This is a genomic window from Candidatus Parakkermansia intestinigallinarum, from assembly GCF_944389695.1.
Lineage (GTDB): Bacteria > Verrucomicrobiota > Verrucomicrobiia > Verrucomicrobiales > Akkermansiaceae > Akkermansia > Akkermansia intestinigallinarum.
Map to the genome: position 1 here is coordinate 1 of NZ_CALXNG010000005.1, position 57,671 is coordinate 57,671.

Annotated in this window: 39 protein-coding genes and 1 pseudogene (1 of these 40 running past the window's edge); 7 read left to right on the forward strand and 33 right to left on the reverse strand. The window is 62.0% G+C overall.

Going from position 1 to position 57,671, the window contains the following annotated elements:
- From AC6UAL_RS02215 to AC6UAL_RS02255, 9 genes and pseudogenes are all read right to left on the reverse strand, one after another.
- A pseudogene (locus AC6UAL_RS02215) lies at positions 1 to 1,089 on the reverse strand (hypothetical protein); the annotation flags it as partial.
- 320 nt (positions 1,090 to 1,409) lie between these two features.
- Entirely contained in the window at positions 1,410 to 1,895 is a 486-nt protein-coding gene (locus AC6UAL_RS02220) for a hypothetical protein (protein ID WP_500681724.1), read from the reverse strand.
- Between the two features lie 19 nt (positions 1,896 to 1,914).
- Positions 1,915 to 3,135 (reverse strand): RHS repeat-associated core domain-containing protein, encoded by a 1,221-nt coding sequence (locus tag AC6UAL_RS02225; RefSeq protein ID WP_500681725.1) that lies wholly within the window; start codon positions 3,133 to 3,135, stop codon positions 1,915 to 1,917.
- Between the two features lie 217 nt (positions 3,136 to 3,352).
- On the reverse strand, positions 3,353 to 3,880 hold the full coding sequence (locus AC6UAL_RS02230; RefSeq protein ID WP_500681726.1) for a hypothetical protein: 528 nt from the start codon (positions 3,878 to 3,880) through the stop codon (positions 3,353 to 3,355).
- Entirely contained in the window at positions 3,877 to 5,646 is a 1,770-nt protein-coding gene (locus AC6UAL_RS02235; protein ID WP_500681727.1) for an RHS repeat-associated core domain-containing protein, read from the reverse strand. The genes AC6UAL_RS02230 and AC6UAL_RS02235 overlap by 4 nt, the downstream gene beginning before the upstream one ends.
- 282 nt (positions 5,647 to 5,928) lie before the next feature.
- On the reverse strand, positions 5,929 to 6,396 hold the full coding sequence (locus tag AC6UAL_RS02240; RefSeq protein WP_500681728.1) for a hypothetical protein: 468 nt from the start codon (positions 6,394 to 6,396) through the stop codon (positions 5,929 to 5,931).
- A gap of 527 nt (positions 6,397 to 6,923) precedes the next feature.
- Complete coding sequence (locus AC6UAL_RS02245; protein WP_500681729.1) at positions 6,924 to 7,058, reverse strand: hypothetical protein; 135 nt, start codon at positions 7,056 to 7,058, stop codon at positions 6,924 to 6,926.
- Between the two features lie 71 nt (positions 7,059 to 7,129).
- Complete coding sequence (locus tag AC6UAL_RS02250; RefSeq protein WP_500681730.1) at positions 7,130 to 9,079, reverse strand: hypothetical protein; 1,950 nt, start codon at positions 9,077 to 9,079, stop codon at positions 7,130 to 7,132.
- Positions 9,080 to 9,209: 130 nt separating this feature from the next.
- Positions 9,210 to 11,057, reverse strand: a complete 1,848-nt coding sequence (locus AC6UAL_RS02255; RefSeq protein WP_500681731.1) for a hypothetical protein — start codon at positions 11,055 to 11,057, stop codon at positions 9,210 to 9,212.
- 133 nt (positions 11,058 to 11,190) lie between these two features.
- Here AC6UAL_RS02255 and AC6UAL_RS02260 point away from each other — a divergent pair, with 133 nt between their 5' ends.
- On the forward strand, positions 11,191 to 12,252 hold the full coding sequence (locus tag AC6UAL_RS02260) for a tetratricopeptide repeat protein (protein ID WP_500681732.1): 1,062 nt from the start codon (positions 11,191 to 11,193) through the stop codon (positions 12,250 to 12,252).
- Positions 12,253 to 12,446: 194 nt separating this feature from the next.
- Here AC6UAL_RS02260 and AC6UAL_RS02265 read toward each other — a convergent pair whose 3' ends face one another.
- A complete protein-coding gene (locus tag AC6UAL_RS02265) occupies positions 12,447 to 15,719 on the reverse strand; it encodes an ankyrin repeat domain-containing protein (RefSeq protein WP_500681733.1) in 3,273 nt (1,090 codons plus the stop codon).
- A gap of 161 nt (positions 15,720 to 15,880) precedes the next feature.
- On the opposite strand from AC6UAL_RS02265, the gene AC6UAL_RS02270 reads away from it, so the two are divergent.
- Positions 15,881 to 17,518: a P-loop NTPase family protein gene (locus AC6UAL_RS02270; protein WP_500681734.1), complete on the forward strand. Its 1,638-nt coding sequence runs from the start codon at positions 15,881 to 15,883 to the stop codon at positions 17,516 to 17,518.
- A 17-nt stretch (positions 17,519 to 17,535) separates the two neighbouring features.
- The gene (locus AC6UAL_RS02275; protein ID WP_500681808.1) at positions 17,536 to 18,987 is read left to right on the forward strand and encodes a replication-associated recombination protein A; all 1,452 of its coding nucleotides are present in this window, start codon (positions 17,536 to 17,538) and stop codon (positions 18,985 to 18,987) included.
- Between the two features lie 201 nt (positions 18,988 to 19,188).
- Here the strand turns inward: AC6UAL_RS02275 and AC6UAL_RS02280 are convergent, their stop codons facing one another.
- The 7 genes from AC6UAL_RS02280 to AC6UAL_RS02310 form a co-directional block, all read right to left on the reverse strand.
- A complete protein-coding gene (locus AC6UAL_RS02280) occupies positions 19,189 to 19,887 on the reverse strand; it encodes an anaerobic ribonucleoside-triphosphate reductase activating protein (protein ID WP_500681735.1) in 699 nt (232 codons plus the stop codon).
- A complete protein-coding gene (gene nrdD / locus AC6UAL_RS02285; protein ID WP_500681736.1) occupies positions 19,888 to 20,097 on the reverse strand; it encodes an anaerobic ribonucleoside-triphosphate reductase in 210 nt (69 codons plus the stop codon).
- A gap of 85 nt (positions 20,098 to 20,182) precedes the next feature.
- Positions 20,183 to 22,306: a ribonucleoside triphosphate reductase gene (locus AC6UAL_RS02290; protein ID WP_500681737.1), complete on the reverse strand. Its 2,124-nt coding sequence runs from the start codon at positions 22,304 to 22,306 to the stop codon at positions 20,183 to 20,185.
- A gap of 413 nt (positions 22,307 to 22,719) precedes the next feature.
- Positions 22,720 to 23,601, reverse strand: a complete 882-nt coding sequence (locus AC6UAL_RS02295; RefSeq protein WP_500681738.1) for a class I SAM-dependent rRNA methyltransferase — start codon at positions 23,599 to 23,601, stop codon at positions 22,720 to 22,722.
- Between the two features lie 56 nt (positions 23,602 to 23,657).
- Entirely contained in the window at positions 23,658 to 24,080 is a 423-nt protein-coding gene (locus tag AC6UAL_RS02300) for a SufE family protein (protein WP_500681739.1), read from the reverse strand.
- Positions 24,081 to 24,121: 41 nt separating this feature from the next.
- Positions 24,122 to 25,036, reverse strand: a complete 915-nt coding sequence (argF, locus tag AC6UAL_RS02305) for an ornithine carbamoyltransferase (protein WP_500681740.1) — start codon at positions 25,034 to 25,036, stop codon at positions 24,122 to 24,124.
- A 372-nt stretch (positions 25,037 to 25,408) separates the two neighbouring features.
- Entirely contained in the window at positions 25,409 to 27,244 is a 1,836-nt protein-coding gene (locus tag AC6UAL_RS02310; RefSeq protein WP_500681741.1) for an ankyrin repeat domain-containing protein, read from the reverse strand.
- A 379-nt stretch (positions 27,245 to 27,623) separates the two neighbouring features.
- Between AC6UAL_RS02310 and AC6UAL_RS02315 the strand changes: the two genes are divergently transcribed.
- Genes AC6UAL_RS02315 through AC6UAL_RS02330 form a run of 4 tightly spaced genes read left to right on the forward strand, consistent with a single transcriptional unit; the run spans position 27,624 to position 31,027 of the window.
- Positions 27,624 to 28,370 carry a hypothetical protein gene (locus AC6UAL_RS02315; protein ID WP_500681742.1) on the forward strand — a complete coding sequence of 249 codons (747 nt, stop codon included), beginning with the start codon at positions 27,624 to 27,626 and terminating at the stop codon, positions 28,368 to 28,370.
- Entirely contained in the window at positions 28,370 to 29,308 is a 939-nt protein-coding gene (gene metF, locus AC6UAL_RS02320) for a methylenetetrahydrofolate reductase [NAD(P)H] (protein ID WP_500681743.1), read from the forward strand. The genes AC6UAL_RS02315 and metF overlap by 1 nt, the downstream gene beginning before the upstream one ends.
- Before the next feature lie 3 nt (positions 29,309 to 29,311).
- On the forward strand, positions 29,312 to 30,205 hold the full coding sequence (locus AC6UAL_RS02325; RefSeq protein WP_500681744.1) for a tetratricopeptide repeat protein: 894 nt from the start codon (positions 29,312 to 29,314) through the stop codon (positions 30,203 to 30,205).
- Positions 30,206 to 30,214: 9 nt separating this feature from the next.
- Positions 30,215 to 31,027 carry a hypothetical protein gene (locus tag AC6UAL_RS02330; protein ID WP_500681745.1) on the forward strand — a complete coding sequence of 271 codons (813 nt, stop codon included), beginning with the start codon at positions 30,215 to 30,217 and terminating at the stop codon, positions 31,025 to 31,027.
- 338 nt (positions 31,028 to 31,365) lie between these two features.
- Here the strand turns inward: AC6UAL_RS02330 and tssA are convergent, their stop codons facing one another.
- From tssA to tssE, 16 genes are all read right to left on the reverse strand, one after another.
- Positions 31,366 to 32,610: a type VI secretion system protein TssA gene (tssA, locus tag AC6UAL_RS02335; protein ID WP_500681746.1), complete on the reverse strand. Its 1,245-nt coding sequence runs from the start codon at positions 32,608 to 32,610 to the stop codon at positions 31,366 to 31,368.
- Positions 32,611 to 32,617: 7 nt separating this feature from the next.
- Positions 32,618 to 37,660: a type VI secretion protein IcmF/TssM N-terminal domain-containing protein gene (locus AC6UAL_RS02340; protein WP_500681747.1), complete on the reverse strand. Its 5,043-nt coding sequence runs from the start codon at positions 37,658 to 37,660 to the stop codon at positions 32,618 to 32,620.
- A 97-nt stretch (positions 37,661 to 37,757) separates the two neighbouring features.
- Complete coding sequence (locus tag AC6UAL_RS02345; RefSeq protein ID WP_500681748.1) at positions 37,758 to 38,732, reverse strand: DotU family type IV/VI secretion system protein; 975 nt, start codon at positions 38,730 to 38,732, stop codon at positions 37,758 to 37,760.
- Positions 38,729 to 40,114, reverse strand: a complete 1,386-nt coding sequence (gene tssK, locus AC6UAL_RS02350; RefSeq protein ID WP_500681749.1) for a type VI secretion system baseplate subunit TssK — start codon at positions 40,112 to 40,114, stop codon at positions 38,729 to 38,731. The genes AC6UAL_RS02345 and tssK overlap by 4 nt, the downstream gene beginning before the upstream one ends.
- A 35-nt stretch (positions 40,115 to 40,149) precedes the next feature.
- The gene (locus tag AC6UAL_RS02355) at positions 40,150 to 40,656 is read right to left on the reverse strand and encodes a hypothetical protein (RefSeq protein WP_500681750.1); all 507 of its coding nucleotides are present in this window, start codon (positions 40,654 to 40,656) and stop codon (positions 40,150 to 40,152) included.
- Positions 40,657 to 40,708: 52 nt separating this feature from the next.
- Positions 40,709 to 40,996 (reverse strand): hypothetical protein, encoded by a 288-nt coding sequence (locus AC6UAL_RS02360; protein WP_500681751.1) that lies wholly within the window; start codon positions 40,994 to 40,996, stop codon positions 40,709 to 40,711.
- 104 nt (positions 40,997 to 41,100) lie between these two features.
- Complete coding sequence (locus tag AC6UAL_RS02365; RefSeq protein WP_500681752.1) at positions 41,101 to 41,643, reverse strand: hypothetical protein; 543 nt, start codon at positions 41,641 to 41,643, stop codon at positions 41,101 to 41,103.
- An 18-nt stretch (positions 41,644 to 41,661) separates the two neighbouring features.
- Positions 41,662 to 42,861, reverse strand: coding sequence for a DUF6931 family protein (locus AC6UAL_RS02370; protein ID WP_500681753.1), 1,200 nt, complete (start codon positions 42,859 to 42,861; stop codon positions 41,662 to 41,664).
- A 9-nt stretch (positions 42,862 to 42,870) separates the two neighbouring features.
- Positions 42,871 to 46,344, reverse strand: a complete 3,474-nt coding sequence (locus AC6UAL_RS02375) for a contractile injection system protein, VgrG/Pvc8 family (protein ID WP_500681754.1) — start codon at positions 46,342 to 46,344, stop codon at positions 42,871 to 42,873.
- Positions 46,345 to 46,365: 21 nt separating this feature from the next.
- A complete protein-coding gene (locus AC6UAL_RS02380) occupies positions 46,366 to 47,580 on the reverse strand; it encodes a DUF6931 family protein (protein WP_500681755.1) in 1,215 nt (404 codons plus the stop codon).
- A gap of 26 nt (positions 47,581 to 47,606) precedes the next feature.
- A complete protein-coding gene (locus AC6UAL_RS02385; protein ID WP_500681756.1) occupies positions 47,607 to 51,131 on the reverse strand; it encodes a phage late control D family protein in 3,525 nt (1,174 codons plus the stop codon).
- 60 nt (positions 51,132 to 51,191) lie between these two features.
- Positions 51,192 to 51,905 carry a hypothetical protein gene (locus AC6UAL_RS02390; RefSeq protein WP_500681757.1) on the reverse strand — a complete coding sequence of 238 codons (714 nt, stop codon included), beginning with the start codon at positions 51,903 to 51,905 and terminating at the stop codon, positions 51,192 to 51,194.
- Positions 51,906 to 51,913: 8 nt separating this feature from the next.
- Positions 51,914 to 54,571, reverse strand: a complete 2,658-nt coding sequence (tssH, locus tag AC6UAL_RS02395) for a type VI secretion system ATPase TssH (protein ID WP_500681758.1) — start codon at positions 54,569 to 54,571, stop codon at positions 51,914 to 51,916.
- 5 nt (positions 54,572 to 54,576) lie between these two features.
- Complete coding sequence (gene tssG, locus AC6UAL_RS02400; protein ID WP_500681759.1) at positions 54,577 to 55,581, reverse strand: type VI secretion system baseplate subunit TssG; 1,005 nt, start codon at positions 55,579 to 55,581, stop codon at positions 54,577 to 54,579.
- Entirely contained in the window at positions 55,554 to 57,314 is a 1,761-nt protein-coding gene (tssF, locus tag AC6UAL_RS02405) for a type VI secretion system baseplate subunit TssF (RefSeq protein ID WP_500681760.1), read from the reverse strand. Before tssF ends, tssG begins: the two co-directional genes overlap by 28 nt.
- 5 nt (positions 57,315 to 57,319) lie before the next feature.
- A protein-coding gene (gene tssE / locus AC6UAL_RS02410; protein ID WP_500681761.1) for a type VI secretion system baseplate subunit TssE crosses the window boundary here: on the reverse strand, positions 57,320 to 57,671 show its 3' portion. 149 nt of this gene lie beyond the right edge of the window; only the last 352 of its 501 coding nucleotides appear in the window; its start codon lies beyond the right edge, outside the window; the stop codon is at positions 57,320 to 57,322.

Below are 57,671 nucleotides of genomic sequence, written 5' to 3' on the forward strand. Positions count from 1 at the left end.
GTAGCCCCGGTAGATGTAGCGCAGGTAGTTCGTGACGCTGCCGTTGACCGTGATCTTGCGCGTGTGGCGGCGGCCCAGGTTGACTCGGAGCCGCCCCACGGCTCCTCGCCCTTCGGGCAAACGCTGCGCGTTTGTCCAATCCCCCTTACGGCCGTCGGGGGCTTTGTCATAGGTGCATTCCACGACGGTTGCGCCGTCTTCGCTCGTGAAGGTCACGGGGCGGTTCTCTGCGTTGTAGACGACGTTCCAGATGCCGGTGCTTGTCTTGACCTTGGTCTGATTGCCGTCGGCATCGAAGGTCGGCACGAAGGCTTCTGCCGTACCTTCCTGAATCGAGATGTACTGGTTCAGGTTGTTGGCGTCGTAGGTCTTGACGACCTGAGAGTTATCCGCGTAGGTCTTGCTGAGTTCGACACCGGCGGCGGGGTGGTAGGCCCAGGTCGTGGTGTCGCCGTCCGTGCGCTCGCTCGGGTCGGTGGTGATGTCGCCGCTGTCGGCTCGGAAGGTGGTGAGCGCGGTCAGGTTGTCGGCGTCGTCGTAGCCGAAGAGAGCAGGTTGACTCGGAGCCGCCCCACGGCTCCTCGCCCTTCGGGCAAATGCTGCGCGTTTGTCCAAGCTCTCTCCGAGCCCTCGGTCGCTTTGACTCGGGCGTACCCCATTGCGCCCTCGCCCCTTCGGGGCAAATGCTGCGCATTTGTCCAATCCCCCTACAAGCCTTCGGGGGCTTTGGATCGCGGTGCCCCATTCGGCTACTTTGCGGCCTCGCAGGTCGTACTTGTAGCAGGCGGTTTTGCCCTGGGCGTTGGTGATGACGGAGGGCGCATCGAAGGCCGCATCATAGACCGTGGCGGTGGTGTTACCGGCGGCGTCGGTGCGGCTGATGCTGCGCCCGGCGAGGTCGGTGTGCGTGGTCGCGGTGTTGCCGCGGCCGTCCGTGGCAGTCAGCGTGACACCTGTAACGGTGTAAGCTCGGGTGAAGGAACTGGTGATGCCCTGATGGTCGGTCTGCGTAGTGACGAAGCCATCCACGACCCGGGCGGTGGCCGCTAGGGTGGAGGTGGGGATGGTTTCGGTGTGCAGGCGCGCCATGCTGTTATCGCTAGTATAGGCGATGCTTTGCGTGCTTGTCAAGCAGCAGGCGTTGGCTTTCGTGGAATCGGGAGGGAGCCCGCCGTGCTCCCCTCCTCTGCTCGAGCACCCGAAGACGCTCCGACGGAAGGCAAATGCCCACCGCCGAAAGCTCGGCGGTGGGCATGGATGGGTCGGTTGGTGCAGGATTCAAGCCTCCCGGCGAGAGGCCCCGCAGGGCGCTGCCTCTCTTACTCTCCAGCTCCGGCATGTCTCTGTAGTTGCTTATCAGCCGCTGTATCGGAACGTTTCGATAAGGCTTAGAATCAGTATCCTCAATTTTAGATCTTGAAGTTCATAAGAATAATTTGTTTCTCTTCTTCCGTGAAGTACTCATCCAAATGGTGAACCCGAAGATCGGGTTCTCCGAACCACCGACTTTCTATTTCACCGATGGAGAAGACGTTGTCATTCAGCAAAGAGAATGATTTGATGCACTTCCCGTCACCATCAACGACCTCGATGTCCAAGTGTGAATACATAGAAGGATGAGGATTATAACAAAACCCCGTTGAAGATATGTACGCAGATTGTCGGCAGGCGATTGCCAATAATTTTTTCTGAAGATCGTCGCTCGTCTCTCCATCCTTCATCTCAAAGAGAACTTTTCGGGATGAATAGTCCGGGCTTGTCTTGACCACCTGCACATGTTTCGCCTTCGGCAAAACCGATGCGTAGCAGATTTGCTGGCTGACTTGCTGGCATTGAGTGAGGGTATAACACGATAAGATTAACGCAAGGCGGATGATTCTATTTGTATTAAACATAGGATATATCTGAAAAATTTCACTTCGTGCATTGCTCATACATAGGCTCTATCATATCAGCTATTTCGTCTTTATCCTTAAACCAACAGGCTCCATCCGCAGACGCAGGAACCCGTCTTTTAAGACATTCTATCAAGTGTTGTCCCTGAAGCCCTTTGCAACCGCCCACTGAATACGCTCGAATTTCCGTACAAATAATCGACTCGCAACGAAATCCTATCTTGCCAAAGCAATGATCTTTTGCATGCACAAGTTCATGACCAAAAGTATCTTCAGGTGAATTCAGGGATTGCTCCGCTCCTGTCTTACAATCAATTGTTATCTTAATACTAATCTCAGAAAACGGATTTAATCTCGCATCTGTCCTACGGGTTCCTCCTTGAAAAGAAAGATTCTTACATGCGAATGTAAGGGAACACCCATGATCTTCTATTTCCTTTATTTCGGATGCGTATATATCTATTTTTTCTTTCATTTTTTCGCGACACTTTGAGCAACAGGAATCCTGTTGCTGTCCAAACCAAAGACCTAGATGGTCACTGTTCGTAACACCGTTATTTGCCGCGTAGCTATATAGATTTAGTCCCTCTTGTTCTGTGATTAAGTCCCTCCCCAGCCATGCGCCATTGTTTGGATTATAATGACGGTAGTTGTAGTAGACAAGGCCGAGCTCGCTGTCGTTGTATTCACTGCTCCACCGGATGGGGTGACTCGGGCGCACCCCATTGCGCCCTCGCCCCTGCGGGCAAACGCTGCGCGTTTGTCCAATCGCCCTTACCGCCTGCTGACGCAGGCGCCCCAAGCGGGACCGTCGGGCGATTTGACTCGCTGCCGCCCCATCGGCGGCTCGCCCCTTCGGGGCAAATGCTGCGCATTTGTCCAATCCCCCTACAAGCCTTCGGGGGCTTTGACTCGGAGGCGCGTGGCGGCGCAGGGCGGCGACGGCACTCCCCATCCGCGCGGGATGCGGCGGATGAGTCAAGGGCAGGGGGGCTGTGTGCAGTCGGCTCACGGGGCTGCCGGTATCATACGCGCCGGCGGGGCTGCTTGTCAAGCGGCATTCGTTAGCGTTTACAGGATCCGGAGGAACTCCGCCGGGACGCGCATGTCCACCGCCGAGAGTTTTTTCTCTCTTCAGCGGTGGACAGGGGATGGACCGGTTGGCGCAGGATTTCAAGCCGCCCGGCGAGATGCCCCGCAGGACGATGCCGCTCCTGGTCTTACTCTCCGGCGCCGGCATGGGGCCGCTTGTTGCTTTCTTCGCGTGTCGCGGTATGAATCTGTAGGCGCGCAGCTTGGGCCGCGTGTCAAAATGCGGCGCTCAGGGGCTTCGGAGGAAGTCGCCGCACGCGTGTTTGCTCGATCGCACCAAAAAGCGGCTGACCCGAGACGGATCAGCCGCTGTATCGGAACGTTCCGATAAGGTGTAGACGCTGCTTTGAACGGTTAGGGCTTACTCAGTATTCGGCAACGATGACTTTGGGAGCTTCCTTACCGCACGGCAAATCCTTGATGGTGAAGAAGTCAGAGAAAGTCCTTTCTTCACCGTTTATGGTTTCTTTTGCTGTAATAAAAACCTCCAACTCCTTCGGGAAATAGGTTGGATACGAGATGTGCACCACCCCATCTTCACGCACCGTCACAAACTTAGGATCCGAATCTTTATCATACTTGATACACCCATCCTCACTGTCTAAGTAATAACCATACGTGCCTGTAAGTTCTACCTCCATGCGCTTAAATTCAGAGAAGTAGGGAGTCGAGATGATCCCCTTTCCATGATTGGGAAAGATCCGCAGACGGAAATTCTTAGGAAGTTTACCGCTCGAATCGAGTAGCTTAATCTCCCTCGTTAGTAGTGTAGGTTGGCAACCCTCGGCTCCAAACCAACTACGGAACGGATGAGAGTTATTCTGAAGGCACCCTGTCCCCAGCAAGCAATAGGTCACACCTAATGAGATCATCAGAGCTGCATTTTTATTCATCGCTTCGTTTTTTCTTGTTGTTCTAAATATGTTTGAAGTTTAGCTTGAACGATTTCATTTCCTGAACCCGCTTTGGTAAATAAACTCAGAGCATCCCCGTGTCCGATATTCCCGTAGTAACTAAACGCGATATTCACATTTGCTCCGGATTCATGGCCCCACTTGCCGCCGAGAGAGGCAACGGTGTTGTCCAATCCGCCAAATGTGATGAAAGTAATTACGCCTGCAACGAACGACCCGGCCGCCGGAATGACGGCTAGCGTATCTTGAGGACCTTTTGCTACATAGGCATTGATCCAATACTCAACTGTGTCAGGCGGACTTACTTTGTAATTGCATAAGTCATAGTTACTTACAGGATTCAGCGTCACCAAGACCACCTTAGAGCCCCTAGGAAGCCTTTCAGCAACATCCATGGCCGTATCTCCTCCATAGCTATGACCAATGAGGATGATTGTGCTCGCGGGACATACGGCTTTGTAATTCTTGATTGCGTCTAATACATCAGAGCACGAAGTCCAATAATAGTATGAACACGCGACTGTCGGTTTTAGTATCTCGTCATATAGCTGAAACATCCTCTCGCTTTTGGAGTCCTTGGCACCCCCGATCAGAATATACACGTGCTTCCGGCACTTCGTACACCTGTGAGGAATGTCCAGAGGAATCTCGGGTGCCAATCCCAAAATATCCATTTTACGCCAAGGTGAGTTGGAAACAAATGTATACAAGTTTTTCCCTCGTCTTTCCGGCAGAAGATCCCGCCCCGTCCACCTCCCATCCGCCGGGTTGTAGTGGCGGTAGTTGTAGTAGACAAGGCCGAGCTCGCTGTCGTTGTATTCACTGCTCCACTGGATGGGCTGCGTGACGTTGCCGTTGGCTGTCACGGAGCCGTAGGGCGTGTAGGTGTAGGCCGTCTTGATATAACCGTCCGAGCCGAAGACCTCGCAGATGTTGACTCGGAGCCGCCTCACGGCTCCTCGCCCTTCGGGCAAATGCTGCGCATTTGTCCAATCCCCCTTACGGCCGTCGGGGGCTTTATCTTCGCTGTAGCTGTAGGCGTCCGTGCCAAGGGTGGCCGCGGTGAGTTGACTCGGAGCCGTGAGGCGGCGCCGAATCAAGCCGTCGTAGGTCTTGACGACCTGCGTGTTATCCGCATAGGTCTTGCTGAGTTCGACACCGGCGGCGGGGTGGTAGGCCCAGGTCGTTGTGTCGCCGTCCGTGCGCCCGGTCGGGTCGGTGGTGATGTCGCCGCTGTCGGCCCGGAAGGTGGTGAGCGCGGTCAGGTTGTCGGCATCGTCGTAGCCGAAGAGAGCAGGTTGACTCGGAGCCGCCCCACGGCTCCTCGCCCTTCGGGCAAATGCTGCGCGTTTGTCTAATCCCCCTACAAGCCTTCGGGGGCTTTGAATCGCGGTGCCCCATTCGGCGACTTTGCGGCCTCGGATGTCATACTTGTAGCAGGAGGTTTTGCCCTGGGCGTTGGTGACGACGGAGGGCTGGTCGAAGTCCTCGTCATAGACCGTGGCCGTGGTGTTGCCGGCGGCGTCGGTGCTGCTGATGCTGCGCCCGGCGAGGTCGGTGTGCGTGGTCGTGGTGTTGCCGCGGCCGTCCGTGGCGGTCCGGGTGATGCCCGTGGCGGTGTAGGCTCGGGTGAAGGTGCCGGTGATGCCCTGATGGTCGGTCTGCGTGGTGACGAAGCCATCCACGCCCCGGGCGGTTGCCGCGAGGGTGGAGGTGGGGATGTTTTCGCTGTGCAGTCGGGCCATGCTGTTATCGTTAGTATAGGCGACGTCCTGCGTGCTTGTCAAGCCGCCGTCTTTGGTTTTCGCGACATCGGGAGGAAGCCGGACTCGGTTCTCTTCCTCCGGCTCGTGCCTCCGAAGGCGCTCCGCCGGAAGGCAAAGGCCCACCGCCGAGCTTTCGGCGGTGGGCAGGGATGGGGCCGCTTTCTTCGCGTGTCGCGGTAGGAATCTATAGTCGCGCAGCTTGGGCCGCGTGTCAACATGCTACACGCTGATTTCTGTAGAGTACGTCCATTGCCAGCTTATCTACTCACCACAGGGTTGGAAAGGGGCTGAAAAATCTATCGCCTGTTTTGTATAATATGAAGTTTTGCCTCCATCCGAGTATCGGGGGTCATTCAGCCGCCACAATCCAATCACTTTACTGCCGCTCACTTGGATGCTGCACACGCATTGTCCCTGGGCTGTTTGCAAATATCCGTCTCTCATGATGAGATGATCCATCCTGACCGCGCTCGCACCAGTATATTGGAAACCGTAGGGTGTGAGTATGCCATCGTAATCGCCGTCCTCCCCTTTGTCCCAAATATGCAGAAAAGAGAATTCTCCTTTGTTTTTGCAGGGCAAAATGACAATCACATCTTTGGGATAATGAGGCGTTCTGAGACCAATCTCTATGGTATCATCATCTGCCGTGTCATAACAGTACACACCAGAAGCATCCCAAGGAGCAAGCGAAGCTCGAACCTCTGAACCGGGAACAATCTGCTTCATGTAACATATCTCCTTCGCCTGAGCAACGAATTTCTCCGGAACCAGAACACATTTATGATATTGCACTGATGTGGGCTGTCTCATAAAGCACTGTCCGTTATGAATGTCTTGCATTCCGGCCTCACCACGTTGGTTATCAGACAGCAAGAGACGATACCGCAGTGTGCCGTTTCGGTCCCTCAGACCAGCCTCATCCATACATAGTCCGTTCTCTTCCGTATGATTCCATCGATCATCTGTCGCGGAATAATGAATGCGGTACACCGTATAGGATACAACACGTACCTTCTTGGAACAAGTCTCAACAATCGGCATGACGACCAAGAGAGAGCTTTTATCAGATGCTTGATAAACACCGCGTAAGCTGCACACCTTAGTATGCAATTCTTCCCACCAATGGCCCGTATTTTCATCGTGGGTCGAATGAGCATCTAAACGACTGTTCTTTGCAGGAGATTCGCACGCGCAGAGTGCCCCCACCGTTATTACCAAAAAACAAATTAACCCTAAGCTACATGGTCTTAGCATCATCCTTGTTTGCTGATGTCTCGAATGTTCTCAGGCAAAGCATCTGCGTATTCATTTATCTTGTCCTTGTTGCTTTCCTGAACTCCGTATTCATTCAATGCATTTCGAACCCAAGGCGTTTGAGATAAATCCATATTGCGTAATACATTGAGCAAATCATGCGGCGAAACTGGAACAGGTGAATTATCGGGTCTGTTTCAGATCCTCAGGGTGCCGGCTTCACAATCAGGTGGAGCCTGAAGTAGCCCTCGGAGATATCGAGAGCTCCCGAGATGCTCTCCGTGTCGCATGGCTGCGGTTCCGGAAGCGCTGCGCTTGCGTCGGCCTCCGTCTGCAACAGCGGCGCGTCCGCCTCCGCGGCGTTTGCGTTTTCGTCGATGAGCTCATCACTGCGTCCGTCTACGGTCTCGATGGCGTAGAAGGCCGGCTCGCAGGCATTGAGCGAATCGGTGATTCGACCGATGATGCGGCCGATGGCCGCCGGGCGGAAGCAGAAGACCGCTCCGGCGAAGTCGACGGCGGGGGCATCGGCCTGCGCTGCGCCTTGCGGTGTCTCTCGGTGGCTGCGGAAGGCCAGAAGCTTGTCGCTCACGCTGAGGGTGGGTACGAAGCCGCCCGGCAGGGGGGACTCCAGGCTCCGTTCTCCCGGCTCGAGCAGGCGAGCGAGAGAGCAAGCGACGGAATCCGCGCCGAGGGCTGCCCCTGTGCGCTTGGCCGCGTCATCGAAAAGCCGGGCGCCGGCCGTCAGCGCGTCGTGACGGCTCAGGTCGGCGCAGATGTTGAGCGCGAACGGGCTTTCCGGGTGCTCGGCCAGCAACAGAGCGGCGCTGCCGCTGAAGCCCGAGCGCATCGTCGCCAGCGCCTGAAGCATGTCCGTCAGGGCGGGGCGCAGCTTGTCGAAGCGGCTCGAATCACGCGCTTGTTCCGCCTCGTCCTGCGCGCCCTGTGCTGCGAGGAAGAGGTCGATAAGCTCTTCTCCCGTGGCCGTCAACTCGGCAGCGGAGGGCAGAAAGGGCAGCGTCAGCGGAGCGGATTCGACGTAGAGGACGGTCTCGGGCCGCCCTGCGGCCGAAGTCAAGCGCAGGGGGGCGGGCGCAAAGCTGCTTCCGCAGGCATCCGAGCGCAGGTCGACATGCCAATCGCCGCTTTGCTCCTGCTGACTGCCGTCTCTCCAGACGGCGACGGTGAGAGGCTTCTCGGCATGGGTCATGGGGTATGCGACGCGCATCAACTGCGCCGACAGTTTGTCGGCGCACTGTTTGAAACGCTTGGCGGCTTCGCTGTCACCGCGCCACGAGGAATGCACGATGGCGTCGATCAGAGCGTCGAAGTTCCTGCGCTGCGCGTCGCCGAGCAGGCCTCCGTAGTTGCGGAGAAAGGCGGGGGAGACGGCGGCGATGTACTGCGGGTTCCCCCGGCGGGCACGATCCGCAAGGTCGGCGGCCGAGTCTGCCAGCACGGATTCCTCGGGCGTTTCGGCGAGGCGGATTTCCCCGGGATCGGAGCAGAGTATGATGATGCTGCTGTTGCCTTGTCTTCGGAGGAGGAGATAGGCCACGTCACTCGCCTCTCCGGAGTCTCGGTCGCCGCGGGCGTAGGCGGCGGGGCTGTTGGGTTTGCACAATTTGGCGAGATTGAGGCGCAGGCCTGACATGTCGGCCACGTGAACGGGGCTGCAGATTTCCGGGAGCAGCAGGCTGCCGTGCTCCAGCAGCCGGCGCAGGTCGTTTTCATACTTCCCGGCTTCTTCGTCGGGAAGGGTAACGACGATATAACATGGTTTGATATACAGCTTGGTCGAGTCTCCCGCCGGCCAAAGATCGCCCGCCTCCGCCCTGACGGCGGCGATCACGCGGGCGAGCGTTTCGAGGTTTTCGTGCGGGATGCTCAGCGCGATGCTGCCTTCGGTCGAGCCGAGGACATACCGAGGCAGGGCTCCGGTGGCCGAGGCCAGAAGCAGACCGTCCTGCGGCGGAATGAAAGCTGCTGCCGGAAAGGTCTCGGCTCTTTGAGCCGGCGTCATCGCCCGGGGCTGTGGCGCCTGCAGGGCGGCGACGGCGGAGGCGATTGGCGCTTCCTTGCCTCCGTCGGCCATGAGGGGCCCGGCAAGGGCCGTGAGGAGGGCGAGGGGCAGCAGAGTATGGCGAAGTTTCATATCCCCCTTATTGTAGCTGTTTTTCCCTTGCTGTAAAGCATCGAACGCCGCCGCGGCGTCCGCATGACGCGCAGCTCCGCATTCCCGAGTCGGTGCGGAGCTGCGCGCGGAAGGTGAACGGTGCAGAGGCTCAGCGTTTTATGCATGCGTCGAGGCGCAGCTTGATGGAGCCGTCCTTGATGCGCAGTGCTGCCGTGACATCGCCCAAGACGCGACATACCCGGCGCCAGTCGGAGACGGCGCGCGGATCACAGGCTCCGGATTGTATCATCGCGTCCAGGAGCGCCTCGGGGTTGAAGCGGAAAAGCGCTCCCGAGAACGAGACGGGGGAGGTCGGATTGGGGGCCATCCGCGCGTTGAGTTCGCGGTTGCTGCCGATCACAAGCTGAGCATCGCCGACGAGAACTTGGGGCGAAAGCCCTTCCGGCATGGCCATTGGCAGTTGCAGCGTGTATGCGGTTGTCCCTGCGGCTCCCGAGCCGGAGGTGAAGGGCAAGACCTTTAGGATGTCGGGGTTGATGTCGGTTGTGACGCTCAGCCCCTTGCCGACGGCATGCAGCATCTGCTGCCATCCTTCCGTCAGGGCTTTTTTGTCGGCAACCCCGAGGCGGAGAGCCCCGGCGGCGCCGAGCTTCGGCTCCGTCGTTACGACGATCGCGCCGTTGCCGCGAAGTCCGTCCCCCAGCTTGCCGAGCGCGCGAATCCCCTCGCTGATGCAGGGACGCAGCGCGAGGTACTCTTCAAGCTCGCTCCCTCGGGTATGCGCCAGCAGGAGGGCGTCGGCGATCTCTGCGGCTTCCGCAAGGCTCGGCAGGCTCTGAAGCTTCATGCCGGTCGTTTCGGCGTAGACGATTGTCCGGGGCTCCACGCTGCTCGACAAACTCATCAGGGGCCTTTCGGCGGCCGACAGGCCGCCTGCGTCGCCCTGCATCTGCACGTGCAGGTTGCCGTCGAACCAGCATGCGGCCGTGAAGGCTTTGTCACTTGCAACAGCCGGGGCAAGGAGATTCAGGCCGATTTCGACGAGTCGTTCGTAGGGGGCTTGAACCGAGGGCTTGGCCAGCTCCCGAAGTTGCGATTGGCCGTGGCGCAGAACGGCGGTGAGGGAAGCGGCCGTTTCGCGCAGGACTTCGGGGGACATGTACAGGAAGGTGCCGAACTCGGCACCGAGACTCTCGGCGGAAAGCGCCACTTTGTCCGTGCCGAGCAGCGAATCTTCCGCTCGCGTCGACACCTCGACGTCTGCCGGATCATTGGCCAAGGCGATGAGGAGCTTGCCGTCGACGATGCTGCGGATCAGGTAGAGGGAGTCTTTGTAGCCGACGGCTCGCATGAAGTCCGCCGCGGAGACCTTGTCGGCGGGCGGAAGCTTGGTGAGATCGAGGCGAATCACGCTGATATCGCTGTTGCCTTCTCGGGTGATGAGATCCGGGGAGAATTCGCGGCGGGCGTCGTTGATCATGCGTTCGACCTGTGCATCGAAGAGTCGGGCGAGTTTTTCGAGATCCGCCGGGTTGCCTGCAAAGACGATGTAGACGGGCTGCAACTTCTGCGGGGCGATTTCCCTCAGCCGACTGAGAACTCCGGCGGCTCGCGCTTGCCCTCGGGGAAGGCGATCCATCTCGGCGATGGCCGCGGCTTGTAGTGCGGTGGTGAGCACTTTGGCATTGGAGCCGCGGGTGCCGATGGCCAGGCTGAGGGGCTGCCCGGAGAAGCCGCTGTCAATCAGCTTCTGATCCGCATGCGCCAGCTTCGCAAGGGCAAACAAATCATTCACGGCCAAGAAGCAATCGGTTTCCGGAACCAGCAGAGACAAGGCCGGGCAGTTGCGCTCCGACTCTGCCGCTGCAAGGGGCGGGCAGGGGACTTCAACGGCGGCGATGGTGCCGGCGAACTGAAGCCGGCTCGGTGCGTTGGGCTGAGCCATGAGCGGCGTCGCCAGTGCAGCCAAGGAAAACAAGAGGGAGGATGTCTTCATAACAGTATCATTTTAGCCGATTTGCCGTTGCCGTCAAGAGAGATGTTTATTCTTCTGAACCGTTGCCCACGCAAGCCTATCGCCGCGCATTTTCGCGACTTGACATTCGCCGACGGGGCGGGTAGCCTAGGGCATGGTGACGACGGTTGATTTGCCCGAAGATGATGCAACGGAGCCTCTGTCCGGCGACGCAGAAGCCCGGCTGGCGGCTGCTTGCGAGGATGCCGAGCGAGCTGCTCGCCTGCTGGCCGCGGCGCGCGCCGGAGAGCTCGAGGCTCAGGCGGAATGGGGCGCCTGTCTTGTCTCGGCTCAGGCCGGGGCATCCTCTCCCCGCAGGGGCGCGGCTTGGCTGCGGAGAGCTGCCGGGCGCGGGCATGCGCGGGCTCAGTACAATTTAGCTGTCTGTTATGATGAGGGGCGCGGCGTTCCGCGCCATGCGGCGAAGGCTCATCACTGGTATCGTGCGGCCGCGATGCAGGGGGTGCCCGAGGCTCAGTATTGCCTCGGCTACGCTCTGCTCGACGGGAGGGGGTGCGGGCGCGATGTCCTTGAGGCGCTGCGTTGGCTGCTCAAGGCCGCAAAACAGGGGGTGCATGAGGCGCAGTACCTGTTGGCTGATGCACTTTTGCACGGTTTGGGAACCGGCGATGCCGAGGCGGATGCGTCGGAGGGGATGCGCTGGCTGCGCGAATCGGCCAAGGGCGGCTACGCGCCCGCCCAACTTGAACTGGGACTTTGCTACAGCAAGGGCAACGGCGTGGAGAAGGATGCCGCCGAGGCTGCGGCGCTCTTTCGCCGCGCGGCAGAGCAGGGGCTTGCTCAGGCTCAGTACAACCTCGGCGTCTGCTTCGACCGGGGCGAGGGTGTTCCCGTCGATCCGGATGAGGCGGCGCATTGGTACCGCCGGGCTGCCGACGCCGGGCTGGCTCAGGCCGCCTACAATCTGGCGCTCAGCTACGATGCCGGAGAAGCCTGCGCCTACACGCCCTACGACGCGCTTCTGTATCTCAGGCAGGCCGCGGATGCGGCGCACCCGGCGGCAGCGTTCCAACTGGCTTGCCTCTACCTGACCGGGCAGCCGCACCTGCCTGCCGACCTAGCTAAGGCCTTGCACTATCTCGATGTGGCCGCAAGGGGCGGACATGCCGACGCTGCCGCTCTTCTCGCGAAGCTCACCAAGGCCCCCGAGCTTTGAGCCCGACGACGCGATGCCGGCGCTGTCGGGCTCTTGCGAAACTCCGTCGGCACCGTCGGCCGAAGATCCGCCCGCAGGCTTTGTTCGCGGGCTCGGTCGGCCAACTCAGTCGGCCTGCGTCGACGCCATAAAGCAGGCGGCCCGCCGGACCGCCTGCTTTGTGATGAAGATGAGCCGAGGCGGAGTTGCCGCCGTCAGCGGAAATTCCAAGGCCGCGGCTTGGCGCCGTTTTTCTCGAGAATCTGGCGGATTTCTGCCTTGCGCGTCTGCTCGTTCGGCCCGTGGTAGCGCTCGCAGGCTATCGTCCATGCGGAAGCGCCGTTGAGGGCTCTTGCGTGCGGGTTGGCTCCGGCCTTCAGAAAGTTATTCAACAGGAATATGTTGCCCGTCATCGCCGCGTACATCAGCGGCGTATAGCCGTTGCGATCGCGCCTGTTGATGGGGGCTCCGGCGTCTACGAGCTGCGCCGCAATGTCGCTGCGCCCCTGAAAAGCCGCGTGGTGCAGCGGCGTGAAGCCCGTCTTGTCGACGGCGCTGACCTTGGCTCCGGCCGACAGCAGCAGGCGGACGGCGCCCGGTTTCGAGGAGAGCGTGGCGTACATCAGGGGCGTGCGACCATTCACATCGCCCAGATTCGGATCAGCCCCGCCGTTCAGAAGAGCCCGAACCGCCTCTTCACTCTTGCCCGTGCAGGCGAGAATGAGCGACGTTTGCCCCGAACCGGCGCAGAGCTCCGTCCGTGCGCCGCATCGGAGGAGTTCGCGAATGACGTCCGCATACCCCTTAAAGGAAGCCTGCATCAGAGCCGTCATCCCCTCGCCGTCGCGGGCGTTCACCTCGGCCCCGGCCGCAAGCAGCGCCTTGACGGAGTCGATGTTGCCCCCGGCTGCCGCCGTCATCAGGGCGCTGTGTCCCTGATAATCCGTCTCATTGGCATTGGCGCCCTTCGTCAGCAGCTGTCGCACCATATCGCCCGAGGTCGCCACCGCAGCGTAGAGCAGGGGAGTCATGCCGTCGTGGTCGCGTTGCGTCAGGCTGCACCCTTCGGCCACGAGCAGCGCGGCGCCTTCGGTGTTCCCCTCGGCAAGAGCCTTCATCAGCGCCGTCGTCCCTCGGCTGTCGCCGCTGTCGAGCGAGATGGGGGAACTCGCGTTGTTCGTCTCGCGCCGGAAGCGCAGCATTTCGCGCAGCTCGCTGACGCACTTCGGGTTGGAGGCCGCAGCCATCAGAGGCGTGTTGCCCTGATTATCGGGCTGGGAAATCGTCTCTGCCGTACCGGCCGCTTCCAGAAGCAGGCGAGCGCTGGCCGAGGCATCGTGCGCCGTATACGGCCGCATGCGGTCGGGGCCGAAGCCGAACTCCCACTCCTCCGTCGAGACTTGGCAGAGCAGGTTGGGCATATCGGGGAACACCGGCTTGGTGCAGAGGCGGTGCAGCGCCGTGCGGCCGAGGTAGTCGTGGTCGTGGACATCGGCGCCGTGCTTCAGCAGCATCTCGATCAACTCCGGCGAATGTGCCTGAGCCGCGAGCATCAGCGGCGTGGCGCCCGACATATCGCGGAGCTTCAAGTCGGCCCCGCTCTCCAGCAGCACGGCGGCGGCATCGCGGTGTCCGGCGCGCAGAGCCAGCATGAGCGGCGTCTGGCGAATCGTCGTCATCACGTCGATGTTATCCTGACCCATTGATTTGAGAATGAGCCTGATGCACTCCGGGTCGCCGCCCATCGCCGCAAAGTGCAGAGCCGTGCGACCCGAGCCGTCGGGAACGCCCACTTTGGCGCCGGCCTCCTGCAGCAGGCGCACACACTCCGCGTTGCCGCAGGCCGCAGCCATCATCAGCGCCGAGCAGCAGTCCGTCTTGACGGTGTTGGGGTCGGCGCCCGCGTCGAGAAGGCGCTTCACCAGGCCGGGATTGCCGTGCCCGGCCGCGAGCATCAGCGCGTCCATCCCGTCGATGTCCTTGACCTTGACATCCGCCCCTCGCTCCAGCAGCAGCTCGGCACTGCGGCGTATGTCCGTCGCTCGCAGCTCGCTGACATCGTCCAAGGAGACGGCGCCCTGATTGAACACCTCCGGCGTTTCCAGAGCCGTGCTGTAGAACATGGAGAGGAACTGCGAGGAGAGCATGACCATCAGCGGCGTGCGCCCGCGGGCGTCGCGCGCATTGATGTCTGCCCCGCGGTCGAGCAACTTCGCGATGAGATCTTCGTTGGCCACCAGCGCCGCATTGTGCAGGGCGGTCTGCCCGTTGAGCGAACAGGCGTCTATTTTGGCTCCGGCCTTGAGAAGGAAGTCGATGGTCTCAGGCGAGTTGCAGCCTGCGGCGTAGACGAGAGCCGTCGCTCCGTCGTTGGCCTCGGCATTGGGATCCGCCCCGGCTGAGAGAAGCTCGGCGATAACGCCGACGTAGCCGCTGCGGGCAGCGTCCATGAGCGGCGTGACGCCCAGAGAGCTGCGCACATTGATGTCCGCCCCCGCTCCGATGAGCAACTCAACGACCTCGGCCAAGGCCGGGCCTGCGGAGGCGGAATCGTTTTCGCCGCCCGATACGGCATGTTGCAGAGCCGTGCGCCCCGCTGCATTCACGGCATGCACATCAGCACCCTCGGCCAGCAGATAGGCCACCATTTCGCGCTGCCCGCCCTGAGAGGCCAACATCAATAAATTGCTGCCGGCATGGTCGACCTCATCGGCTTTGGCACCGTGGGCGCGCAGCAATTTGAGGGCTTCGATATCACCGTAGGTGGCGGCCAGAAGCTGGGCCGTCGCGCCGCTGAGGTATTCGCGCGGGGCGACGGAGGCTCCGGCGTCGAGCAGCATGGCGACAATCTCGGGATAGCCGCTCTCCACGGCGCACATCAGCGCGGTGATGCCGTTTTCGTCCTGCTCGTCGAGACGGGCTCCGGCGTCGATCAACGCCCGCGTCAGGCGCAGGTCGCCCGCTACGGCCGCTTCCATCAGCGGCGTATTGCCCGTGTGATCCGCCAGACTCGGGTCGGCGCCCGCGTCGAGCAGAGCGAGAGCCATTTCCCGATAGCCCTCATGAGCCGTTATCAGCAGTGCCGTCGCTCCCGAGTAATCGCGCGCGTTGAGCTCAGCCTTCGCCTCAAGGAGCAGGGGAAGAGAGAGCTCCGCCTGCTCGGAGGCGGCGCGCAACAGAGCCGTGTAGCCCTCCGGATCCCTTGCCTCAAGGGGAATCCCGCCCTTGATCAGCGCGGCCACGCGCCCGGTATCGTCATCGGTGAGAGCATCGACCAGCGCGGCGATCGTGATTTCTTCCGGTGATAGAACCTCAGGCGTCGCTTCGGCCGCGGGAGCCTGCGGAGCGGGTATCGCCTCGGCGGCGGGGGGCTGCTGGGCGTAGGCCGCTCCCGTCAGCGCGATGGCGATGAGGAGGCTGCGCATAGAGAAGGTCGAGGGGCGGCGCGTGCGGTCCGCAGGTCGGTTCGGCGAGAGGGGGGAAGGCATGTTCAAGTCGTGTTTTGTGATGAATTTACCTTATCTTTTTTTCATGTCAACCCGATTGCACGGCATGAACAACCGAAGGGGTGGCGTTTGTGTGCATGCTGCCGCAGAAACGAAAAAATACGGTGGACTTTTCCGATCTTCACTTTATAATAAAGCCGAGCATGATTAAACGCGGATACACAGCCGGGCAGGGATTGGTGAGGTACTGGGCTCACCACGTGCTCGACTTCTGGCAGAGTGTGGAGGCGGCTCGTTTCACGGATCAGGCTCGCGAGCTCGTGCGGGCGTTGGAGGCTCTGCAACCGGAGCGGCGCGTGATGGTGATCGGTGCGCCGAGAAGCGGCAAATCGAGCGTGGCGGCAGGGCTGCTCGGATCGGAGCTCCCTCTGCGCGCTCCCGTGACGGGCGCATGCGTTCGCTGGCGCTTCCGATGCTCCGATGGTGATTTGTCGGATTCCCGCTTCCTGCCGAAGGATGAGCTGGAAGGGCTCGAGGTTGTCGATACGGCGGATTGTGCAGATGCCGTTTGCGCCGAGCGCATCGAAAGCCTCTTCCCGCGTACGGACGTGCTCATCGCGACGCTTGATTGCCGCACGATGGAGAGCTCTCCGTGCTGGGAGATGCTGCAGAAGGCCGAGGGCAAGGTCGGAGCCGTGATTTTGGCCATCACCTTTACCGACTTGGCCGAGAAGGAGGAGCTGCTGCGGATCAAGGGCAGCATTCGCTTGCTCTGCCGTGATCGCCTCAAGATGCGTCCCGTCGCGCTGCTCGTTTCTCCCAACGAGGCGGAGTCTCGGGAGGCCTTTGCCGAGAGTGTTCAAGAGGCTCTCGACGGTCCCGATGGCGTCCGCAAGGTGATTCGGGCGGCCGGGCAGGCGGCAGCGACCCTCAACAAAAGCATCTGCGACGTGCTGGACAACCGCGCGCGCGTCATGTCGTCGAACGTCGACTTCCTCAACGGCATCGAGACGGAGATTTCAAACTTCCGCTCGCATCAGATGGCGGCACTCAAGACTTGGGTGGAGAACTTCGTGAGCACGTTTGAGAGCGGGCGCCCGCGCTTGCTGCGCCGGCTTCGTTTCTCGTTCGGCTTCTTTTACTCTCCGGTGACGCTTCTGCGGCTGGACTGTTTTGCGCGCGCGACGGAGCTCGCCGCCTACCGATCTCTGGTTTCCGAGCTCTGGCAGAACCTTGAAGAGGCGGATGCGCGCTTTGTGGCGTCGTGCGAGGCGCATTGGCGCAGCGTGCGTCCGCGCATGCTGGCCGGCATTGATTACGAGTTGGGCGACTTCCCGGAGAAAGATCTTTCAACGGAGTTGTTGCGGGTGCGCAGCAATCTGGTCAGGAGTCTTTACCGACCCTTCAGCGACTATCGCCTGCAACAGAAGCTGCGCGTGCATTTCAAGAGCTGTGCCGCATGGATGATGAATGCGTTGCGCCTGATATGTCTGGCGGTGCTGGTGGCCGGCCTCTTCGGTTATTTCGGGCAGACGGCCGTGGCGACGGCTTGTCTCTGTTTCGCGGCGCTGGTCTGGGGAGCGGCAACGCTGGGTCATTGGCTGGCGCTGCGCCGCATCTGCCGCGACGCCACGAAAGATCTGGAGGCCTTTTCCCCGGTGTTTGCATCGGCGATTACGGGGGCGATTGAGGAGTTTCTGCTTTCTCGCGTGGCGGCGTATCGCCAGCTCTACAACAGCCCGAGGATGCGCATTGCCCACTATGAGAAGACGCTCGCTCCGCTGCGTGCTCGCTATCCGTTCCTGCGCGACCAGCTCAGCGCCGCTTTTCATCGCCTCTGATCGTCGCCATGGAGCAGATGAATTTATTTGCGCTGCACGATGACGCCGAAGGCGGCGAGCCCCGGCGCCCCGAGCAGGATACATCGGGTCTGTCGTCTCTGCCGGCCATGCCGCTGGCGGCGCGCATGCGCCCCGAGACGCTCGATGAGGTGGCCGGGCAACAGCACTTGCTCGCACCCGGCAAGTTGCTGCGCCGCGCGATTGAGACGGATCGCTTTTCCTCGCTCATTTTTTACGGGCCGCCCGGCGTGGGGAAGACGACGCTGGCCTTCGTGATTGCGCGCCGCACCAGTGCGGTCTTTGTGACGCTCAACGGCGTGGAGAGCAACGTGAGCGAGATACGCGAGAAGATCGCCGAGGCCCGCTCGCGCATGGCTCTGCGCGGGCAGCGCACGATTCTCTTTGTCGATGAGCTGCACCGCTTCAACAAGGCGCAGCAGGATGTGCTGCTGCCTCATTTGGAGAAGGGCACGGTGCGCTTCATCGGCGCGACGACGGAAAATCCCTACTTCGCCATCAATTCGGCCATGCTGTCGCGCTCGCAGATTTTCCCGCTCGAGCCGGTGTCGGACGCCGAGATTGTCGCCCTGCTGCGCCGCGCCGTCAGCGACGAGAAGCGCGGGCTGGGGATGCTGAAGCTGCGCGTCGACGACGAAGCGCTCGACCATCTGGCTCTCAAGGCGGACGGGGATGTTCGCAAGGCGCTCACGGCGCTGGAGGTGGCCGCTCTCTCGACGTCGGCCGATGCCGACGGGCTGATTCACGTCACCTTGGCCGTGGCGGAGGAGAGTATTCAGAAAAAGGCCATTCGCTATGACCGCGCCGGCGACGGGCACTATGACACCATTTCCGCCTTTATTAAGTCGATGCGCGGCAGCGATCCCGATGCGGCTCTTTACTGGTTGGCTTTCATGCTCAATGCGGGAGAGGATATTCGCTTCATCGCGAGGCGCATCGTGATCTGCGCGAGTGAGGACGTCGGCCTCGCTGACTCGAATGCGCTGCGCGTGGCGATGGACGCCGCCCGCGCCGCCGAGATGGTCGGCATGCCCGAGGCGCGGATTCCGCTGGCTCATGCGACGGTCTACGTGGCAACGGCCCCGAAGAGCAATGCGGCTTATCTGGGCATTGACGAGGCGCTGCGCGACGTGCGCGAGGGCAAGACGCTGGCCGTTCCCGACCACTTGGCGACGCCGACGCTCAAGAAGCTGGCGAAGCTGCGCGGCGTTTCCGAAGAAGCGACGCAGTATAAATACGCGCACGACTTCGGGGAGGATCATTTCGTGCCCCAGGCCTACCTGCCCGAGGGGCGCGTCTATTACCGCCCGACGTCCAACGGCTTGGAGCTCCGCATCCGCGAGCGCATGGAATACCTGCGGCGCCTGCGGGAGCAGCAGGAGGCTGCGCCCGTGCCCCGCCGACCCGACGGCGAAAAGCCGACCGGCGACGGCGAGCGTGAGCCGCGCTGAGCCCCCACTCGGCGCAAGATTAAGCCGGGCTCGCCTTGGTCACGTCCCGGTCACCTGCGGACGACCGTCGGTGACGAAGCCGAGCCTCAGCCGAGCTCTCGAAACGGGCTTCGGCATGCGGGAGCGCAGTTGAGCTCGGTCGCGCCGAAGCTTTGCCGAGCCCCGCGTTCATGCGGCTCCGAGGCTCCGCGCCCGCGCCGCTTACTTGTAGCGCTCCTCGGGGAAGTTGCGGTAGCCGATGGTCAGGGGGCTGCGCTCGTCGAGCAGCCCGCGATCGTAGCGCCGCGAGGGAGGGCGAAGTTTGCCCAGCGTGTTGCCGGTGTCAAAGAAAAATTGCAAATAATAGGTGCCGTTGTAGCCGAGGTGGTGCGCCTCGCGTATCATTTGCAGAATATCCGCCTCGTCGAGAAGGTCGGGATGCACCGTTGTACGCAGCTCAAACTCCAGCTGCGAATCGAGCAGCAGGGCGAGGCTTGTGCGAAAGCGATCAAAGAGCCGCTCGCCGCCGGGAAGCTTCCAGCTGCGTGCCGAGGGCATCTTGTTGTCCATCGCCACATAGTCCAGCAGCTTGGCCTCAAGCAGCTCGCGGAGCACGGCGGGGTTGCTCCCGTTTGTGTCAACTTTAATCAGATATCCGAGAGCTTTGATCTGCTCGCAAAGCTCCCGGATATCCGGATTGAGAGTCGATTCACCGCCGGAGAGCACCACGGCATCGAGAAAGTCGCGGCGCTCGTGCAGAAAGGCCATCACATCCTTGCTGTCGCTGTTGCGCGCCGTGGCCAGATCCGGATTGTAGCAGTAGGGGCAGCGCAGATTGCAGCCGCTGTACCACAGGATGCAGGCCGCCTTCCTCGGATAGTCGAGGTAGGTCAGCGGTGTGATGTCGGCGGGTTGTCTCATTTACTTGAGGATGGAGTCGCAGGCGCAGCAGTGGCCGGGCTCCTCGAAGTGCGCACGCTCTTCGAACTCGCCCTGCTTGCCGGCGTTGAAGGTCTCCACCGGGCGATGGTAGCCCATCACGCGGGTGTAGACGGTGCAGCGGGTGCGCTCTTCAGCGTGTTCCTTGAGGATTTCCTCATCCGATTTGATGACCGGTTTGATGTCTTTCATGGTGTTTCGGGTTGTGTTGCGTTTGGTGTTCAGTGAATGATTCGGGGGATAGAATAAGATCTCAGGCGCAAGCGCCCTGCGGGGCTCAACCGAAGAGCGGCAGCTCGGGCTGCTCCTCGGAGCGCACGCGGGCAATGAGCTCTTCGTCGCAGAGCGGGCAGTAGTCGTGGCGGCCCTTCAGGTAGCCGTGCTTCTCGCAGACCGAGAAGAGCGGGGTGACGGTGATGTAGGGCATCTTGAAGTTCGTCAGCACCTTGCGAACAATGTCGCGGCAGGCCTCGGGCGAAGAGATGGCCTCGTTCATGTACATGTGGAAGACCGTGCCGCCCGTGTAGCAGCACTGCAGCTTGTCCTGCATCTTGAGCGCCTTGAAGAGGTCGTGCGTGTAGTTGACGGGCAGCTGCGAGCTGTTCGTGTAGTAGCGGTGGCCGGGAGAGCCCGCCTGAATGATGTCCGGGAAGCGCTTGAGGTCTTCGCGGGCGAAGCGGTGGGTCGTGCCTTCGGCCGGAGTGGCCTCGAGGTTGTAGAGGTTGCCCGTCTGCTCCTGGTAGCCGCGGATGCGCTCGCGCATGAAGTGCAGCACCTCTTCGGCAAAGGCAATGCCCTCGGGCGTGGCCGTGTTCATCGTGTCGTTGGAGAAGTTGCGCAACATCTCGTTGACGCCGTTGAGGCCGATGGTCGAGAAGTGGTTGCGAAGATGCGGCAGGTAGCGCTTCGTGTAGGGGAAGAGCCCGCGCTCGTAGAGCTCGGTGATGAAGACGCGCTTCTTCTCCAGCGTGCTCTTGGCGAGATCCATGAGCTCGCCGAGCTTGGCGTAGAGGAGGTTCTTGTTGCCCTTGTACAGGTAGCCGAGGCGCGCCATATTGATGGTGACCACGCCGATGGAACCCGTCATCTCCGCCGAGCCGAAGAGACCGCCGCCGCGCTTGAGCAGCTCGCGCAGGTCGAGCTGGAGGCGGCAGCACATCGAGCGCACGGCATCGGGCTTGTAGGCCTCTTCGTCAATGACCTTGTTGCCGTTCTCATCGTACTTGTACTGCGAGCCGATGAAGTTCTGGAAGTAGGACGAGCCGATCTTGGCCGCATTCTCGAAGAGCAGCGGCACGTTCTCACCCTCCCAGTCGAAGTCTTCCGTGATGTTGACGGTCGGAATCGGGAAGGTGAAGGGCTGCCCCGTGCTGTCGCCCTCGGTGAGCACCTCGTAGAAAGCCTTCTGAATGACGTTCATCTCGGGCTGGAAGTGCTTGTAGGTCATCGCCGTGAGCTTCGCGCAGCCGCGTTCGCGGGCGAGCGCCTCGAGCGTCTCGTCGTGCAGCTTTTCAAAGATGTGAGCGCCGCCGGAGAAGGGCGGCTGCTCGCGCAGGTCGCGCGGCACCGTCCAGTCGATGGTGACGTTGGTGAAGGGGGACTGACCCCAGCGCGACGGCACGTTGAGATTGTAAACGAAGCTGCGCAGAGCCTTCTTCACCTCGACGTAGGGAAGCTGATCCTTGAAGAGGTAGGGAGAGAGGTAGGTATCAAACGAACTGAAGGCCTGCGCCCCGGCCCACTCGCTCTGCAGAATGCCCAAGAAGTTCGCCATCTGCCCCAGAGCCTCGCGGAAGTGCTTGGGCGGGCGGCTGTTGACGCGGCTGCGAACACCGTTGAACCCTTCGTTGAGCAGGTTGCGCAGGCTCCAACCGGCGCAGTAACCCGTCAGGCAGTCCAGATCGTGAATGTGGTAGTCACCGTTGCGGTGGGCGGCACCCTCCTCCGGGGTGTAAACCTGATCGAGCCAGTAGTTGGCGATCACCTTGCCGGCGGTGTTGTTCACGAGACCGGCGTTGGAGTAAGTGGTATTCGAGTTGGCCTTGATACGCCAGTCCGTGTTGCCGATGTACTCTTCAATCGTCTGCTTGCAGTCCACCCACGTGTTGCCCTCGTACACGCCGGCGATCTGCTCGCGCTGCAGTTTGTGCAGGAAGCGATACTTGATGAAGTTGCGAGCCGTTTCGTACGACCCCGCCTTCATGAGCTCGCGCTCAATCGTGTCTTGCACCTTCTCGACGGGAAGATACTCCTCATTCTTCAGCGCATCAAGCACGTTGGCATAGACGAGGGGGTTGTACTCTTCCTGAGAGGCGTGGTACGCCTTCTCGATGGCTTGCTGAACCTTATAGGGTTCGAAGCGTTCGCGCTTGCCGTTGCGCTTGATGATTTTGGAGGACATAGTAAGAGAGGTTTCGTGTTATATGTTCATGGTGCTCACGACAGCGATTGAAGAACCGGACGGACTGCATGCTTCGGGGCGCTGAAAAGCCGTGGCGCGGCGGTTAGCTCAGCCTCCGGAGACACAGTCACCGACCCGCCTCGCAAGGGGCGTGTGCGTGTAAGAAATGTAGCATGCGCCCTTGTCGTTGGCAAGCCCTTTTTTGCTCAAAGAGCAGAAAACTTATTCCGCCCATCATGCTAGATATAGTGGAGTAAAATGTTATATACCACCATATCTTGTATGATGGACTTATTTACAAAATTAGAATCCATCTAAGCGCATGGGCTGCGCGAGAGGCGGGAAATGCGGAGAAATGGCGGGCTTCGCCTGCCGAGCGAAGTTGCTAAATGAGCATGTTATTCACAGCGGGCTCAACGGTCCACCCACAAAATCTTGAGGTAGTCCTCACCGTCGAAATCGAAGGGCATGACGCCCTCTGTCAGGCGGCATCCGCGAGCGGCCTCGGCGACCTGAGCATAAAATGCCCGGTGGCTGAGTTTGCGACAATTCGTGGTGCAGAGGAGCCAGCCGCCGGGGTTGAGGCACTTGAGCGCGGATTCGACGAGGCGTCCGTAGTCCTTTTCCACGCGCCAGACGTGTCCTTTCTCATCGCGGGAGAAGGTGGGCGGGTCGAGCACGATGGCGTCAAAGCAGCGCCCCTGGCGGGCGAAGCGATCGAGCCAGTGCATGGTATCGCCCTTGCAGAAGTAATGCTCATCGGGATCGAGCTCATTGAGCACCATGTTCTCCTTGCACCAGTTGAGGCAGGGCTGGGCGAGATCGAGAGTCGTGGTCTGAGCGCCTGCCAGCGCGGCGCAGACGGAAAAGGCGCCCGTATAGGCAAAGGTATTGAGCAGCGTCATGCCCTCGCGGCAGCGCCGTCGCACCTCCGCGCGGTTGTCGCGCTGGTCCAGAAAGATGCCCTGCGAATAGCCGGCCTCCATGTCGATGAGGTAGCGCACCCCATTCTCTTCAATGATAAAGCGCGGCTTGACGAGGGGGCCGCTGAGGCGCTGCGGCGGCAGCTTCACATCGCGTTCAAGCCTCTTGACGTAGACGGGACGCCGCAGCTCGGCAAGCTGGTTGCGCAGCTCGCGCGGCACCTCCGTATCGCGGACCGACACCAGAAGGCGATCAGCCATGGCGTCAATCGTGATGCCCGGCCAAGTGAGCCCGTCGCTGATGCGGTAGGCATTGGTTCTCTCCGGCAGCCGAGTCCTGCGGTCCTCAATCATCTGTTCAATGAGATTCATAGAGCGGTGGGAGTTTGGGTAGGGGTAACGGATGAGTGACGGCTGCCGGCGGCGCTTCATCCGGCCTGAAGCGCCGCGGCGGCTTTGCGGATGGTATCACCCATCGTGGTGAGGGCATTGGCTCGGGTGGAGGCGAGATGCTCCTTGAGCCCGCAGGAATTGAGCCTCTGCAGGTCGGCCTCCGTCACCTCTTGCGGCGTCAGCCCCGAGAGCAGGCGGATGAAGAGAGCAATGAGTCCCTTGGTGATGAGCGAATCGCTGTCGGCATGCACCACCAGCTTGCCGTCCACCAGCTCCGTGCCCACCCAGACGCGGCTCTGACAGCCCTTAATCAGGTTCGCATTCTTGCGGAACTTCTCGGGCATGGGCGGCAGCTTGCGCCCCAAATCAATGATGTACTCGTACTTCTCCGTCCAGTCCTCGAAGACGGACATATCATCAAGCAGCTCCTCGATGCGATCCTCGTAGCTCATGGGCATGCGGTAAAAAAAGGGGAGATAAGGGCACGAGAGGCCACGCCTCAGCAGTTCTCGGAAGCCAGCGTGTAGAGCACCGCCTTCTGCGCGTGCAGGCGGTTCTCCGCCTCGGTGAAGATGACAGGCGCGTGCGCCTCAATCACCTCATCGGTGATCTCATAGCCGCGGTACGCCGGCAGGCAGTGGAAAACACTGTGGCCGGGAGCGGCGAGCTTCAACAGCTCGGCATTGACTTGGTAGGGGAAAAAAGCCTTCTCCTTCGTTCCCTTCTCCGCCTCCTGACCCATCGAAATCCACGTGTCCGTGTTGATGACGGTGCAATCGCGCACGGCCTCCGCGACGTCGGTGGTGCAAATGACGTTCGGGCAATCGAGAGCGGCGAGCGTTTCCGCCTTCGGCAGAGCCTGCTCGGGCCCGGCCAGAGCGAGCGTAAAGCCGAGGCGTTTGGCCGCCCACATCCACGAGCGCCCCATGTTGTTGTCCACATCGCCGATGAAGCTGATCTTCATATCCTTCCAAGACCCGACGCCGTACTTCTCCTCAAGCGTCATCAAATCGGCGAGAATCTGGCAGGGGTGCTCCTGATCCGTCAGCGCGTTGATGGTCGGGATGTCGGAATACTTGGCAAACTCCACCACCTCATCCTGCCCGTAGGTGCGGATGATGGCGCCGTGAATCATGCGGCCGAGCACGCGGGCCGTATCCTTGATCGGCTCACCGCGTCCCAGCTGAATGTCGCGGGTCGAGAGAAACATCGGGCGGCCGCCCAACTCACTCACACCCACCTCGAACGACACGCGGGTGCGCGTCGACGACTTCGAGAAAATCAGCGCCCACGTCTGACCGGCAAGCGGCTGCTCCTCATGGTGGCCGCGCTCCGCCTTGAGGCGGTGGCCGAGGGCAAGCAGCATACGAATCTCATCACCTGTCAGTTCTTCAATGGAAAGCAAATTCTTCATGATTTCGGGAACACAATTCTCTTGCGGAAGACCAAAGGGTAGCACAATCATCACGACATGTAAAGCTTCGAATGCGTCATTCCGCATCGCTCGCGCCGCGCCAATGCGTGACCACGCGGCGCCAACGCGCGACCACGCCGCACCAACGGGCGACCACGCCGCACCAACGGGCGACCACGCCGCGCCAACGGGCGACCATGCGGCACCAACGCGTGACTATGCGACGCCCACGCGTGACCACGCGGTGCCTACGCCGCGCCCGGCACAACCTGAAAGGCGAGTCGGCCGCCGGGGCGAGGTCTTCCGTGCGCCTCGCGGCGGGGGCGAGCCTCTTGCGCCGAAGCGTTCCGCGCGTCCTTGTCGCGGTGACAATCAGCCGTTGGCTTCGCCGTCCGTCCCGCCCTCCTCGATATCGGCATCATCGTCGATATCGGCATCCGTCTCGTCCGCATCTTCCTCAGCGTCCTCAGCGTCCTCATCGTTCAGGAAATTCAGCGGCTCGGCCCCGGCCTCAAGCAGCACCCGGCGCAGCCTGTCGCCACTCTTCAGTTGAAGCGGCCGGATTCCGTCCCTGTCCCGCGCGTTGGGATCGGCTCCGGCCTTCAGCAGCAGGCGGCAGACCTCCGGATCGTACGCTTCGTGCAGCGGCGTGCGCCCCTCATTGTCGCGGGCGTTCGGATCGGCGCCGGCCTCCAGCAACACGCGGCAGCTCTCGGCAGAGCTGACGCTGTGCAGAGGGGTGGCCCCCATGTCATTGACGGCGTTGGGATCAAGCCCGACCTCGTGAATCAGAAAGGACATCACCTCGGCATCGGTCACAGCATGCAGCAGGCTGTTGCCGTCGTGATCGCAAAGCTTCGGATTCACTCCTGCTTTGATGAGCAGGCGACAGACCTCGACGTCGTTAATGCGGTACAGCGTGCTGCGGCCGAAGGAATCGCGCACCCTCGGATCGGCTCCGGCTTCCAGCAGCAGGCGGCAGGCCTCGGCGCCGGCAACGAAGTGCAGCGGTGTGCCGCCGTTCTCGTTTGCTGCTTTCGGGTTGGCTCCGGCCTCCAGCAGCAGGCGGTAGGACTCGGCGTCGTCAACGAAGTGCAGCGGTGTGTTGCCGCCTTTGTTTGCGGCGTTCGGGTTAGCACCGGCCTCCAGCAGCAGGCGGCAGACCTCGGCATCGGCAATGCCGTGCAGCGGCGTGTTTCCCTCATTGTCGCGGGCGTTCGGAGCGGCTCCGGCCTCCAGCAGCAGGCGGCAGACCTCGGCATTGACAACGTGGTGGAGAGGCGTGCTGCCGTCGTTGTTGCGGGTCATGGGATCGAGCCCCGCTTCGAGCAGCAGGCGGGCGGTCTCGGCATCTTCGGCGCCGTGCAGCAAGGTGTTGCCTTCGTCATCCCGAACCTTGGGATTAGCTCCTGCTCCGATCAAGAGCCGCAGCGTCTCGGGCGACATGGACGGCGAGAGCTCGAAGTTCGGGCTGAGGCCGGGCTTCGCGCCGGCCTCCAGCAGCAACTCGACGGCATCGGCCTTGTCGAAATACGCCGCTATCCGAAGAGGTGACATCTCGCCGGTTGGGGGATTGGGATCGGCGCCGGCTTCCAGCAACAGGCGCGCGAGCTTGGTGTCCTCGCCTGATATCAAGGCCAGAGCAAGAGGCGTCAAACCTTGTTTCTGCGGCGCGTTAACGTCGACCCCCGGGGTGCGGATGAGGGCTTCGGTGAGCCGTAACAGGCCATTTGACGCGGCCATATGCAGGGCCGTATCGAGGTTTTCGTTGACGAGATTCGGATCCGCCCCGAGTTCAAGCAGCAGCAAGGCTGCGTCTTCGTGCGGCACCGAGGCCGCTACGAGCAGCGGCGTCAGTTTGCCGGTAGGCAGCGTGCCTCTGATCGAACCGGTCTGAGCGTTGATGTCGGCGCCTTCGGCCACGAGTCGTCGGATCGCCTCCGTATCATTGTGCAGAGCGGCATGGTGCAGGGGAGAGGCGCCGAGCGAGTAGAGAAGCGAGCCGAGCATTTCTTCGACCTTTTGCCGTATCTCGGCTCGGTACTGCGCTTGCGCTTCCTCGTCCGAGAGGTCTGATTCGTCGTCCGCGGAGAATGCACACGGCTCTTCGCTTGTCGGCGCCGGAGTCGGTACGTCCGTCGCCGCGCCGACGTTCGGCGACCAGCATGATAAGGAGAGGGCAAGGGCGAGTAGATGGTGGCTTTTCATGGGACTGCGTGTTTGAAGATCAATACCGTGAGCTGCGTTTCCAGACTAAGCTTTCGCGGGCAAGCTGTCAAGAGTAAAGCCGGCGCACGATAACCCGCAGTGTGCGCACGATAACCCGCAGCGCGAAGGCGGTCGGCCCCGAGTTCTCAGCCTCATCATGGCCGCCTCGACATCGCCGCCTCAACTTCGCTTCCCGCGCAGCGGCAGCGCTATCACTCCTAAGGTAGAGCGTGCCGGCCGCCCTTGCCGCGCACCCCGGCGGAGACCGTGAGGCGCCGGGCTTGTCGGCGCACCCCCCTTGCTCCGCATGACAGAACTGATGCCCGCAAAGCCGAAATCGGGGCTTGAAACAGAGGGATTTTTTGCTACAATAGCGCCCATGAACGCCTTTCGTGTCACCATTCTCATCTTGCTCGTCGCCATCGTGGGGCTGATGTTCTACGTGCTGACCGTGTACATCCCCGAACAGCGGAAGGAGTACAGCGTCTACGAGGCCATGCGCAGCCAGAGCGAGAGTGATGCGCGCGCCGCAGCCGATCGACGCAACCTCGCCAACAACTCGCCCGTGAGCGAGAGCCCCGAGGAGGAGTCCGCCCGGCGCGAAGTCGAGCAGAGCGCCGCCGCTCTCGAACGCCAGCGCCTTGAGGCGGATGAGCGCAGCGCTCTGGAGGCCGGCCGTCGCAAGGAGGAAGCCGCCCGCAAGAGAGCCGAAGCCGCCGAGACGGCCCAATCGAAGCTGATCGGCGCCGTCGCCTCCTTCGATGAGGAGTGGAACTTCCTGCGCATCCAAGTCAATGGCGATCAGCTGCCTGACAAAGACGCCAAGGTGCTGATTGTGCGCGACGGAAGACCCGTGTGCGAGGCCGTCATCACCGGCGCTGACGAGACGCCGGGCTTTGTGATTGCCGACCCGAAAATTTTGCAACCGGCGCAGGGCGATGTCAACATCGACCCCGCATCCCTCAAGCCCCGCGCTGGCGACGGCGTCATCCCCTCTGACCTGATTGATATCGGCGACACGTCCGTCGATCCCTTCTTCAATTCGAATGCGGCACCCCTTCCGCCGACCACCGGCAGTTCGGCTCCGGAGGAGATTGAGGGTGTCCTGATCCCCGTAGCTCCCTGATGCGAAAAGCTCCTTCCATTCTGTTCGACCGCACGCCGAGTTTCTCCTTCGAGTTCTTCCCCCCCAAGACGGAAGAAGGTGCGCGTTCCCTTCTCGATACGGTACTGAAGCTTCAGGAGTTTCACCCGAGCTTCGTGAGCGTGACCTACGGCGCGGGCGGCGGCTCGCGCGAGCTGACGCGTGCCGTGGTGCACGACATGCAGAGCCGCAACATCCCGACCGTTCCGCATCTCACCTGCGTTTCTCACACCGAGGCGGAGATCGAACAGGTGCTCGAGGCCTATACGCAGGCCGGGGCGCGAGCCGTCATGGCGCTGCGCGGTGATCCCCCGCGCAACCGCCCCTACGATCCGAGCCTCGACGCCTTTCGCCACGCTGCGGATCTCGTGCGCTTCATCCGTCATTGGGAGGAGCGTCGCCGCCTGCCTTACCGCCTGACCATCGGCGTGGCGGGCTTTGCCGAGGGGCATCCCGATGCGCGCAACCGCATTCGCGAGATGGACTTCCTCAAGGCCAAAATCGACGAGGGCGCCGATTACATCTGCACGCAACTCTTCTTCGACAACCACGCCTTCTTTGATTTCCGCGACCGCTGCCGCATCCTCGGCATCGACGTTCCCATCATCGCCGGCATCATGCCCGTCACCTCCATTTCGAGCATGAACCGCATGGCCGACCTCTCGCCCGGAACGAACTTCCCGGCGCGCTTGCTCAAAGCCATGCTGCGAGCGGGCGGCGATCGCGAATCCATCGAGCGCATCGGCATCAACTACGCGAGCAACCAATGCAGTGAGTTGCTTGACGAGGACGTCGACGGCATTCACTTCTACACGCTCAACCGCTCGAAGGCCACGCTGCAGATCTACCGCAATCTCGGTATCAACAACTGCTACGATGTGGATCGCATCCACATGCTCAACGAACTTTACAACTCATAAGTCATGGACAGCACGAACAAGAAACCCGAGGAGATGCCGATGCTCTCCGAGGCAGAGATGAAGGCCATCGGTGAAATCTCCATCGGCCCCGCCAAACACGAAATCTTCCTCAACAAGCATTACAAGAAGCTCATCTGGGGCACCATCGGTCTTGCGGTTGCCGGTGCATCCCTCATCGCATGGTTCTCGTATCGCAATTCCGTGCGCGAGGCTGCCGCCGCAGAGCTCATCGACGCCATGAATGCGGAACAGGTGCTCTCTGATGACATCAGCGCCTTGCAGTTCAAGGGCGAAGAGCTGCGCAGCATCGCGGAGAACTCCCGCTACGGCAGCACGCCTTCGGCGGCTACGGCTCGCCTGCTGGAGGCTCTGCGCCTCGTTGCCGCCGGGCAGGAGTCCGCCGGTTTCGCCGTGCTTGAGGGCATGGCCGCCGACAGCTCGAACCCGGTGCTTGCCGCGCGTGCCGCAGCCGAGCTCGCCTCGCGCTACATGCTCCGCAAAGATGACGCCAAGGCGGCGGAATACTGGAAGCGCGTTCTCGACTTGGCTCCCTCGCCCTACTCGGCTCTCGCCTGCATGTCGCTCGGTGACATTGAGCGAGCCGCCGGCAACCCCGATGCGGCGGACGCATATTACAACCGCGCCGTCAATGACTATGTCAGCAGCGGACTCGTGCAGGCGCCTTCCTTGGATATATCCGTCGCTTTCCGCAAGCTCATCCTCGGCACCACGATGCCCATGCTTGTCTCGCCGCCGGCTGAGCCTGCTCCGAGCGCCCCGTCCCCGAGTGCTCCGGCTCCGAGTTCCCCGAGTGAATCCGTGCAGCCTGCGGGCGGCGGTGTGCTCGACACGACTCTCGGCGGGGGCTCCGATACCACGCTGGACACAACCCTCTGACGCAAGGCCATGAGCATCTTTCAGGATCACTTCTCGATGCTCTCCGAGCTCGAGCGTCTCGCCGCCATGGTGCAGGACCCCGTCCGGCGCCGCGAGCTTGGCGCGGAGCAGTGGCCCACGGCCATGATGGCTTTCAGCCTGCTCATCAGCAACGATCCGGATCGCCTCGACGAAGCGCTGGAGGTTTACCCCTTCTTCCGCGAGAAGACCCCGCTCAAGGAGCGCCTCAAGAGCCTCAGCCTGCTGGAGAACTTCACTCGCTCGCGCAAGGGGGAGGGCTGGCGGTCGTTTTTGCCCTACGCTCTGGGCGACGAAGAGCTCATCTCTCTGCGCGCCGCCAAGCTCACCACCCTCATGGCCAAGCCGGAGGAGGGCGAGCGCTTTACCGGCGTGCGCGAGCTGGTGCGCCTGTTGCAGCAGCGCGAGGATGCGCCCAAGACGCTGCTTTGTGCCGCCTTTGAGCTGGCGGATCTTCGCGTCGAGCCCTTGCTGGAGCCTCTGCTGGATCTGCCTGCGGCGCAGCTGGAGGGGCTTCTGCCGGCATCACAGGCCAACAGACTGAGCTGCAACTGGATGCTCAAGCTGCTCGAGCACCGCCCGGAACTCGCCGAGCTCGTCGCCGACAGCCTTTGCGCCATGGGGCAAACGCCTCAGGTGCTCGACCTCGCCATGCCCATACCGACATGGGCCTTCGAGTCGCCCAAATGCCAGCCCCTCCACGGCTGGACTTCCGCCGAGTATTACGCCCGCATGCTCCCGAGTTTGCAGGGACGCCTGAGCGAAGACGCCCTTCGCCGCGTGCGCGACGCGTGGGGAGCCTGAGGACTCCCCTGCGCCGGGATTTTTTCGGGCAGCTCCGCCCGAGAGCTCGAAAGGCGTGGAGCAGGGGGCAGAAAACGGGCGGCCGCGGCACAGCGACACTCGACGCGCCCGGCGGCTGATCCGAGAGGCGCAGCGACGGCGGAGCGACGCGAGTCGGTTGGCGGCTTGCCTTTCCGCACGGGTGAGCGGTGAGCTGCGGCCGCTAGAAGAGCTGCCGCGGCCGCGCATGCTCGGGCGTGTCTGACACCCTCCGCCGGGCTCTCGGCTCTCGCGTCCGTCTTGTCCGTCTTGTCGCCGCTTTGATTCCGCACGGCTCCCGTCGTGCGGCGGCGCGGGTCTCAACCGAAGGGGGAGAAGTATTCATCCGCTTCCGGACTGCTCGGCGGCGTTGCCGCTTGTTGCGGCTCGGGCATCCTGACAGGACTGCCGACGGCGACCTCGGCCGGGGCTGCCGCAGCGGGTGTGCGCGTCGGTTTGAGGACGTTGTAGAGCTGGTCTTGGGCGGCCGGGGCGATTTCGGCCAAGATGTCGACGATGTTGGCTCCCACTAAGCGGATGGCGCGGCGCAGCAGGTAGGGAACCGGGCTGGAGGGCTCGTTGTCTTCAAACCAGAGGCAGAGTTGCTCCATGAGGCGGATGGCTTCTTGCCGCCCTGCGCGTGCCTGGCCTGTCGGCGGGATGGCAGCGGGGAAGGCGCTCAGCGGGGCGAGCGCTGCTGCGGGCGCCGGAGCCGCCGCGGGCGGAGCGCCGATTTCTCCGCCGCTCGGAGGCTGCGGGCTGCCCTGCGGCGAGGCGGCGCTCTGCTCCGTCCGAGGGGCAGAGGCCGACGGCTCTGCTGCCGCTGCTCCGGCTGCTGCGGCAGCGGGGGCGACGGAGTTCAGGAAGAGCAGCATCTCTTTGAGCAGATCGCCGATAAGAGTGAAGTCCGGAGTTCCCATCCCGTGGCCGGCATAAATGTCGCGAATGCTGCGCAGAAGGTCGATGCTGGCGCTCAGATCCTGCTTTTGGTCTTCGGTGCGGTCGCCGGGGGTGTTTTGCAGGGCGGCACGGATGGTGCGCTCGGCATCACTGCCTTCGGGAGCTTGCCGGATATCATCGAGGCTGTACGAACCCAGCGCAGGCGAGGCGGTCAGCGCCGTCGCCAGCAGAAGGCGCAGCACGGTGGTGTCTGCATCGAAGCTGCCCGGCGTGGGCGAGAGGCGCATCAGGGTGCTGAGCCGCTCCTGAACGTCGCCGTCGTCCGGCACGGGCCAGAGCGTCTCCCACAGGTTCTCGCTGAGCTCGCGGATGAGTTCGAGCCCTTCATGCAGGCCGCTCAGCCCGCGGTTGGCCAAGCGGGCGATGGTCCAGATGACGGCAAGGCGCAGGTCGCGGGTCTCCTTCATGAGCCCGGCGGCGGCTTTTTCGAGCTTGCGCCAGTCCGGCGGGGTGGCGGGGATGACGGCGTCGCCCATCATGTGTTCGGGCTCGCCGGCGTATTGCTCGTCAAGCTCGATCATGCGGGGATCGTACTCGAGGTTCTCTCCGCAGGGGGAGTCGCCGCTGAGCGGCGCGGTGAATGAGGATATGAGGTCGTTGTTCATATAGCGTTTAGTTCAGGGGCAGTTCGCCGTCGGGGAGCTCGGTTTCCGGGTACTCAAGGAGGTGGTCCGCGGCGGACGGCGGCAACAGCCCGTCGTCGACGGAGGGCGTGAGGCAGGGCCTCAGGTAGAGGGTAAAGACGCCGCCGCTTTGATTGTCGTCGGTCTGGAGCGGTACAATGAAATAGTTGCGCGACGCGTCGTACTCCGCGGCGTTCTCGAGCACCAGATCGAGCAGCGCTTGGCGGCGATCGAGGTAATGCGCCGAGTATTCGTCGTCCGCGTGCTTGTAGAGGCGCAGCAGGAGGTTTTCTCCCGCAGACAAGAGGTGCTCCGTTTCTTGCGTGACGTCGGGCAACGTCCTGAGTTTGCCGGTGCCGGTGCCGGCGCTGTCGAGCGAGAAGTAGGGGCAGGCGGCGGCTTGCCTGATGCGGGCGTCGTCGCCGCATTCATCAGCGCCGGGGATGATCAGGCGGAAGCTGAGGCTGTAGCCTTGGCCGCGGAGCTTGTCGATGCTGCGGCGGAGGTTCTCCAGCTCTTCTGCGCCGGGTTTGCGGGGGGTGTTGCGCTGGGTGAGGTAGGCCTCGCGGATGAGTTGGCGCAGCTGCCTCTCGTGCTCGCTTCGGCTGCTAAGCGGGCTTTCTCCGGTGTTGAGGCTGAGGCTGCCCGGCCAATCGGCCGGAGCAATCATGTCGCGATTGAAGGTCATGGCGAACCAGAACAGGCAACTGTAGCCTTCGCGGTCTTTGAAGACCAGCGGCGCGTAGATCGTCTTTTTGTCATCGGAGAGCCGGGCCCCGGGGCGCAGGCAGAGATCCAGCGCACTCCAGCTGCGGCTCAGCTTCAGGGTGCTGTCCGGCGTGCTTGAGTCGGAGTGCCGGTAAAACTCAAACTGCAGACTGCCGCTGGAGGCGGCGATGCTTTCGGAGAGCAGAGGGAGGTCTTCATCGTTTTGGCGATTGAGGTTGAATCTGCCTGTGAGCGGCGTGCCGTTGCAGAGAATGCGGCAGTAGGGGAAGCGCCGCCCGACGGGGATGATTCGCTTGAGGTCGTCCCCGCTCGTGATGGCCGAGGCGCGCAGGTCTGATGAAGGCAGCACGGGAATGCAGCGAAGCTCGGACGAAGGATCTGCCAGCAGAATGAGCACGTCCGTGAGCTTGCGCAGTCCTGCATCGTGGCTGCTCGCGATGCTCAGATCGAGCGAGGCAGACTTCTCGGGGATGCTGCGGGCCGCCGCCTGCTTGGCGATTTCCGCCTCGCGCTGCGGGTCCGTCAGGTGAGCCACGGCGCCCAGCCTGTCGTAGAGGTCGTTGATGTCAAAGGGCGTCAAAATATCTTCACTGCCTCTTTGGGAAGTGTTGCAAAGCGGGAAGCGCCGCGCATCGGCGAGGCAGGCCGAGATGTCATCCTGCATGGCCGCCGCAGCCTCTTGCTTGAGCAGAAGCATGCCGTGGAGCAGGTAGCTGTTCCACCAGAGGAAGGAGGAGTTGCCCTGCGCGGGATACCACGAGCCCCAGTAGTTGCTCATGAGTTTGTCGACAGGCTGAGAGATGAGGAACTTCCAGGCACGGTCGGGCTTGAGACTGAGTTTGCTGATGTAGTCGGCGGATATTTGGAAGTTGCGACGCGTCTCGATGTCGAGAGCCTTCTTGGCCCGCAGGATGAGCTCGCGGATGGAGGTGAGTTGGGGGAAGCGTTCCTCATCCATGAGGCAGGGCAGATCGAGGGCATCGTAGATGAGGTCGTCGAGCTCGTAGAGGATGGAGCCGACGTCGGCCGAGTAGAGGACTTCGCCGCTTTGCACGTACTCGGCCCAGTTGCGGATGCCGCTGATGCGGTAGTAGGAGGGGATGGTCTCAACCCAGTACATGACGTAGTCGGTCAGGTAATGCTGGCAGGCGTCATCCACGCGGGAAAGGGCTCGCTTCAGTTCCCCGTCCGCTGCTCCCGTGTCGGTCTTGCTGCGGACGTAGTCCGAGAGCGCGAGCAGGTCGGTCATGCGGCGATTGGCACTCCCGGGTTCGTAGACGGGGTTGATGGAGGTGCGGCTCGCGGCGGTGTAGGGCATGGAGGGGAGTTTGCGTGCAACTTTTGCTCCCGGCTCAGGCACGAGGACTTCGACGTTGCTGTGCGGGGCTTCCGCGAGCCAGGTGATGAGCACGCTGCGTTCCAGCCTGTTCCAATTTTGCTCCCAGCAGGTGGCATTCAGAGCGCTGCCTTCGGGCGAGCCGAGCTCGCGGACGGCTGCGTCATATTGCTTGCGAGCCTCCTGAACGCGGCCGATGCGGTGCTGGAAGGTTTCCTCCGGCAGACCGACGGGGATGGGGAAGGAGAAAAGAGCGTTGAGGCGGTCGGCGCGCTCCATCGCGACCTTCCAAGGCCGTGTGGCGGGCTCTCGGCTTTCATCGCGATCCCAGAAGCGGCAGATGTCATCGCTCAGCAGTTCCTCGTCGCTTGCGGAGAGCTTGGTGAGAGCCTGCGTGACGGAGCTTGTGAGAGCGGAGAGTTGACTGTGCAGGAAGTCCGCGTTGTGAGAGCTGCCCAGCGCTTGGTCGAGGTCTTGGAAGTTTTGCAGGTCGCGCGCCAAGGCATCGCTGAGCGCGCGGCGCACCTTTTCGAGCGCGCGGCGCAGCGAGCTTCCGTCTCGAATTTGCAGGCGCTCTTCCATTTCGGAGAGTTCGGCGGCCTGTTGACGGGCCGATTGGTAGCGCTGCTGCCATTGGCGGATGCAGTCCTCGGCCGTGGCAGAGTCTTCACGTCGGACAGCTTCGGCAAAGGCTCTTTCCAGCTCGAGCATCTCGCCGTGGGTTTGGTGGAGCTGTTTGGCCTGTGCAATGAGGCTGAGCATTTGCCCGTAGTTGAGAGAGGGGTAGATGCTCAGGTCGTCGACCTCGGCGCAGTATAGGGAGGCTGCTTTGGTGATGGCTTGGGCTGCCTCAATGGAGACCGGGCGGAGGTATCCGTTGAGGATGGTCATGGTGCCGAGGGTTTTGTTGTGCTCATAGCTGTTGAGCCAGAGGGCACGGACGGCGGCATCGCGACCCGATTGACTCTCCGGGCGGATGAGCAGCGAGTAGTTGACGTCATCCTGCACGCTTTCTCCGTTCAGCAGCAGAATGCCGTAGCGAGTGATTTGCAGCAGGGTGGAGAAGCAAGCCGTGTCGTCGGGCTGCCAGTCGGGAAGCTGCTCGCCGCCTTGGTCGGCGCGGTGGATGAAGGTGCCGCGGGCGGTGCTGACGGCCGGCTGCATCAGCATGGTGACGACGGTGGCTTTGTCGATGAAATCTTTGTAGCTCTTGAGCAGCTGCGGCGATGCTTCGTGATCGACAATCCAACAGGCCGGCCTCCAGAAGAGCGGGAGAGGCGCCGGGACGCTGGACATGTTGGTCATGATGTAGAGGTACTCGCGGCGCGATACGGTCGTGCCGGGGACGGTCTGTGTTGTCAGCGGAATCTGTTCTCCCTGCCGGATACCCAGCAGGGGCGCGTTGTCGATGCTGTTGCTGCGGAAGAGTTGGTGGGTGTTGGCCCAGAAGGAGAGGTCGCGCTTCGCGAGTTGCTCGAGGCTGCTTCTCTGGAGCGCGGACCAGCACGTCAACGCCGCTGCCGCAGAGGCGAGCGCGATGCCGCTCGCGCCGTAGGGGCGCCGGATGCGCCGGAGAGCCTCGTCCGTGTAGTCGCTCTGCTCCGTCGTGCCCAGAATATGTTTTTGCAGCAGTTGGCGGGTAAAGTAGTGGCGCGGTGAGGCCAGCGAGAGGATTTTCTCACACTCGGCCACTAAACTGTCACTGCCGAGTTCGGATGCGCGGGCGCTGATGCCCGCCGCAGCGCTGTTCTCGGCGCGGGGCGGCAGGAGAACGGGGTGGAGTTTGCCGTCCTTCTTCTCAAAGACGACGCGCTCCGTGGTGGTGACGGGCTTGTCGAGCGTGGCCGTGAGCCAGAAGCCGCAGAAGGGGAAGAGCCCGCGATGGCGCTTCTTGTGGCGGACGTGGGTGAAGATGCCGGCGAGGTAGCGCTTGAGGTTTTCCCGCAGTTCCTCCACTTTGTCGGGCAAGAGCCAGATGGGAGCCATGAGGTCTCCTCGATTTTCGCCGGTGGCGGCCTGCTCCCAGACGCCGGGGTGCAGGGCCAGTGAGCCGCGCAGGGTCTTGAGGTGTTCAACGAGGCGGTCGAAGGCGAGATCCGTCGATGCCGTGTCGTAGGGCTCATCCGGTCGCGGATTGCTCCAGCCCAAGGGCTGCTCGCAATCTTCGTCTGACAGCAGGGAGAAAAATTCGGAGAATCCCTCGATTTGATCGCATTTGGTGACGAGGACCCAAACCGGGCAATATACGCCGGTGATGCGGCTCAGCGCCCGCATTTCTTCGGCAATGAGGGTGATTTTGCGGTCGCGCAACTCGGCGGAGTCCAGCAGCAGGGCGTCCGCCGGGATGGTCAGGATGACACCGCTGGGCAGGTTGTTGCGGTAGATGCCGTGCAGCTGCTCGAGAAAGAATTGCCACTCCTGATCTTGCCGACCGCCCCAGCGGCTCAGGAAAAGACGTCCGCCGATATCCCAGATGACACCCTTTTCGGCGAGCCAGAGGTTGAAGGTCGACGTGGCCTCGGCCGCGCGCGAGAAGTCATTGATGCCGGCCGGGTAGGCGATGCCGCCTTGCTCCATGAGTCGGCTTTTGCCCGAGCCCGGTTCGCCGAGCAGAAGCCAAGAGGCCGTTCGCTGCGGGTTGATGCCTTGCGCGGCCATGGCCTTGCGTGCGGCGTCCAAATCCATGCGGATGCTCTCGACGCGCATGAACTGCTCGCGCTGCTGCGATTTGAGATCTTTGCCCGCAGCCATGGCGGCGAGCTCGCGCCGCAGCAGTAAATCTTCTCGCATGGTGCCCACCATGCGGTGCAGGCGCCGACGGTGGATGATCATGCGCGCGGCGATGTAGAGCACAAAGGCGATCAGAAGCACTGCGATGATGCAGAGCGTCCACTCCGTCCAGCCCCAATCTTGGGTGCGGGCAAGGGCGGAGGTCGCGGCGTCAGAGGGGGAATCGGTCAAACTCATGGCTGGGCGTCAGAGAGGTCCGGGCGCAAACGCTTCGGGTGAGTGAGAGGTGAGGGGTGAGGTTTCGGAAAAGAGGGGGCGGCAGCGGAATCGTCCGTCATTTTGTCTCCGCCGAGGATGAGGTCTGCTCTTTGTTATCGGGGGCGGGTTCGGCGCCCGATTCTTCGGCGGGGGGCGCAGCCGGCGCCGTCCGAGTCGAGCCGTCTGAGGGCGCAGTCGACGTCGTTTGCGGCGTCTGTTGCGGCGGGGCAGCGGAGGGCTGCGGCGATGGGAGCGCACGGGGTGCCGGGGCGAGGTCGGCCTTGTTCTCGGCGTTGGCGTCGCGCGGCTGCTTGCGTTCACGGACGGCGACGAGCGTGTCCGCATTGAGCGCGTGGCGCATGGCTTTCGCCTCGATGAGCTTCTGCGTTTCGCTCAGCTCATGGCGAAGGGAGTCTGTTGCGCTGCGGTAGCTGTGCAGGTAGTAGATGCAGGCCAGCACCAGAGCGGCGGCGCCGATCCCGCAGATGCACAGCCCACGGAGAACGGGGTTGCGGGGGCTGGCGAGCCGGGCGGGCGATTCCGCCTGCTGTCCGAAGAGTGTCCGAGTTGCTTCCTCCTCCGGCATGATGGCCAGGATCTCGGCTGTACGGCGCATCAGCTCTTCGAGGCGCACGCTTCGCCTGCCCAGAGAGCCGGAGAAACCGCTGGCCACCATGTCATACATCAGCCGCAGGTGCTCGCGCGCCTGCGGTGTGTCTTCCTCAAGCCAGCGGCGCATGTAGTCGAAAAACTTCTCGTCGCCGGCGAGCTCGTTGTACCGACTGCGCCCCACATCCTGCCACTGCCGGGCGTAGGGGAAGGCTCCTTCATGCACCATGTAATCAATGTAGAAGGCCGTGTAGCGGCAGGCGTCTTCCAAGGCCTCCTGATTCAGCTCACGCGATGCCGCACCCGTCTTGCGGATGCGGGCCATTTCTCGCATGAGGTGACTCATGAGCAGCTCCTGTTCGGGAGCCTTGCCGCGAGCCGCCTCGCTGCGGCAGGAGACCATGTAGGAGATGAGAGGAGTGAAGAGCTCGCAGAGGGTCATGACTGTCGGGCGGGGGCTGAAAGAATCAGGTAGAGCTCGGCCTGCGTGTCGGGCAGCATCTGCGGGCTCCAGGTCAGCGCGCAGCTGAGCTCATCGGCAATATCAAGCCAAGTGTCATCCTGCTCCGGCCGATTCGAGCAGAACCACAGGCGCCTGTCGCCTGCGGGCAACAGCGGCGAGGGCATGCGCTCTTCCGCCAGCCGAACGCCGCGGATGCGCATGCTGCTTTGAGAAGCGGCCGTGAGCTTGAAGGCGTCTCCCGCCTCCACCAGATCGGCCACGCGACGCGGCGGCTGCTCACTGCGAACACAGACACAGACGCAGCGCACGGCCTCAAGCCACTCCTTCTTCAGCTCGCCGAACCAAGCGTGCGCCGCCTCATCGTGCCGCAGCTCCACCCGCACGCACCACTCCGTGGCCTCCGAGGCCGTCAGGCGATAGATGGCTTCAATCACTTGGGCGAAAAGCGGCAGGCAGTCATCATGACGGTAGAGAGCGGGCCGGGGAGCCTCTTCGAGGGGTCTGAAGGCTGCCAACTGCATCAGCAGTCGGCAGAGCTCGGTGTAGAGAGCCTGCGGTGCGGCGGAAGGCAGGGCCGCGAGCTGCCGCAGGGCGCACAGGGAGGATTGCACGATGGCGCTTTTGAGCATCTTCTCCAGCCTTTCGACGGCTCGCTGGGGCATCTGCATGTCGCGTTCCCTCAGGGAGGTCGCCAAGTTGACGGCGATGCCGTCGAGATGTTCGCAGAGGGCATCGAGGCGCTGCACGAGCTCCGGGGCCGCGCTGAGCGTGAGCGAAGGGGCAACATAGCTTTCATCGCGGCTCAGCGAGGGCCGGCCGTCCGCACTGCGCCGACAGCGCAGACGCATGAGCGGCAATTTCTCGTATCCGGGCAGCGTCTCGGGCCGGGTGGAGAGCAGCAGCCGCAGACGGCGGAACATAATCGGCTGCTCGTTGCCGCCCGCATTGATATCATAGCACGGCTGCGGCTGCGCCTCGTAGCGTCTGGGCGGAGACCCGGCGGCGGCTCCCGCGGACAGGTTGTCCTCTCCTTCGCGCAGCGGCGCAACGGCCAGATAAACCGTCAGCGATGAAGCACTGCTGAGCTCCGAGCTCAGATCGAGAGCCTCTGCTACCGCATTGCGCGGCAAGTCCACCGACTCTCCGCCGGGGAGGATGGCCTGCAGGGAGCGGATGCTGAAGTGGAAGTGCTCGAGGGCCGTCTCATCAATCTCGAGCTGCGCGAGGCCGTAGGCGTAGGGCAAAGCCAGACAGAGATCGCTGTTGCGGGTCATGGCGTGGCTCTGCTGCGCCTGCTGAAAGTGGTGCGGGCGCAGGAAGACGCCGTCGGTCCAACTCAATGAAGGGGGATATTGCAACATGGGGAAAATCAATGAAGATGTGGGTAAATCGCGAATCAGTTATCTTCCGGCTTGAGCGGGGTTTGCAAGAGGAGCCCTGCGGGGATGATGGACACTTCGATATCCGTACCGTCCCAGCGATCGGCCGCCAAGGGCAGCGTCAGACGGCGCATATCCGGTCCTTTGGCACCGTCGCGGGGCAGATTGATGAAGAGGACGAGATGGCTGGCTCCGCGCTTCTCCAACCAGGTCTTCCAGACCTTGTCATCGCGGCCGAGAGTCTTTTTCTCATAATCCTCCTCACTGAAGTAAAAGGTTTTCTTGCGGAGTGAGTCTCGGAGCACATTGGAGGGGTCGAAGTAGTCGTCGATTTCGGTTTGTTCGAGCTGCTTGAGGGTGGTTTCGTTGGCCTCGACGATGTCGACTTCCACGGAGGGAAAGACGCGGAAGCGCTCGATGGTGATGGGATCGTAGGCGACGCTGAGGTTGTACTCGCGCGGCGCCGAGGATTGGCAGGCGGTGAGAGCCAGCGAGCCGACAAGCAGGAGGAAGAGTTTTCGCATGCGAACGAGCAGTGAGTCTTGTTGAGTTGCAGTCAGAAAAGTAGAGGGAGAATCAGCAGATGTACGTGATGCCCGCGGTGACCATGGCTGAGGTGGTGACGGGAACCCCCGTGGCGGGGTTGACGCCGGAGGCCATGGACGTGATGTTGGCCATGGGCAGACCGTGGACGATTTTGTTGACGGCCGTGCTGCCGGCGATGACGCCGGTGCAGGCAGCCCCGGAGACGGGCGAAGTGATGGTGGCGATGGGCAGACCCTTGACGAGAAAGGTGGGGGCTGTGCCGGTGATGAGATCGCCGGTAACGGAGGTGCCGGTCGTGACCATGATAGGCGTGGGCATAGGCTGGAATCGAGAAGGTTCGGGGGTGCGGATGAAGAGCTGAGCGGAAGGTGAAAAGCCGAGAGGATGGTGAAAGCCGAGAGGATGGGGTAAAAGCGGCGGGATCAGGATGAAGGAGCCGAGGGGAGGGGCGGCGGCCGGAGGCGCTCGGCAGAGGGTCGGACGACGAGCCCGCCGTCGGTCAGCATGATGAGCAGGCTCTGCGTGCCGGCCGGGTAAGCCGAGCGGTGCAGGGGGCAGGTGACGCGGCGCGGGTCTGCGGCGCTGGTGGAGCGCCGTTCGGGTTTGGGGGTGACGGCGATGAGGATGTCTGCACCCTTCTCCTGCCAGAGGCGCCCCGTGGCGTCTTGATCCGGGAAGATGGTGGCGCCGGGCGTTGCGGCATCCAGAATGATGCGCCGGATGTCCTGCGGCCGGGAGCTGCGGCCCAAGGTGGCAAAGTACTCATCCACGGGTGTAATCGTTTGGCGGCGCTGCTCCATTTCCCCGCGCACGGCGTAGAGATCGACAAAGGCGGCCGTTGTCGTACGGCTGCGTTGATCGCGGATGCTGACCGGAAGCATCGGGTCACGCCACGAGCAGGCCGGCAGCAGCAAAAGAAGCGCCAGCGCGTGCGGAAGAAGCTGTGATGCGAACCGTGTTATCATCATTGTCGAAGCGCCTTGTCACATTCTACCAAAGCCTGAGCGTGCGCGCAAGTCTCTATCATCGGAACGCTGCGTTTCTTCCGCATCCGAGCGGACGGGCTCGCCGTGCTCATCCCACGTGCACGTGCCGTCGGCACACTGAATGCCCAGTTCGAGAAACTTGGCGTAGCGGGTGTCATAGTCCATGTCGCCGCCTTCCAGCAGGGCGAGCTGTAGGAGCGTCTTGCTGAGACCCATGGGCGGCAGTGTGGGGTTGGTCGGAGCGAGGCCGGTCTCGGTCATGAGGTTTGTCGAGCTCCAGAACGCGGCGTAGGCAAGCATGGATTCCGGGCCGTTTTGGGCGGCCATGGCGGCCTGACAGGCGAGCTGCCCGTTCTCATCGCTGGGAACCAGCAGCCAGCGCAGAGCGGCCTCTACGGCCGACGTTTTCGTTGCCGGAGAAGGTTGGGGCGGCAGCCCCTTGAGCTGAAGGGGAAAATGTTTTTTCATCTCGCCTTCGACGGCTGCCGGAACAGCGCGGGTTTTGGCGCGCGCGGCTTCGAATATCCGGTCGGAGGACGGGATGTCCATCGGCGGCTCAGACGGAGAGACGCGCTGCACAAGCTGCTCAAAGTCTCGGTTGGCGGATTCCTGCATGCTCTTGACGATATCGGCCATGATCATCGGCCCGTCGGCACTGCCGAGAGAGCCGGGAGGCAGTGAGGCTTGCAGCTGAGCAAAGGCTTGATTGACCCATGCGAGCTTGAGTTCGATGCGCTTGGCCGGGTCGAGATAGTTTTGTTGTCGGGCTTCGTCCTCGAGCTGCTGAGCCGCTTCGTCGATATGCTTCTTCTGCGAATCGACGAGGCTTTGAATATCCGACGTGTCGCTCAGTTTGGCCGCGAGGTCGAGAGCGGATTTTTTGCGCCTCTCCTCCGGGGAGAGGCCGTCGCGCGCCCGATCCTGAGCAAGGTCCTGACTGACCATGCGCAGGCACAGGTAGGCCCACCACACGCCCACCCGGGGAATGATGGCGTAGCAGAGCAGGTTGACGGCTTCCTCGATGAGGTTTTGCGTGAGCAGGATTTGGAGAGCCAGCTCGTTGCTGATCTGTTCGGAGGGGAAGAGGGAGAGCACCTCATCTGCGGGGGCATAGCCTCGGTAGTGCAAGGTGGAGGAGAGATCCTCCCGGTGCAGCATGATGAAGGGGTTGTAGAATTGTTTGCCGTTCCAGGACATGAATGAGAATCAGACGTTGAGTTGCGTGCCGGTTGTCGTGGCCAGCGAGTCGGAGGCGGTGGACAAAGCCGCCTGTTGCGTGGCGGAGAGGGTTTGCTCGCTCTGGCTGACGCTGCTGCTGACATCGCTGACGACTTCGGACGCGTCCGACACCGCGCGTTCGCTCGCCGAGACGCTATCGCTGCTGGCAACAACGCTTTGATCGCTTGCGCTGGCCGATGCCGAGTCGTTTTTGAGGGCGAGTTCCTGTTTGTCGACGGCGTCAATTTCCGCCTGAAGTGTCGTTTGATTTGACTTGAGCGTTTGCACCTCTTCCATGCCCAAGGTCAGGTTGCGTTTGGAGAGGTAGCAGAGGTTGGCGAGCTTGTTCATGACTTGCTCGGTTGTTTTTTTGTCGAGAAGCGCCGTCAGGCCCGCAGCTCCGGCACCGAGAGCCAAGCCGACACCGGCTCCGATCGAGCTCCCCAGCCCGTTGGAGGATTTGAATGATGCCGTCTTCGGGCGGTCGGTGGCATTCGGTTTGGTGAAGCTGTCCGGGCTATCCTTGCTGCCTCCGAAGGCCGAGCCTCCGAAGGCTCCGGCCAGACTCGCGCCCCCGGAGGCAATTCCCGCCAACATCCATGAGTTCGTGGGGATTTTTTTGATGATGTTCGACATGGATGCGCGCTCGCTCATTGCAAAGAAACCCGCCAAGGGCGTGTTAGTTTCAATCAAATGGTTGTTGTAGTTCCAGATTTGGGGCGAGGATTGGGTCATGGAGGTGGCGTTGAGCTTGACCATGCTGCCGGTGACGGATACGAGCGAGGAGAGTTTGCTGGTGAAACTCAGTGCTCCCAGCCACCCCAGTGCCTGTTTGACGGTGGTGACGGCCGAGCCCGCGAAATCGAGAGTCGTCAGCCCGGCGGTTTTCCACCCGTCCTGCAGCGTGCCGCTGTAGATGGCGTCGCTGCCGCCGGCCGTCGAGACGTAATCTTTGATGGCCAGCGCCCCGTTGATGACGCCGTTAAAAACGGTGTCTTGGATGGTTGCACCGCCGATGACGGTTATTTCCGGCGCGTAGAGCTTGGCGGAGAAGTCCGTGATGGCAAAGACGGAGCCCAGCACCGTGGACGATTTAACCTGATTCGTGGCGATGGAGGTGATGTAGGGGCCCTTGGTGACGACGCCGCTGGAATCGACGAGAATCGAACCGCTCATGGGCAGACCGGCGTTGCTCAGCAGGTGCGTGGCCTGGCTGTCGTCTGCCGTGTTGTAGGCCGGGTAGGCGCCGGGATGGAGCACTTTGCCGGTGGCGCTGGTGATTTGAATGCCCGCTTCGGTGATGCGGACGGAGGATTTGCCGACGCGCAGGGTGATTCCCTGTGCCGCGGTGACGACAATTTCTCCGCCGGCGTTGATGATCTGGTGATCGGCGGATTGCAGCAGAACATCGCTGTTGGAGTAGATGTTGACTCCTTCGAAATGCGGGCGGGTGGCGGGGCTGTTGTATATCTCTTGTGCATCCTGAGCCGCATTGGCCATGGCGTAGCCGCCGGAAGAATCCGCCTCGGAGACGAAGCCCATGACGGTTTCAACGATGCTGCTGGAGAGGTAGGTGTTGGTGATGTGCTCGCTCTGCTCGACGGGTTTGACGCCGTTGTCGAGAGCGATGAGCTGAATCTGGCTGAACGGTAGAGGCTTGGCGGCCAGATCCGTGACGGACATCGGACGCGTGGCGGCCCCGGCCTCCGTCGTGCCGTTGGGGCTGCCCGCGCTTTCCACTTCCAAGTCGATTTCTTGGCCGGAGGGGGCCGCGGGATCGGTGTAGGTGCGTTCCGGCAGGTGGGTGCGGTTGCGAAGGGTGACGGCGGACAAATCCGTGGTTGAGTCTGCCTTCTGCCGCGTCCGGCGATTGAGGGTTTTGAGCCGCGCCAGCGGGGCGGCGTTGCTGTCGCGGAAAAGGGAGGTGAGGGCTATGGGGATGCTCAGGTCGCCGCGGTCGAGGCAGACGAGGACGTTCCCCTTGCGGGGGCGGGCGAGAAGTCCGCTGTTTTTATCGGCATAGGGAGAGGCCATTTCGACCCAAAGAGTGTTGGAGAGCTGAGCCTCTTGCCCTTCTCCCGCGCCCCATGCGGCAATTTCGCGGACTTTGCAGAGGTTGCGGGAGCTCTCATCGCCGTAGCAGGAGGCGTCTTCCACAACGGCGAGAAAGCAGCGCATGTGCGGTTCCGGCCAGGAGGCAGCCTCCTGCAGCGGGCTATCCGAAAGTCCGGGGCGATCCTCTGTTTGCACGGGGCGCGGCAGCAGACCGATGGCAAGGTCGCTGTCCGCCGGCATGCCTTCGATGGTGACAGCCCAGCTCTTATCGGTGGCGGTGATGGTTTGGCGTATGATGACGCATTCTGCGGAGGGGCGGCACTGGGGATGCGTGCCGTTTTTCCACTTGATTTTGTGCCCGACGGCCAGCGCCTGAAAGGCTTCGCTGCCGTTCGGGTAGCGGTAGTGACCACGGCAGTAGCTGCCGTGACTGCGGGCTGCCTGAAGCGTGGCCAGCAGTCGCTTGGCATCGGGCGCCGAGCTCAGCTGATCCCAAGTGTCGTCGTGCAGGCTGTACAGAACAGCGCAGGAGGCGGGCTTTGCGGCATCCGTGCTGCCCTGATTGTAATTTTGCAGGGCGATTTCCCCCTGCTTCAGATGCCGGATGCCGTAGTTGGCCTTCCACAGCGTCGCGCGGGAAGAGACGGGCACCATGACGGCCGGAGCCTCGTCTTGCCCCTTGGCCGTGAAGGGCTCGCGATCCGCTTCAACCGCGTCGAAAATGCAGAGTTTTTCTTTCGGAACGGCACCTTGCTCTTCGGCGGGCATCGTCCAGACGTAGGCTAGTCCCCAAGCGGCCAGCAGGCGGGAGAAGAAGTTGTAGTCGCTTTCGTCGTTTTGGACAAGCTGGATGAAGGCCGGTAGGTGGCTCTTGGCTTTGCTGCTGATGGTGAGGTCTCCGCTCCCCCAGCGAGACACCAGCAGATGCAGCAGCTTTTCAGCAGGCGCGGCCGTTTTATCTATCCCCGTTATATCGATGTTTTGGATTTCTTTAGCGCTGTAGACCAATCGGTTGCGTGAGTAGCACGCTTTGGCGAGAGCCGGGCGGATGGTCCACTTGTACCACGAGAGCTCTTTTCCCGCCTCGGTGAGCTCGCTTTCGGCGGTGGTGTAGCTCAGCGTTGATTCGATGCTCATGACGACGCCATAGAGGGAGTGCAGCACGCGCTCCCCTTCCTGCACGTGCAGACTGATGCGCTTGCCGAGCTGCGTCAGGATGGTATCCGGCTCTTCGGCGGTTTTGACGAGAATATCGTAGGCGTAGAGCGATGAGACCGCCTCTTGACCGGACAGAATGCGGGTAGGTGTGATGTTGAGATGGTCTTGAGCGCTTGCGGCGTTAGTCCCGTTATTCTCGGGACTTGCTTCTGCGTCGTTGAAGAGCGTTAGTGTTAATTTAAGACTCATGAAGAGGTGAGTGCTGTTGCGTTACGCATGACGCCCGAAGCCGGAACGGGCGTGAAAGACACTGTCGTCCGCAGGTGCGGCGTTTGAAGCGGGGGCTGTAGGGTCTGTGCGTACGGGCTGCCCATGCTCGTCCCAGGTGCAGGTGCCATCGGCGCACTCGATGCCCAGCTCGAGAAAGCGCCGATATCGCTCATCATAGTCCATTTCTCCTCCCTCCTGCAGAGCCAGTTGAAGGAGCGTCTTGCTGATGCCTATAGGCGGAAGCGCCGGGTTTGTGGGGGCGATGCCTGTTTCGGTTTTGAGGTTGGTCGAGCTCCAGAAGGCGGCGTAAGCCAGCATGGACTCCGGCCCGCTCTTGGCCTCGATGGCGGCTTGGCAGGCGAGTTGCCCGTTCTCATCGGAGGGCACGAGCAGCCAGCGCCGTGCTGCTTGCACGGCAGCCGCTTTTTTTGACGCTGAGGGCAGGGGCGGCAGTCCCTTGAGCTTCAGAGGGAAGTGTTTGCCCATTTCCTCATCGAGTGCAGGCTTGATGGCTTGGGTTTTCTCTTCAAGGGCCCTATAGACGGGACCGAAGGACAGAGGGTGCTCCTCTTCCGGCTTGGGGGTGAGGGACTCATGGTATTGATCCAGCTCCCGAAGGGCCATCTCTTTGAATTGGTTGACGACGTCCTCCATGGGCAAGGGGGCGTTGGGATCTCCGAGCACGTCCTGAGGGAGTGCGTCTCGCATTTGTTCCATGAATTGCCGTATGTAGTTAAGCTTGACTTCCAGGCGCTGGTCGGGTGTCAGGTAGTCGCGGTTTTTGACTTTTTCTTCGAGCTCGGATCTTAGTTGCTCGATGCTTTTCATGCGCTCGCTGATGTCTTGTTCGATACCGGATGTATCGGTCAGCTTGGCCGCCAAGGCGTCAACGCTTTTTTGTCGGCGCTCCGTGGGGGTGCACCCGTCTTTGGCCAGATCTTGTTGAATGTCATCCTGCACCAGTTGCAGGCAGAGGTATGCCCACCAGACGCCGACGCGCGGGATGAGGCAGGCGCTGAGCAGATTGACGGCGGCTTCCGTCTTTCCGTGCATCAGCAGGATTTGAAGTGCCAGCTCATTGCCGATTTGATCGGTGGGGAAGAGCTCCTGTACTTCGTCTTCCGGTGCGTACCCGCGGAGCATCATGGTGTCGGCCAAGCTTTCTTGGTGCAGGAAGATGCAGGGCTTGCTGAATTGATGACCGTTCCAGCTCATGTGATGAGTTTCCGTTTGAGAATGTTTCAGGCATGCTGTTCCACACCGCTGTGGAGCTCGGCGTTGCTGGCTTGTTGCCGCAAGCTCTCGGTGACGGTTTGGACGGAGGTGCGGGTGTCGCCGATTTCGTTGGAGTGCATGAACGTCACGCTTTGACGATTGGTATCTACGGTCATGACGGTTTGCCTGACCTGTTGATCATCACCGATGACGGTTTCTTTTTTGAAGTTGACGGCGTGGATGTTCTCTTCCAAAACACTGCTTACCGTTGAGCCTTCGACCTCATTCTTTCTGAGGGCTGTCGTCTTCCGGTAGAGCGTTTCTTCCGCCGTGCCGGCGACATCAAGGCTCGTCCGGCTGATCATGATTTTACAGGCGGCTTCAATGAGGGCGGTGACTCCGAGCAAGCCTAGGGAAGCGAGTAGGGTATGAACTTCTGCACCTCCTTTGCCCGTTGAGCTTTCCTTTTGAGCCTTGCTCCGTTCTTCATCGAGCTCTTTGTTTTCGTGCTTGCCGTACTCTTCCTCCATGGTTGCTTCAGCGCAGAGGATGCCTTGGATGAGGGTGAAGAGATCCTGATGTTCTTTCCACTGCTTCGTGTGCGACATTTTGGCGGCGATCGCAGCATTGATCTTGGCGGTCATAGTGTTGGACGTCTTCAGGGAGGATGAGATGACCTTCGCTAGGTTGGAGGCCATGTCACCCAATCCTGTCCGCATCTGAAGAGCCTTGAAGCCTGCAAAGGGGGCCACGTTGTCCGACATGGACGCAGCATAGCGTTTCATGCTGACGGCGTATTCCTCGAGGGTTTTCGGGGAGAGTTTGATCAGACTCCCCGTAAGGGAAACGAGGTTTTTGTAGTTCTGACCACCGTTTTTCGCATGCCCCATCAAGGTTAGGACCAGGTCGATTCCCCCGGCCAGCAGGGAGGCGATGGTACCTACACAGTTGGCAAGTTCGGGATTTGCGAGTTTGTGTCCGTCGACCAAGGGGCCGGTGTAGGCAACGGAGGAGCTTGTTTCGGACAGGCTTGTGTCAAAAGCCAGACTCTTGACGACTCCGCCCGTGACCAGATTGTGGACGCTGTCTACTAAGGCAGCTCCGCCCACGATGGTTGTGGAGGGGGCGTAGAGCTTGGCTGCGTAGTCGGACACGGTGAAGGAGGAGCCCAAGAAGGTTGACGCCTTGAACATGTTGGTGGCGAAGTTGGTGACATAGGGCCCTTTGACGGTGACGCCGCTGGTGCCGACTTGGATGGATCCGCCCAGTGCCATTCCCGTGTTGCCGGAGCATTTGACGATTTGCGCTGTCTCGCCGCTATGATAGGGTGCATAGGCTCCGGGATTTTGCACCAGCCCGGCGGGGCAGGAGATTTCAACGCCGTCTTCTGAAATTCGAATGGAGGATCTCCCGACGCGCAGGGTGATGGCTTGTGCCGCGGTGACGACGATTTCTCCGCCCGCGTTGATGATTTGATGGTCGGCGGATTGCAGCAGCAAATCGCTGTTGGTGTACATGCTGATGCCTTCGAAATGCGGCCGTGTGATGGGGGCGTTGAGCGTGTTGAGGGCGTCTTTAGCGGCTCCCGCCATGACGTAGGAGGAGTTGTCCATATCCATCGCCATGCCGGCGATGGTTTCCACGACGGCGCTGGAGAGGTAGACCTTGCTGATGGCATCCTTTTGCTCAACGGGCTGCACGCCGTTGTCCAGCGATACCATCTGAATTTGGTTGAAGGGAAGGCGGTTTGAGGCCAGCTCTTTGACGGAGATGGGGCGCGTGGCCTGAACGTCATAGCGAGTGGTGGCCGTGCTGCCGCCGATGCCCGTCGAGCCGTCGCGGACGTTGAGGTCGAGCTCGGTTTGGCTCAGCTCGTCTTTCTCCAGCAGGAAGTCGCGTGCCGGAACGCGGGTGCGGTTGCGCAGGGTGACGGCGGAGTAGTCGGTGGCGTTGCTTTCCGCATTGTTGCGGGTCTTGCGATTCAGCGTGTGGAGCTCGGCAAAGGGTGCGGCATTGTTGTCGCGGAAGAGGGAGCTGATGGCCAGCGGGATGCTCATGTCGCCGCGATCGAGGCAGAGAAGCACGTTGCCCTTGCGGGGGCGGGTGAGCAGCCCGCTGTCGTTGTCGGCAAAGGGCGAGCCCAGCTCGACCCAGAGGGTGTTTGCCAGCGTCATCTTTTCGCCGTCGGATGTCGCGATGGTTTGTGCGGCGATTTCGCGAACTCGACAGAGGTTGCGACGGGGCAGGGTGCTGTCGATGGGCTTACCCGAACTGTCCGTGCCGGCGATGTAGGTGCTGCCGTCTTCGACGACGGCCAGAAAGTAGCGCATGCGGGGCTCCGGCCAAGCGTCGCCGATGATGAGTTCTTCATCGCTGAGATCCGGGGCGTTGTTGAGCCGCACGGGCTTCGGCAGGACGCCGAGCCCGGATTGTTCATCCGGCGCTCGCCCGTCAATGATCGCATCCCATGACTGATTCGCCGCGCTGACGTGCATGCGGGTGATGTAGTAGCGTTGCGTGTTTCGGTACTGCGCGGTGTTGGTCGCCCATGTCACTTGTCCGCCTAGGCGAAGTTTGAGGGCGTTGGCGGAGGAGGCGAGGTCTCTGACGCGCACGGCTCCGTGGCAGGTGTGCCCGTTGTCGTTGCCGCTGCGGTGGATGCTGTCCGTTGGGCGGGCGAACGCTTTGCCGAGGTTCTGATCCCAGCTTTCGTCGTGCAGGCTGACGCAGCTTGCCTTGCCCGGTTGCGGTGCGTTGTAATTCTCAACCAAGAGGGTGTCCTCGCCCTTCAGGTTTTGGACGCCGAAGCTGAGCTTCCACATCGAGGCGCCGGCAGAGACGGGCCGGATGGTCGGCAGATCCGCCGGGTCTGCCGGAAAGCCTCCCGGGCTTCGATCGGCGGCGGTATCGGTGGCGTCAAAGATGTTGACGACCTCGCGCTCTCCGTCGAAGGCCCATGTGTAGCCGAGCCCCCATGAGGCGAGCAGGCGCGCGAGAAAGTTGTAATCGCTTTCGTCGTTCTGGCGGACTTGGATGGTGTCCGGGATGCGCTTCTTTGCCTTGTCACTGAAGGTCAGGAGGGTGTTCCAGCGCTCTTTGTAGTAGGCCGTCAGCACCGAGCTTAAATCGAGGACTTGGGGATTTGCCGCGCTCTCGGTGTCTGTCGGGCTGAGTTCGGAGGCCGCGAAGACGCGACGCCCGAGCGAGTAGCAGGCCTTGGCGAGCTCGGGTCTCACGGTCCAGAGGTACCAGCCGGCGTCTTCACCTTTGCCGTACTGTGTGGTGGATTCAATGGACAGGATGAGCCCGTGGACCGTTTGCAGAGGGCTTCCGCCGACGCGGACGGAGACTTGGATGCGTTGCCCGAGGAGTTGCTGTACGTCCGACACGCAGTCGTCAAGGTTGCCCGTGGTCGCGGTCGCTTTGACGAGAAACTTGAATGAGTAGAGCGCGGAAAGTTCAAGCTCGCCTGCGATGAGTTTGGTGATCTCCATGACACAGTTCGCCGTTCTCGCGAAGTTGTGCTTGTAGGTGATGAGGGTTTCAGTCATGGCGGGAGGTGTCGGGTGAGCGTGAGGGGGGGGCGAGGAGAGCTCGAGGGGGCGAAGCGTTCAGTCCTTGGGGCGGCGGCGGCGCAGGGACAGGGCGGCGAGGGCCAGCAGGCTGAGGGTGGCGCTGCCGGGCTCGGGAGTGAGGGTGAGGATGAGGGATTGCCCGCCGTCCGCGAGCGAGAGGGCGGCATGGGTGGTGGCGCCGTCGGCTCCGATGAGGCTGATGTCGTTGAGCACGTCGTCGCTGAAGGCTTCTCCCCCGGTCACGAAGAGGGTGAAGCTCAGGCCGGAGGTGAAGGCGTCCGCGCCGCAGGCGGTGAGGTCTATCGTGACCTTGCTGAGCGAGACGCCGCTTTCGCCGACGAAGAGGGGCGTATCGGCGGCGGTCTCAGCTCCGATGAGAAGAGTGACGGAGCTGAGGCTGATCTCGCCCCCGGCGAAGAAGAGACCGCTGTTGCTCGACGCCTCCAGCGTCAGGTTGCTGATGCCGATGTCGCTCTCGGCGCTGCATGCCCACGGGGAGCTGAAGCCGCTCTCGGCGCGGAAGCTCAAGGTGGTGGCTTCCGCGTCGGCGCTGAGGTATTTGTTCGCGGGTGAGACGAGCTCGCGTTCCGGGTCGAGCGTGATTGACTGAAGCAAAAAAACTTCGGAATCGTAGCTGTCTTCCCACGCCGAGGCAAACTGATAACTCTCCTCCACCTCCGCCGCTGTTGCCGCAGGCGGCAACAGGGCGAGGAGAGCGAACAGCGGGGCGATGGCGCAGCACTTCGACATGGGATGACTCAGTCTTGGAGGGTGATGGCGATGTTGCCGTCCTGCACCGCAAGGGTGGCTTGGCCGTAGCTCTTTTGCTCGAGGGTGGCTTGGAGCATGAGCGAGCTGAGGCGCGGCAGAATGCTGTGCGTGATGATGTTGTCGATGATGCGAGCCCCGGCATCGGCTCGGCGTGCTTGGTCCATGACGAAGGCGGTGAGGTCTTCGCCCCAGCTGAGCGTGGTGCCGTAGCCGACCTTGAGGCGGCGGGCGACTTTGCCGAGTTTGAGTTTGATGATTTTGGCCATAACTTCCTGCGGGAGCGGGTAGTAGGGGATGACGACGATGCGGCCGAGCAGGGCGGGCGGGAAGACCTTGAGCATGGCCTCGTGCATGGCTTCGGCAACTTGCTCGGGGGTGGGCATGAGCTCGGGGTCGGCGCAGAGGCTCATCATCTCATCGGTGCCGACGTTGGTGGTCAGCAGGATGATGGTGTTGCGGAAGTCAATGAGGCGCCCTTCGCCATCTTCCATGCGGCCTTTATCGAAGACTTGGAAGAAGATTTCATGCACGTCTTTGTGGGCTTTTTCAACCTCGTCGAGCAGCACGACGGAGTAGGGCTTGCGGCGCACGGCTTCGGTGAGCACGCCGCCTTCGCCGTAGCCGACGTACCCCGGAGGCGCTCCCTTGAGGGTGGAGACGGTGTGCGCTTCCTGAAATTCGCTCATGTTGATGGTGATGAGGTTTTGCTCGCCGCCGTAGAGGGCCTCGGCGAGGGCGAGGGCGGTCTCGGTCTTGCCGACGCCGCTGGGGCCGGCGAGCATGAGCACGGCGATGGGTTTCTCAGGGTCGGCGAGGGAGGCTCGCGAGCTCAGAATGCGGTCTGCAATGATGCGCAGCCCGTGGTCTTGCCCGACGACGCGCTCGCCGAGGCTGTCGGCGAGATGCAGGATGTTTTCCAACTCGTTGCTGACCATGCGCCCGGTGGGGATGCCGGTCCACTCGCTGATGACGGCGGCGACGGACTGGGCGTCCACCTGCGGGAGGATGAGCGGGTGTTCGCCCTGAAGCGCGGCGAGTTCGGCCTCTCGCTCTTTGAGCTCGCGGCGCCGGGGTTCGGCATCCTTCTCGTCCGCTTCATCCGAGTCGAGGCTGTTGCGCAGTTCGACGACGCGGTTGACGAGGTCTTTTTCGCGCTGCCAGTCGGCGAGGCGGGCGGCTCGGTGCTGCTCGGCGTCGGCTTTTTTCCGGCGGAGCTCGGCGAGCTCGGCACGGCGATCGAGGCCGACTTTTTCTTCGTGTTCAAGCACGGCGATGCGGGCGTCCGTCGCGTCGATGGCGCGGCGCAGGTCTTCGATTTCCGCCGGCTCGCTGCTCTGCGAGAAGGCGACGCGTGCCGCGGCCGTGTCGAGCAGGCTGACGGCTTTGTCCGGCAGCTGGCGGGTGGGCAGGTAGCGGCGCGAGAGGGTGACGGCGGCGCGCAGGGCTTCATCGAGGATGAGAACCTTGTGGTGCCGGGCCATGACGCGGCCGACGGCAATCATCATGTCGTGAGCCTTCTCGTCGTCGGGCTCTTCGATGAGGATGTTTTGGAAGCGGCGCGTGAGAGCCGGGTCTTTCTCGAAATATTTTTTGTATTCGCTCCAGGTTGTGGCGGCAATGCAACGGAAGGAGCCGCGAGCGAGGGCGGGCTTGAGGAGGTTGGCGGCGTCGCCCTGTCCGGCGGAGCCGCCGGCGCCGATGAGGTTGTGGGCTTCGTCGATGAACATGATGATGGGCGTGTCCGAGGCCTTGACTTCATCGATGACTTGCTTGAGACGATTCTCGAACTCGCCGCGCATGGAGGCCCCGGCCTGAAGCCCTTGGAGATCCAGCGAGAGAAGGCGCACGTTTTTGAGCATGTCCGGGATGTCACCGCCGGCGATGCGCAGCGCAAGCCCTTCGACGACGGCGGTCTTGCCGACGCCGGCCTCGCCGGTGAGGATGGGGTTGTTCTGGCGACGGCGCAGCAGCACGTCGATGATGCGGCGCACCTCGGCGTCGCGCCCCACGACCGGGTCCAATCGCCCTTGGCGAGCCTCCTCCGTCAGGTCGGTGCAGTAGCGCTTGAGCGCCTCCTGTTTGCCGAGTTCCGCCGGAGCCATGGCGCCTGATTCGGCGCCGACACTGTCGGTGGCAAGCCCGCCGGAGGCTGCCGAGCTGCACCCTTCTTCGCGGCTGCCGTTGGTGATGGAGTAAAAATGATCCGACAGCTGCTCCTCCTTCACCTTGGCGAATTGAGGCGAAATCTCGGCCAGCCTGTGGCGGAGTTCGTCGGTTCGCAGGCAAGCCAGCAGCAGATCGCCCGTGCGGATGGTTCCCCTCTTGAAGAGCAGCGTGCTGAGCATCCACGCTTCTTTGATGGCCAACTCAATCTGCGGCGAAAAATCGCGGATGCCCGTCGCTCCGCGCGGCAGACGGTCCAAGGCCGATGTCAGATCCGCCGAGAGGCGGGACGCGTCGGCTTCAAAGTGGCGGAGAATGAGATGGATGTCGGTTTCTTCCGTGCTGATGATCTGGTTGAGCCAGTGGACGAGCTCCACATAGGGATTGCCGCGCACTTTGCAAAAAACAGTCGCGCTTTCAATCGCTTTGTAGGCGACGGGATCCAGTTTGCCGAAGAGTTCCGTTCGTTTGATTTCAGCCATGTTAACTAAAAGTTGAGGGTTAAGGTGCAGGTTGTCGTTTCGGATTGAGGGTCGGGGAAAATGGAATTGCCGCCCAGCCGGCACGTTGCATCGAGCGACGGGGCTGGTATGCTCTCGGTCATGATGCGGAACTGAAGTTCCCAGATGAGCGGGCGGGTGCTCATCAGCTTGAGCCACGCCTGCAGGCGCTGATAACCGATGCTGCCGGGCAGGAAACGCGCGTAGCGCTCGTAGGGGAGAGGTCCGATGATGAGCGTGACTTGCTCGGTGATGCTGCGTTGGCGCTCACCCAGCAGAGCGCTGCGCCCCAGCTCGCACACGCCGGAGTGACCCAAGCGGCATCGCGCCTCTTCGTCAATGGGGATGCGGCAGGGAGTGTGTTGCCTAAGGGTCACGGGAACGCCGAAGAAGCCCTCAAGAGTGCGGCACAGGGCTCCCGCTTGGCCCCTGTCGACCAGCTCCCGACCGAAAGCCACGGGGGCAAATGCGGGTAAGGGGGCGGCGCCTGTCGGATCTGTCGGCACGCCGGCGAGAGCCTTTGCGGCCTCTCCCAGCTCATCCTCTTCCGGTCGATCGTAGCTGACGGCCGCCTGCGGGCGGGTGCCGGCACGGTAAAACAGGGAGATGAGGCGATCGTGAAAGATATCCGCGAAGCGCTGCATCGTCAGGTCATAGTGGTGACGACTGCGCTCGTGCACGTATTCCGTCAGCGTGAGGGGCAGGGCTCCGCCGGGGCCGAAGAGACCGAAAAAATACACCTGCAGGGTGCCGCAGCCGCCTCCCGAAGCAAGCGTGTAGTCAAACAGTTCGCTGGGGGGAAAGTAAAGATGCGGTACTTGGGCAAAGCGCACGGCGGGCTTCAGCGAGGACTCCCACGAGCCCACGCGCGGGCAATCAGGCGACAACTGCTCGATCCTTCTGACGGTGGCGTAGAAGGAGTAATGCCCCGGGTGCGAGGCCAGAGCCTTGGAGAAGGCAAGGCTCACGGGATGTTCGCCTGTTGCTGCCATGTGTGAAGAGGGCCGGTTGACGTGCGGATGGTTACTTCGGTGAAGGTGTTGAGCTCGGTATGCTCCAGAATGAAGGCCGCGAGGCTTCGGGCGAAGAGATACACGCTGCTGCCGCCGAAGGCCCGTTCGTTGAGCTCGATGTCGAAAGACCACCCCCGCACCACACAGAGATCACCCAGAATGGGAAGCGTGCGCGATTTCGCCCGGACGCAAGCCGACTGAATGCTGTCCGCCTGCCGCATGGCAACCATGTCGTCCGGCCGATGCAGGTGGTGCAGCAGCTCCCTCAGCATCGCGGCAAGCGCCTGATCCCCGTACGAGGCGAGGACGGAAGGACTCATTCGGGCCAGTGCAAGGCACATCCAGCGAGCGCTATCCTGCGCCGGGGGCCCGTAGGGATGACCGGGCGGCGCGGCAAAGGAGGCCGTCGCCTCGCTGCTTCCGCAGCTCAGGGTCGCATCTTGGCGCAGAAAAAGCGGCAGGTCGCGGTTTGAGCACAGGGCGCGGCAGGCAAGACTCGAGACGGCATCTCGTTTCTCGGTGTAATCGGGCCCTGAAATCCGGAGATAGACCTCGCTGCCGGCATAGGGGCTGACACGTTGGCGGGAGCTTGCGACGGCCGTATCGCGGTGGGTCGTGAAGTAGTTGAGGCGCTCCCGTCCCTCCGGCATGAGGCCGTCTTCCGCATGATAGATGGGGTAGGCGTCGAAGAGCTTCACGTTGTCGCTGTCGTAGGCGGCGAGACTCAGAACTTGGAGCACCTCCAAGTTCCCGTTGGCCGTCAGATCCGGCACCACATGCTCACTGGGTTGCCACGAGGGAGCCATGCGGTCCAAGCGGCGCTCCTGCACATTGATGGCGCGGGCGCAATCCGTCTTCAGCGCATTCCCGGCCTGCAGAAGGATGCGCAGCCGATCCGACGGGGGACGCTTGAGCAGAAGCGAAATCGTCGCCTTGCCGGCTGTCGGCAGGTAAGGCCCTGCGTTGCAGAGCCTGAAAAATGAAAATTGTTCCGGCAAAAGGAAATATTCGGCTACGGGCGGGAGGGCAAGCGCTCCGCCTGGCGGCGGCAATTCCTCAAGTCGGCACGCCGTCGCCGGTGCGGGGCTCTCATCGTTTGCCTGCATCAACACACCCGCGCCGTCGCTCATCAGCAGTCCGAGCAGTTCACCCGCCGCCCTCTCCGGCAGCGCCATGTAGAAACACAGATCGTTCGCCGGAGTCCTTGGGCAATCCACGACGAGCTTTAAGGCTCCCACCGCCTGCATCCCGGCTCGCGCGGCGGCCTCCAAAACCTCCGCATCGTCGTACCGCGACTCGATGACCCGCACGCCGGAAGGCGTGAAATCCTCGCGCAGCGTATAGGCGCACAGCGGCTTGTCCGGAAGCGAAGTCGCCGCCGTGAAAACGGTGCCCTTGGGCAAAACGTCCTCCGTATCCGCGGGTTGAATGCAGAGGATGGCGCGGGAGGCCACGGGGGCATTATACTCCGGAGCCAGCCGATTGAGCAGGGTCTCGGGGAACTCGGATTGAGCCGCATCCACCTTGCGGGCGATCCGAGCCGTTAGAAACGCAACACCCTCCAGCAAGCGCTCCACATAGGGGTCGGCACACTCCTGCTCGCCGAGCTGCAGGCGGCGAGCCACCTTGGGGAATTCGGCGGCGAAGAGTTGGGAAGAGCGCCGAAGCGCATCCAACTCGTGCTCGTAATACTTCAGAAAGGCGTCATCCATGGGTCTTATGCAAGTGGCTTGAGGGACGTCTCACCCGTTTCGACATCCACGCGCAGGCGAAAATACAAATCATCGCTAAGGGGAGCGACGGCCAGCCGACAGGCGATATGGAGGTGCAGAGCCGTATGGTCGTCGCCGTCGCGGAGCGGGTCGGCAAGCACCTGAACACTCTCCGGCTGCACTCTGGGTTCGTAGCGGACGATGGCCCTGCGAACCGCCTCCGCAATAACGCGCGGTTGCTTATAACTCGAGGTGCGCCCGGCGTAGGAGTCAATCCCGTAGTGAAAGACCGACACCGCCGCCTGCGGATAATGTTTCTCCAGATGTCGCGATTCTTCCGGCGACGTGTGCGAATTG

Coding starts and splice junctions, on each gene's coding strand:
- AC6UAL_RS02235 (WP_500681727.1), bottom strand. CDS start 5,646: ATGGCCCGACTGCACAGCGAAAACATCCCCACCTCCACCCTCGCGGCA.
- AC6UAL_RS02295 (WP_500681738.1), bottom strand. CDS start 23,601: ATGAATCTCATTGAACAGATGATTGAGGACCGCAGGACTCGGCTGCCG.
- AC6UAL_RS02375 (WP_500681754.1), bottom strand. CDS start 46,344: ATGAGTCTTAAATTAACACTAACGCTCTTCAACGACGCAGAAGCAAGT.
- AC6UAL_RS02385 (WP_500681756.1), bottom strand. CDS start 51,131: ATGACTGAAACCCTCATCACCTACAAGCACAACTTCGCGAGAACGGCG.
- tssG (WP_500681759.1), bottom strand. CDS start 55,581: ATGGCAGCAACAGGCGAACATCCCGTGAGCCTTGCCTTCTCCAAGGCT.
- AC6UAL_RS02370 (WP_500681753.1), bottom strand. CDS start 42,861: ATGTCCTGGAACGGCAAACAATTCTACAACCCCTTCATCATGCTGCAC.
- AC6UAL_RS02280 (WP_500681735.1), bottom strand. CDS start 19,887: ATGAGACAACCCGCCGACATCACACCGCTGACCTACCTCGACTATCCG.
- AC6UAL_RS02315 (WP_500681742.1), top strand. CDS start 27,624: ATGAACGCCTTTCGTGTCACCATTCTCATCTTGCTCGTCGCCATCGTG.
- AC6UAL_RS02360 (WP_500681751.1), bottom strand. CDS start 40,996: ATGCCCACGCCTATCATGGTCACGACCGGCACCTCCGTTACCGGCGAT.
- AC6UAL_RS02265 (WP_500681733.1), bottom strand. CDS start 15,719: ATGCCTTCCCCCCTCTCGCCGAACCGACCTGCGGACCGCACGCGCCGC.
- AC6UAL_RS02275 (WP_500681808.1), top strand. CDS start 17,536: ATGAATTTATTTGCGCTGCACGATGACGCCGAAGGCGGCGAGCCCCGG.
- AC6UAL_RS02230 (WP_500681726.1), bottom strand. CDS start 3,880: ATGAATAAAAATGCAGCTCTGATGATCTCATTAGGTGTGACCTATTGC.
- AC6UAL_RS02340 (WP_500681747.1), bottom strand. CDS start 37,660: ATGAGTTTGACCGATTCCCCCTCTGACGCCGCGACCTCCGCCCTTGCC.
- argF (WP_500681740.1), bottom strand. CDS start 25,036: ATGAAGAATTTGCTTTCCATTGAAGAACTGACAGGTGATGAGATTCGT.
- tssA (WP_500681746.1), bottom strand. CDS start 32,610: ATGAACAACGACCTCATATCCTCATTCACCGCGCCGCTCAGCGGCGAC.
- AC6UAL_RS02290 (WP_500681737.1), bottom strand. CDS start 22,306: ATGTCCTCCAAAATCATCAAGCGCAACGGCAAGCGCGAACGCTTCGAA.
- AC6UAL_RS02380 (WP_500681755.1), bottom strand. CDS start 47,580: ATGAGCTGGAACGGTCATCAATTCAGCAAGCCCTGCATCTTCCTGCAC.
- AC6UAL_RS02355 (WP_500681750.1), bottom strand. CDS start 40,656: ATGCGAAAACTCTTCCTCCTGCTTGTCGGCTCGCTGGCTCTCACCGCC.
- AC6UAL_RS02240 (WP_500681728.1), bottom strand. CDS start 6,396: ATGAAGCAGATTGTTCCCGGTTCAGAGGTTCGAGCTTCGCTTGCTCCT.
- AC6UAL_RS02225 (WP_500681725.1), bottom strand. CDS start 3,135: ATGCCGGCGCCGGAGAGTAAGACCAGGAGCGGCATCGTCCTGCGGGGC.
- AC6UAL_RS02345 (WP_500681748.1), bottom strand. CDS start 38,732: ATGACCCTCTGCGAGCTCTTCACTCCTCTCATCTCCTACATGGTCTCC.
- AC6UAL_RS02310 (WP_500681741.1), bottom strand. CDS start 27,244: ATGAAAAGCCACCATCTACTCGCCCTTGCCCTCTCCTTATCATGCTGG.
- AC6UAL_RS02220 (WP_500681724.1), bottom strand. CDS start 1,895: ATGTTTAATACAAATAGAATCATCCGCCTTGCGTTAATCTTATCGTGT.
- tssK (WP_500681749.1), bottom strand. CDS start 40,114: ATGTTGCAATATCCCCCTTCATTGAGTTGGACCGACGGCGTCTTCCTG.
- AC6UAL_RS02325 (WP_500681744.1), top strand. CDS start 29,312: ATGGACAGCACGAACAAGAAACCCGAGGAGATGCCGATGCTCTCCGAG.
- AC6UAL_RS02260 (WP_500681732.1), top strand. CDS start 11,191: ATGGTGACGACGGTTGATTTGCCCGAAGATGATGCAACGGAGCCTCTG.
- tssH (WP_500681758.1), bottom strand. CDS start 54,571: ATGGCTGAAATCAAACGAACGGAACTCTTCGGCAAACTGGATCCCGTC.
- nrdD (WP_500681736.1), bottom strand. CDS start 20,097: ATGAAAGACATCAAACCGGTCATCAAATCGGATGAGGAAATCCTCAAG.
- metF (WP_500681743.1), top strand. CDS start 28,370: ATGCGAAAAGCTCCTTCCATTCTGTTCGACCGCACGCCGAGTTTCTCC.
- tssF (WP_500681760.1), bottom strand. CDS start 57,314: ATGGATGACGCCTTTCTGAAGTATTACGAGCACGAGTTGGATGCGCTT.
- AC6UAL_RS02365 (WP_500681752.1), bottom strand. CDS start 41,643: ATGATAACACGGTTCGCATCACAGCTTCTTCCGCACGCGCTGGCGCTT.
- AC6UAL_RS02255 (WP_500681731.1), bottom strand. CDS start 11,057: ATGAAGACATCCTCCCTCTTGTTTTCCTTGGCTGCACTGGCGACGCCG.
- AC6UAL_RS02330 (WP_500681745.1), top strand. CDS start 30,215: ATGAGCATCTTTCAGGATCACTTCTCGATGCTCTCCGAGCTCGAGCGT.
- AC6UAL_RS02250 (WP_500681730.1), bottom strand. CDS start 9,079: ATGAAACTTCGCCATACTCTGCTGCCCCTCGCCCTCCTCACGGCCCTT.
- AC6UAL_RS02390 (WP_500681757.1), bottom strand. CDS start 51,905: ATGTCGAAGTGCTGCGCCATCGCCCCGCTGTTCGCTCTCCTCGCCCTG.
- AC6UAL_RS02270 (WP_500681734.1), top strand. CDS start 15,881: ATGATTAAACGCGGATACACAGCCGGGCAGGGATTGGTGAGGTACTGG.
- AC6UAL_RS02245 (WP_500681729.1), bottom strand. CDS start 7,058: ATGGATTTATCTCAAACGCCTTGGGTTCGAAATGCATTGAATGAATAC.
- AC6UAL_RS02300 (WP_500681739.1), bottom strand. CDS start 24,080: ATGCCCATGAGCTACGAGGATCGCATCGAGGAGCTGCTTGATGATATG.